Here is a 45,494-nt window from a genome sequence, read left to right as displayed (position 1 = left end):
CATAGAAATTGACACTGCAAGCTCCTCGGCTCCTTGCTTCAGTGTCAGTATGTCTCGCTCATCACCTCAAGCCGCGCCAGATGGGGTCAGCTTGGCGCTTACGCATGTCGACGGCTACGCCGGATTCGAACAGCTCGCGGCCAAGGGGGCGACAGTTCTTGCCACCTCCTGAGCGCCCATACGCGGCGCAAGGTCTATGACGTCCAGCAAGCCACCGAATCGCCGTTGACCGCAGAAGGCGCTGCGCCGGATTGGCGAGCTTTACGCGATCGAACGGAGGTCCGGGCGCAACCGCCATCCTATCGGCCGCAGCGCACCTACCTGGATGCATAGTCCCGCACATCTACAGCCACAGCGTACTGGCCGAGACGATCCGTTAAGCGCCCTGCGTTCGGACCGGGCTGACCCGATTCCTGCAGGACGGTCGCATCGAACTCAACACCAATCCGGTAGAGAAGGCGTTCTCGTCGAGGTGACGGAATCGTCGCCGGTTGGCCGATGGTCGACTATCTGCGCTTTGATTCTAGGAGGCTCTCTGGGCCACAGAAGCACACGACCCAAATCTCTCGCCGCCGCTTCCGCTTGCGATCATTCACTTGCAGGATGAACCAATCATTTTGGGATTCTTCAGGGGACTGCCTGGCACATCTTCATTGCCGCAGAATAATTGGTCAGTAGCACCAGCTGGAACTGACTGTGTGCACTTGGCGAACGGAACCAGCTTCCCGTCGGCTTTGGTGGCCTGACACTCGGCCGTGCATGATTTTGGCCCTGGTCCCGGGTTCGTGGCTAATATCCTGAATCCTTTGTCCTCATTTTGAAGTTCACATTTGAAAGTAACCTGTTGGGCTATCGACGCAGTCGAAAAACCCACGACCAAGATTGTTGTAACGATCCTCATAGTTCCCTCCGTATTGTAGGCAGTAATAATGCCTACGTGATTTCGATACAACGTGAGCTGTGCGTTCGAGCTGCACACTTGGCGGTGATAGGGGACCACTAGTACGACCGCCAGCCGCAAAACGCCTTTTCAAAAACCAACTTCGCGCATCAGCCGCTTGACAGCGCAGCGGGGACGTCCAAGCACCACAACTGGGGCCAACGCTTAAGTGGGTCTTTGTATCGGGCTCTACAGTGAAGCTCAATTTACGCACTCAGCAATGTAAAAAGCGCCCTTGCATTTAGAACTCTCGATGCAGCACGGAGACGAAGACGTGTCATATGTCTGCGCCGAACCAGAACAGTGCGTATACTCGAAATGAGTGTCGTCAATTTTTCGGCATTCCGATTTGCCTTGGACTATACCGCCAGCGCCATTGGGCCGGGCACACCAATTTGGTCGGTTATCGGTTCCCAGATCGCCGCATGTTTGAATATCCTCTGCAAGCAGGGGCGAGCACATGCTTTGCAGTAGAAAAAAGAAAATTACGATGCGCCTCATAAGAATCTCCTCCCTTCGGCTAGTTGACTTGCGCAATTCTCTCGCTATTGATTTATATACAGGTGCAGTCCTACTCTCGTCTCGGCTTCCCATCTTTGATCAAAAGCTCAGTGTCTTCGGCGCCACGCCTGGCGCCCAGCAGTTCGCGCCGGAACGTGCCAATGCCCTTGCCGGCGTCGCCCATCAGCGTCGACAACCGCCCCTTGCCGAACAAGACGATGATGACCACCGCGACGATGGCCAGGTGCCAGAAGCTGAATGCGCCCATTCGCAGGTTCCTTCGCTGTTAGTCCGGTGGCGGCTCTGAGGCGTCAAGTTCGACCCGAACCGCGAAGCGGACGCCCGATTCGATCGAGCGCTCATTGTCGAGAATGTCGGCATCCTTGCGGATCGGCTCGTTCGAGAAGGTCGAGCGCGGCGTCATCGTCAGTTCCTCCACCAGCACCGCGAAATGCGCCCGCTGAGCCTCGGCCGAAGCCGGTATGGGCAGTTGCAGGTTGAGCAACTGCGAAGCGCCGGCTTCGGCCTGACAGGTCTTGATCACCAGGCCGCCCGCTTGCTTGTCGATGCCGCCACCCAGCGCGCTGTCGGTCATTTCCGCGGGGTCGAGCCGAGCGACGCGTTCCAGGATCTGTCCGTGCGGCGACAAAGTGCATTCGATGAGCGTGATCCGCAACAGCGGCGTTTCGCCGGGCGCCGTTCCTGGATACTGTTTGCCGGAATCCTTTCCGGCGTCGACCCCCGTTGCCGTGCCGACGTCGACGCTTACCCAATCGCGTCCCGCCCTGGGCACTCTCGTCGCACTTGCCGAGCGTAGGTAGCCAACGACCTGAACCCATTCGGCAACCGGCTGGGAAACCTGCAGGTGCCGCTGTGCGAACGGCTGAAAACGGACCAATCCGAAGCGGACGAACGGGTCGCGCGCGTGTCCGACATCGAGGTCGACATCGACATACCAATGCTCGAAGTCCGGGTCGAAACGCGGCATGTAGGTGGCAAGAGAAACCATCATGAATTCGGGCGCCAGCGTCGAATTCGCCGGCTCCTGCGCGTTGGTCCCGCCGCCGGCCTCCTTGTCCCTGCGGTCGTCCGCATCGGGGATAGGCATCAGCGCGTTCGCGACGAAACGCGGTTTGTAGATCTCTTCCTTCGGCCACAGGACGCCGGGTGCGGCGCCTTCCGTCTTGATGAGGTCGATTGGCGCGGCAAAGTCGGCCCCGCTGTCGCTGATATCGCGAAACGCCGAGCCTCCAATCAGCCACGCCATCTCTTCGGAGGCGAAGATCGGATCGGCACCCCAGCGCGTCACATAGCCGCCTCCGGAGCCCAGGTCGGCGTCGGTGAAAAAGCCTTCGCGCCACATTGCGTCCTTACCGTCCGCGAATCGGTGGAGGTCGATCTCCCGCGGTCCTTCCCTCCACGCCATTGGACTGTTGCGCTCGACGATGCCCTGTGCCAAGTCGCCCTTCGTCCATTCCTGGTCATCGTCGATGCCGGAAGCCTCCATTAGATTTGGCGGCCAGATGACGATTCCCAGCCGCTCTTCTTCTCCCGAGGTCCACCATGGGCGCCGGAGACGGATGCGCACCTTCGTCCTTCGCGAGCGGACCTTGCCCTCGGTGGACCACGCGTAGGAAGGTAGGAGGCTCTTGGGCGTCAGCGCCGCCGGGCGTTCGGTGGCCGGAAGAATGATCTCTGTCCTTTTGCTCTCCTTCAGCAAGCGCTCCTGGTCGATCCTGGCCTGCTCGGGCGTGGGGTAGCTCGGGCGATCGGGAATCTGCCGCGCCGTGCGGGAGGTCGCCGCCATCCAGACGCTCACGCGCCGGGCCTGCGTATCGGGAAAGATCCCCTCGAGGACGGACCGGCTTTTCGTGTTCGCGCCCTCCTGCTTCTTGTCTCCATCGTTCGAGTGCTTGCCCTGCCGGGTAAGGTCGGCAAGGCTGGCTGGCGACTTCTGAGTGCGCTCCACCTGCCAGCGCGCCACCACGCCCCGACCGCGGCGCGGTTCGACCTTGCCGTCGCGGGCCACGTCGAAGCCGAACAGCTCGTCCATGTAGGTCAGTTTGCCGCCGGCCGCTGGCAGCCGTTGGCTGAGCTTGATCGGCTCTGGCTCGCCATCTTCCCCGTCTAGCGTTCGCGGCCACTCGCCACGGGCACGACCATAGAAGCTGCGGCCGAGTTCGAGATTATCCAGCGCGCCGCCGAAAGGCATCGCCGCCTCGGCGTGGAGTTCCAGGGTCTCGGTTGTATCCGGATCGAAGGTGACATTGCCAACGGCGATGACCTTGCTGCCGCCGTCCTCGTCTTCGTCGGGCCCTTCGCCACGCTCCAACCATGTCTTCTGTGTCTTTTCCGACAACCGCAGCAGTCTGATATCGCTGCCTTGGGGCGTCTGCTTGGGCAGGCCAGCCGCATGGATCGCCCGCAGGCGACGAACGGATGCGATGTCCGGCAGCGGACGGCGTAGGAGCGTGGTATAAACACTCGACGCCGCGCTTTTGACATCCCACCAGGATACGGACGTCTCGCCTCGGCGCAGCCGCACGTCGTCATCGGGGTTGTCGCGCGCCTTGCCGGGCTTTAGCCTGCAAAACTGGACGGAGCGGTTGTCGCTGGCGCAGTTCATGATCAGTGCCATGGCCTCGGCCAAGTCAAACCACGCCTGCAGTTGGGTGAGTGCCGGCACGCACCAGGTCTCCACCTCGAAGTCTTCGCCGGGGTACAGGCAAAGCGTCACGGTGGCAGGCGTCTGCCCTTTCGCCGGCTCGAACAGTCGGATGCCGGCTTGCATAGCCCGCGCCCGCAGGTCGTCGTAGCTGGCGAGCGTCGCATTGGCGGTGCCTTGGACCGCCTTCACTTTGATCCTGATCGGGCGGGCATCGGGATACCCCGGCGTCCCCGAGGATTTTTCGTCGGACGGATCGTTGTAGAACGGGACCTGGATCGCCTCACCGGCCAGATAGCGATTCGGCTGGTCGGGATAGCGCAGCGCAATGATCAGATAGCGCGCTGCGGGATCTGGGTAGTACTCCTGGGTCCGGATCGGCGCTTGTGCCGTGCCGGCCTTCAGGTCCGGCTGGGGCCGACGACGGAAGACTGCGAATCCGCCAGGCGTCACCTTTTGTTCGAGTTCGTTGCCTTGCGCGTCGTGCGATTCGTAGGCGCGATACCTGCCACGGATGGCCGTTGGCTCCGGCGGCTCCTTCGGGTCGAAAAGCGGAAATCCGCCCCAGTCGGAATCGTAGTCGACGTCCTGCAGCCCACCGGGCGGGTTGCCTGCCAGCCGTTGCGCAGCCGCGTCGAAGACCGAATGCATGACCGCGAAATCGAGGTCTACCAAGGGCGCGAAAAGCATCCGCGCAGTCTCGTCAGGCTGGAAGCGCCAGCCATGCACCTCATCGGCGGCTGCATAGTCCGGCGGGCTGCGCACCACCATATCCTTGCCGTCGATGCCCTTGCGTTCACTGGCGAACTCGGCGAGCACGGTCGAAGCGTCCACCGCCACGATCGGTGGCCCAATGCGCTCCTGGCGCAGGAACCGCTGCAATTCGGCAGTTTTTTTGGAAGGATAGGCCATGCCGCGGCGAAGTCCTCCGTCGTAGAGCTTGATCGCGCGACCCAGCGGTGCGCAAACGCCGCCGACCAGGACAGCTCGCGCGCCCAGCGCGTAGGCCCCGCCGAACCGAAGGCGGTGCGCGCGAAGGTCGCCTTTTACCGGCAGCGACAGGGTGCGGGTGACCGGCAGGTCGACCGCCTCCGCATGGCCATCGAAGGCGCCGGTGCGCATGCCGATCGGGTCACCGTCCCACACGGCGAGAAGCTGCTCGGCGAAGGCGGTCTCCTGGCCGCCGTTTGCGATCCCGCCCTGCGAATTGATGACTATCCGCGTTCCCATGGCCACGGTCGCGCCGTCCACAGGCCGGGCCCCATCGTCGCCTGGGGGCGAAAAGGCGTTGGCGATCACATTGAGATCGACAGGCTGATCCGGCAGCGAATGCTGATAGCGGACGATCCGTTCCGAAAGGCTCGACCAGTTGCGCTTGTCATCGCGTCTTGGCAGCCCGACATCGAAGCGGTAGCCGATCAACAGGTCGTTTGCATCGACGCGCCGGCCGTTCGGCAACTGCGCGTTGCAGGACGTGAATATCTCGTCGATTACAGCGCCCTGGCGCCACCGGTCTACAATCTGCAGGCCGCCGGTCTTCAGGGTGGACGTTTCCGCCGCAGCGGCCTGTTCCGCCTCCGGCATGGCCGTGCCGGCATCTTTGACCTGCGTCTCCGCAGCCTGGCGCCGCTGCTCGGCCTCGGAGGCGATGGTCGTGTTCAGTGAAAATACATCGTAGCGCCTGAAAGACTGGTTGTTGGCCTTTAACGGCGCATCGAGATCGATTACCGCGTCGACCTGGTCGAGAAAGCCGGTTTCCTCGGGAGCGCCTAATGACCACGTCGGCGTATTTTCGAGGACCGCGCGGCGCAGCGCCCATTCCTCGGTGGTTGCCGGCCAGCAATGTCCAATCTCACTCTTGCTTTTGTCATCGGCGTCCTCCTCCGGCAAACGAAGCTTGGTCAGCGTCCAAAGCTGTTGATGGATGCAATCCTGGTTGTTCTCGTCGGTGGCCTGGATGGCAAATTCCAGGAACAGGGCGGGATCGGACAGACCCCCGTTGGCCGGCAGCAACGCGTCGAGACCGCCGAGATCAGCGGCGCTAAGGGTGAACTCGATATCCATTGTCAGATGCATGGCGCGCATCAACGCCGGCATGCCCTGCAATGCGTGCCAGCGCAGTTGCATGACGCCAATTCCCTCTTCGCTCGGCCTGTCGCCGTAGTCTTGCAGCGTCGACGCGTTTTGCGCTGCCGCATCTTTGGTGGCGGGGTTGTCCCGCTCGGTTCCCATGACGGACTGTGCGGTCGCTTTGATGTCCGATGCGCGATGCGCGACTCTCTGGCCTTGCAGCGTCTGTAGATAGTCGGTCAGCTGAAGGCTGCCTGCACTGCACGCATCCGCACAATCCTTGCAGGAACTGGCGTATTCTCGGGCGGCGTTTCGCTGGTCGTCAAGCTGGATGGCGAGCGTGAGTTCGAGCCAGTGCCGTTCGTCCTGCAGGGACAGCTCCAGTGCAGGCCCCCAATCTGCAGGTTTCTGGTTCTCCCATTTGAAGGGCTGGTATGTCAGTGGCGTCGTTTGATCCGACTTGATCGCGGCGGCAAGCGCGTCGCGCCACGTCTTAAGGTCCGCATCCTCAGGCAACTCCTTTCCGGTTCTTTTAAGATAATCAGCCTTCTCATTGGTCAGTGCATACGTCTGCACCGGCGATTCTACCAATGCTTGCGCGAGCCGCAGTTCTCCTACCGACCGCTTGCTCAGATCGCCAAGCAGGTCGCGCAGAATCCGCATCCGCTCGGACCCCAGCGGTACCTTCGACCAGGGGCGTTGAGCCGGGCCTGAACGCGCCTGGCTCCGCATCTGGCGCTGACCGTTCGCATGATCGCTTTCGGCCGCCGATTGCGCTCCAGCCAGCGATTCGATGAGGTTTCGCGCCCGTTCGAGCGTAGTCTGGCGCGCGAGCTCGGCGCGCGGCACGCTGATCACGTCCGGGGTCGAGCCGATGTTTCCTTTGCTATCGCGCTGGAACATGTCCGTTTTCTCGCCGGCCGTTTTCGTCGCGGCTTCGGAAAGAAGAGTGCGAAGCCCGGGCATATCGGCAAACCACGTCTGCCAAAGCCCCGTGAGATGCGCCAGCCCGTCTTTGTCGGCAGTATCGAGCTTGGCATAGGCGTCGGAAAAAACGTTCCTGACCGAACTGGCCAACAGTTTTCCCGCCCCGTTAGTCATCGCCTCACGGACAAGAATCCGGATGCCGTCATCTTGTTTGAATCGCCCCGCGATCCACGACGGCCAGGTGTCAATAGGGCCTGTGCGGGACGAGCCGGGAACCGGAAAGAATGCGATGGTGGCGCCGATGCGATAATCGGTGCCATCCAGCCATGTCACGCCGTGCGGAACAAGCTGCGCCGCGAAAGCGTCGCGCGTTTCAACCGGTTGCTGCGTCGAGTCGTTCGTCGCGGCCTGCGCTAAGACGAGAGTATCCATGGCTGCTCTTCCGAGAAGTATTGCATGTAATCGGCGAAATGCTCGCTCTTGCAGCGCGTCACGCTGCTGATTTTGGGCCTTGTGTCACCCAGCACCGGCATGCCGGTCGTCGCGCCCGTCGTCATCGGATCGAGGCCGAGCCCGGCGAAGCGCGTGGGTGAGTCGAGGCTTGCGCTGATTCCGCCACCGCCAAATCCCTTTTTCTCCTGCTTGGCGATGACGAAGCGGAACTCGATATCCTTGATGCCAAGCGAGAATGAGAACACGAAGATGGCACTGCCAGCGACGCCGCCAGACGCCTGCTGCCCGACACGGACCTGCAGCATCGCCATGATGCTGAACATCGCGATCTTCGCCGACCCCGCCGCCGTGAACACGCCTTCGATGGTCGACACGCGCTTGCCCTCCACTTCGAGGGAACGGATGTAAATGCCGGCGGTGATCTGGCCGCGTCCGGTCACCGGGCCGAGCTTGAAGTCAACGATGGCGCCAAACTCGAGCGACGCGCTGAATCCGATGATCCCGCCCGAATTGGCGTAGAGCGCGAGGTGGCCGCAGCCTCCGAAGATGGTTGACGTGATCGAGAACGGCGCCTCGGGCCTGGACAGCCCGACCTTGAAGATCGCATCTCCTTCCGAGAACGGCAGCACGCAGGAGGCGTTCAGCGACACGTTGGAAATGTTGAGCGCGCCGAGCGTCAGGTAGATCGGTGGCATGCGATAGCCTGCCTCGATGCCCGGCAGGTCGTAGCGCAGCGACAGGAAGAAACCGCTGTCGCCGAACGAGACCCACTGCGAGATCGAGTCCAGGAACGCCACCATCTCGCCGAGCTTGAAGTCGGAGATGTTGGTTTTCAGCTTGCCGCCGGTGTCGCTGCCGAACCGGGCGCCGTCGAACTGCAATGTCACGACATCGAGCATTGTGCCGACGAGCTTGACCTTGAAGGCGCCGAGCGACCCCGACACGTCCACCTTGGGAGGCGCTGGCTTCAAGAGGTCGATATAGGTCCGCGCCTTCAGCGTCAGGCGGCAGTCTGCAAACTCGGAATTGTAATTCTCGACAACAAGCGGGTCATCGGTGTCCTGAAAATTTGGAATGAATATCTCGGCAAAATTGTTCTTGAGCTCGACGTCGAAATCGTAGGCGAGCGTGAGCCGTGTCGGCACCATTTCGCGAAGCTTCGCCTCGACCTCTCGCCGCACGGCCCCGATGTCGATCAGTTGTCCGAATTGTCCGCGGATCACCGTCTCGACCGCCTCCGTGACCTGCTTGAAGATCACGACGACCGCGTTCGGACCGTCGGCCGCGTTCACGGTGCACGACGCGGCATCGCCGCTGCCGGCTTCCTTCCATTTCCGAACGCGGCCGAGGAATTCGGCGGTGGCTTGCATGAACTTGCCGTAGTTGATCGGCTTGGCGGCGATCGCGTTGCCCCATTCCGTCAGCTCCGCAGTCTGCGTCGCCAGTTGATCGTCTAGCATCTTCGCGGGATCAGGCGGACAGGCGACGAGCAGCGTCGTCAGGCCCGCATTGACTGAAGTCGAGCCGGCCGGCAGCCCCTTGATAACCGCGTTGCGCCTGTCGAGAACTGTCTGGAAGGCGGTGGCTGTAGTCTTCACGACGGAACTGAGCGTGGGCTGCAAGGCACTCAGCAATGTGCCGATATCCAGCTTCGCACCGGCAAATAGCCGCGACAACATATCCAAAGCTTGACGTTCAATGCCTTCCAACGCCTGGTCGGCTTGCGCTGCCGCCTTTTGAATGACGACGCTGACTACTTCCGCTTCGAGGTCCTTGAACGATGCCAGGAAGGCCAGAAGGTCTTCCTTTGACGCATCGATCGCACCGGACCCGGCCTTCTCGTCCGCGAATACCACGACGGCCGCGTCGACCTTGACGAGCTTGTCGATCGCGGTGCCGACTTTCGCCGTAAGGTCGATGAGCTTGGTGAACGCCGGATCGTTCTGCTTTGCGAGAACTCCCGTCAGAGAAGCGAAGAGCGATTTGATCTTGTCGTCGAGGTTGGTCAACACCTGGAGCATCTGCGCTCGAGCCTGATCGCGCGCTGGGTCGAACGCTTGCTGGCCGGCGTTGACCGCAACGAGCGCTCCCAGCATCGTCGCGTCCGCGAGGGCGGCCGCAGAGAGGACGGCGGGCCGCACGACCGTCGCAATAATGTCCTTCTTGGCGGTCTCGATGAAATAGCGCGCCGAGTCGGCGTCGGACAAATCGCTCTCAGGAACGTCACTCCAGGCCCAGCTTTCCGGCTTGGCGTCGAGAGCAGGGAGCACGCTGGTATTGGAAGGCTTCGTGACGCCGGAGACGCCGACATCCTTGAGCAGCGTCCCGGACAATCCGCGACGCAGCGCGGAAGACAATTCCACAAGCTCACCGATCGCAGCGGTCCGCTGCTTCTCCAACTGCGCGACGACGTCTAGGAGACTCCGGACAAGCTTGACGGGTTCGTTGCAGAGTGTCGCAGCACTTTTGCGGGCCGCTTCGTAACGCTGCCGTAGCGCTTGCATGTTCTGGGCGATCGTCAGCAGGCCGGCGCTTACATCTGCGACGGTCTTGCGCAGGGGGGCGTCCGGAGTTGAGATCTGTTCGTAGAATGCCTTCAGCGGCGCAAGGGTAGGCGCGACTTCGATGGGTGCCTTTCTCTCCACCTTTTCGATCAGTGTCTTGAGCTTGCCGGCATTCGTTTCGGCAAGCACGGCCAGCGCCTCGGCAAGGCGAGCAACGGCTCCGACCAGGCGATAGAATGGCGGGTAGGACGCCGGAGCGTTGCATTTGGTCCAGTCGCGTTCAGCGGCGTCGCCGATGCAAACTTTCGGATCGACCACCACGCGCGGGAACGCGACTTGCACGTATGTGTCGACCACGCCGATGAACTCGAGGCACTTGCTATCATAGGCCGCGGCAATCGTTTGAAGCTTCGTAAGTTCATCGAAGCCCTTGGCAAATGCGACGCCGACGTCTTCCAGAGCCTCGACGGCCTTGTCGACGGCGAGTAACGATATGTTTTCGAGCGCCGCCGTGGCCTTGCTCAAGCCGGCGACGACGATGTCGTCGAACTGCACCCACAGCGCGCCCTGCAGGCTGTCGAGATGGCCGACGAGCGCGGCCTTTTCGCTGTCGACCCAGGCCTTGAGATCGTTCTCCACGCCCGCCGTCAGCTTGGCGAAGAACGTGTCGCGGAAAGTCTCAAGGTCGAAGATCGGCCGGTCGGACTTCGCGCTCCATGGCGAGTTCTGCCCACCCGTCTCCTCGTCGGGATTCATCAGCAAGGTGGCGGCGTAGGCTTCGTCGACGTGTTTCGCGGCCCTGTCGATCACGGTCTCGTCGGCCGGGACAGGCAAGCGGATGATCACGTTGGCCAGGGCCGACGTTGCGCCGTTCGGCACCAGCAGTTGTTGCTGCAACGTTTTGATTACCCATTTGCGGATGACGTCGGACTTGTAGGTGGCGACAAGCGTGTCCAAGGCTTCGCCGACCGCGCCCTTCAAAGAGGCGACGAAGTCCTCGACCAGCCCACGTACGGCCTCGCGCAACGGCGTCAGCGGATCCCGCGTGACACGCTCGATCGCCTGCGTGAAGCGGCGCCCGGTGGAATAGACCGAGGAATAAAGCTCGATGCTGGCGTCTGCATCGCCCGACGGCGGAGCTGCCGAGATCGCCTCGTCGAGCACGGCGATGAAGTCGGCCATGCTCCGCGAGACCTCGGGATAGACGCGTTCCAGCGCATCTGTCCCGCTCACGCCATTGAAGGTGAGGTTGCGGAGGCGCATTGAGAACGCCGTCAGTGCGTTGCGCACCGGCGTCAGCACTCGGTCGCGAATGAAGGCGTCGGCATCGTCGGCCAAGCCGCCGCCGAACTCGCGGATTTCGCGCAACTTTGGTTCGAGGCCGAGCAGAAGCAACAAGGCCTCCAACAGGTCGCTGATCTTGACGATGCCGAGCAGCTTGGCATTGCCGCCGAAGAATTTTGACAGGTCGTTGCCTTTGACATTCTCGGCAGCGGGCGGGATTTCCGGCAGTTGCGGCAGTCCCCCGGGCTGATCCTTCGCGCTGGACGGCACGGTGGGCTGCTGCGCAAATTTGGCGATGGCATCCCCATCGCCGATAGGCCCGCGCGATCGCGAAAGAGCCACGACATCGATTTGCGGCCGCGCCACCGCGCCGCCGCGCTGGCCCTCGTTTCCAAACCGCATCGGCAGCGGCTTCAGCAGGGCAAGGAAGATGTCCCTCTCGTTGTTCGGTTTTGCGGCGGGCTTGTCCTCTCGTACTGCGGAAGGGGGCGGGTCGAACCCGCTCAAGGCGTATGTTGTGTCGTAGCCGACTGTGACCGGCTGGTTCGGCTGGCCTGTCAGCCGCTCGATCTGCTTGACGTGCACCACCGCGCGCCGCATCGCGGGGTAGAATGGCGGTTGGTCGGCGCCGTTGAGGAAGGCATCGTTGTTAAAGTTGCTGTTCACCGATAGCGGCTGGTACTGCGCCGGATTGATGTTTCGCGCATCGATGCGGCCACCCTCGACGGCGAAGGTCAGCGTCTCGGTTTCGAACTCCGTGTCGCCATCGTTTTCCGGTGGCGCGTAGATCAGCTTCTGGCTGAACAGCGGCCGCTGCACAAGGGCCGCTCGCGTCACATAGGGCGCAAAGGACGGATCCGGTTGGGTCTCCGGCGGCGTGCCGTGCAGATTGTAGTAGTGCGTCAGCGGCTGCAGCGATTCTGCTCTGTTTACCGTCACATTGTCGACGAAGACCATCGGCATGCGCACCCGGATCTTATCGTCGAGAAGGACCTCGAACATCACTTCGGCACCCGATCGCCGCGCGGTGCGCGGCCAGAACGGCGTGCCCGGTTGCGCATCCTTGGGTTTCGCCGCGTCGGCAGCTTTGGGACGTTCGATGAGGTCGATCAATCCGCCTGGCCACACGCCGGTCTCGTCTCGCGTGCCGGCAAGGTCGAACGGGTCGACGATGTCCGGCGTCTGGATGGTGACGATGCGGACCTTGCGGAACGGCACGCGGCGCCCGTCGTCGCTTTGCCGGAACGCGCCGAAATCCTTCACCGGCTTGGCGATGCGGATGAACATCCGCTGCCTGAGCACGGCAACCGGACCGCCCTTACCGTCTATCCGTTCGAACCGCCGCTCGGTGCTTTTTATCAACGATGCGCGGATGCCGAATGGCATCAGGTAGCCCTTGTAGACGACCTCGGCGCTGATATCGCGTCCGAGCACGATGCGGTGCCGCCAACGCTCGATCGACAGCGCGTCGAACAGCGTGCCGCGCTCGTAGTCTATGATGGACGCCGGCGGTTCGAAGGAGGCGTTGACCGAAAGGAACCCGCCGAGGGCGCTCAGCGCCAGTTCGAAGCCCTGGGGATCGAGCGGTCTCGGCACGTAGATATCGCCGAGATCATATTGTTCCTCGCGATTGGCCGGTTTGCCGAGCAGCGAGACCTGGAAACCCCGCGGCGGCTCGCGCTGGTCCCTGCCGATGCGCTTGCCGCTGAGCGAGACGCGCCCGAGCACCGGAAGTCCATGAACCGAGCTCAGCGCAACCAATTCGTGTCGGTCGAATGCGTCGAGCGAAGTGCGGAATCGATGGCCGTCAAGCTCCCCCTTCGCCTCGGAAAGGTTGAGCGATGAGAGATGCCGTCCGATCACCCACGGCGCGTAGGGTCCGCGCAATGGTGCGCGGTTGACCCTTGAGCGCTGCTTCGGAAAATGCCGGGTGATGAACTCCGGAAGGGCTGGCGTGGCGGAACTCGCGAACTTGTTCCAAAGGCCTTCGCGACGTGGCTCCTGCGGCAGGAACGCCTCCGACCGATAGTCCGGCGACCAGATCGCGCGGGTTTCCGCGCCGGATTCGGGATCGAGCTCGGCGGTCCACAGCGCCGTGGGTCCGGGCGTGGAATAGTCATCCTGGTCATGGACCGACGGCGGGAAGAGTTTTGCCGGGACTCCCCGCGGGGTTCGGAACAGCGCATCCTGGGATGGCGACAGCATCAGCCGGAACGGCATCTCGATCGCGGTCTCGAGATCGGTCGGCGGCTCGCTGGACAGCTTGACGACCTCGGCGAGGCGCTGATCGACCGTGACGCGGGCCTCCGACCAACGGCGTGCGCTGGCCGGGTCGGCGAGGTCAGGGTCGCCTTGCACATCTACCGGCTCCAGCTTTCCGCCGCCCTGCGAAAAGCCCTGGTGAACCAGCATGTGGGCGAAGTCCTGGTCGATCTCGGTGTCCCAGGCCGGCCGCCGCGACCCATCGAGGTGCGACAGCAGCAGCTTCTGTGCTCGGCGCACCACGGAAAGCTCGAATCGCGAGAAATCGGTCAGCGCGTCGACAGTGAAGGGTATCTCGCCGGTCGCGAACTTTGGATCGTAGTCTTCCGTGTTGATGCGGAAGGCCAGGCGTGTCGGGCCGGACAGCCGCGACTGGACCGGTCGCATCGGCACTTCGGCCCCGGTGTCGGCAGCCGGAAGCACCTTCAGCGCCTCGGCAAGGCGGGCCACCATCTCCTTGGCCCACCACTCGGCAAACGCCTTCTTTGCGTCTTCCTTCTTCGCCTCGTCCTCCGTCTTGACGAGGTCACGGTAGATATCCACGACCAGTCCGCGGAGTTCGTCGCCCCCAGCGAAGGCAGCGAGCTTGCCGGTCTGCTTGTAGCCGGGCGGAAAGGCGACGACGCCTGCAATTGTTGCGTCATACTTCTCGGAGAACGCCGTGTATCCGGGACTGCGCAACTCGCGAAGAGCTTTCGCCTGGGTCTTCGCGTCCTCTTCCGGATTGCCGACCGCGCCGACGAGATTCGCTTTCAGCGCTTCAAGTTCCGAAGTGCTGACCGGGTTCGCGGGTACGTTGTCGAGAATCGGATTACCATCGGTCCCGTTTGTGATGGCGGCTTGCTGAAGCGACATCTGTGCCAGTTCCGCATAGCGCAGCGTATCCGGATCGACGAACTCAGGTCCCGCGTAGAGTTTTTGCTCGAGCGGAAAATTTGGCGGCGGCGTGTTGATGTCGTCGACCGGTGTTGAACCGGGCATCGGAAACAGGCCGGCGAAGGTGTCGGCAAACGCGAGAAAATCAGTGATCTGCCGCTGGAGCTTGTCGTCCCCCCCGAGATCGAGCGTGCCAGGGGGTACGGCTGACCGCTTGAGCAGCGCCGCCAGAGTCTTCCACGTGTCACGCCAGCCGAGCTTCCACTGGTCGTCGCTTTGATCTTTTGCTTGCGGGATCACTTCCCTGATCAGGAAGAACAGGATGTCGGCACGCAGCTTAAGCCGTGACGCTTCGCTGCCAGGAGCGTAGATGGCGTGCAGGTCGCGCAGCGCCTGACCGATCTGCCGAGTTTCGCGCGCAGGCGTCGGCAGCTTGGGAAGCGACGGCCGCACGGTGCGGAGCTGGAAAAATGCCTGCTCGGCCCGGTGTTGCGGCGGAAATTCGACGATGATCATCGGCCGCGGGTCGTGGACGGCGCCCGTCAGAGGCAGGGCAAGTGGCTCGGCCTCGGTCTTCCCGGGGTCGCCTGCTTTCTTTGCTTTGGCAGCGGCAGGCTCCGCCTCTTCGGACACGACGATGGTCTCGTCTGCGAGATCGGGGTCCGGTAGCGGATCGCCGATGCGGGCGACCACCGCTGGCCCGCGGGGCCGCAGCACGCTCTTAGTGCCGTCGTTGATCAAGTCGAGCCCTGCGAAGCGGAAGCGTAGGTCGGCCAGATCGCCGTAGCGGAGCACGCGCAGCAGCGCACGATCCATCGGCAGGCTCGAGGCGGGCGGTTCCGGCGCTTGCGGCAGCGGCAGGCCGCTTGTCGTGCCGAGCAGAATGTGGCCAGGGTGCAGGATGGTCGGCTGTTCGATCCCGTGCAGCCGCAACGCGATCTCCGGGCCGCCGAGGAAATCCAGCCTGCTGAAGTGCCCGCGCGGTGCGCCGAGTTGCGCAACGGTGGCGTGATCGTCGAGCAATGCCACCGATGCGTCCGCTATCCGCACGGTCGCCTCGAAATGCGAGATCGTCGTGAAATTCGTGGCGCGGATCACGATCGGTGCGTGCGTGCGCTTGTCGCCCGGCAACGGCTTCTTCAACTCGGGCCGTTCTGCCGAATAGACGCCCAGCGAGGTCGCAAGTGTGAACGTCCTTTCGGCGAGCGGAAGCCGGCACAGCAGGTCGAGGTTACCCCAGCGTGGGTTGATCGCATTCGCTTCCGAGAGGGCGGTCGACAGGCATAGTTCGCCGCGTTCGAAAGGCAGCTGACCCTCGAGGAACTCAGGTCCCGGCGGCTCGAGTTGCGCGACCGACGCGATGCTGAGATCGCCGGAAAGAATCACCCGCGCGGCAACTGCCTCCGTGGCATCGCCCGTTGCATCGATGACAGTCGACCAGCGAGCGAACTCCACGGCCGCGTGAACCTCGGCCCGTTCGTCGCCCTTGGACGCTTCGTTCTTGTTCGCATCGGGCAACGCCAGAGTGTAATCGTCGAGCACGACGGCTACGATCCCATGGCTGACGTCATCCGGAAACCGGTGCGCAGCCGCAAGGAGTCGGCTTCCACCGACGGCGGCGCCGCGGAACGCGCCGCGAATGATCGAGCCCGCCGGTTTCCAGTCAGGGAAGTTTCCCTCGACCCAGCCAAGCCCCTCCTCCGTCTTTTCGGTCTCCCTGCTCTCGGTCTCCTTGCCCCCGGTCTTCTTGACATCGGCCTTGCCGGCTTTGTTCGTCGGCTCAGCACGCGGCTGTGTGTCGCGCCAGATATCGAGTTCCGGGGCGCGGGCCACGGTGCTTTGCTGCGGCATCGCGCGCCCTCCGCCAGGCTTGCCGGGGCCGGTCAGATCCGCAGGCCATACGCTCGACAAGGTGAGAGCCGTCGCCGCGGCGCCTGCTTTCTCGGCGACCGTCGCGATGCGCCACAGAAACTGGTCGCCGGGCTTGACTTGCGGTAGAACCAAGAGCTCGATCCGCGCTGCGTCGACGATCGGGCCGAAGACGCTGTCTTTGAATTTCGTGGCGAGGCCACTTGAATCGCCCGCGGTCTCGAGACGGACAGGCTTGCGACCGCTGTTGATCCACGATTTGAGATCCCGGCTGGCCAAGAGGGCGGGTTTCTTTTCGCCGAAGATCCACCCTTGAGCCTCGACCCGGAAATCCGGCGCGAAGGTTTGCGCCGTTACGTTGTGCCTGACGATGAAATCGAGCGTGAAGAAGCGGTACTTGTCCTGGTCGAGCTCTGCTAGCCCTTCCGGCAACATGGTCGCGTGTGAGATGCGGAGCCGCAGGTCCACCCGACCCGCTGTCTCGTCCACCGCGCCGGTGGGGCGCACATCGATCCGAGCAGCGACGCCGAACGAAAGCTCGCGGAAATAGAACTCTTGCTTGGGCCTGCCGGCTCCGTCGAAGTAAGTCAGCTGATAAATGAAGCGGTCGGCGCCGTCTTCGGATCGTGAGTATAGCCAGCGATCTTTGGGATTGGTTATCTCCGCGCCAAAGACCTTGTCGGCAACAAAGGCGCTGGCAACGCCGCCGGCGATGAATCCGCGTCTTGTGACGCGCAAATGTCCGCTGTCTTCATCGACATCCGATGAAGACCATGCACCCTCCCGCTCGACCACATCCCCCCCCTGTCAAGCAATAGAACCAGCATTTTGTGACGGTGCCTGGAAGACGGTGACCGCGTTTTCGGTCTTTTCTCCGTCAATCGACCCAGTATCTTCGTCGAAAGCAACCATTCACGCCTCCCGCTAGGTAACTTAGACTCTCTACAGAGTTCATATATAATCAAGCCGTACGTCTTTCCGGTGCCTCAATAAATGGTATCTGAACTCCACGCCGAACAAGTAGTGAGTGGCTGATACCGAGGATTTTCCGAACACTCGCAAGAGCCGCTTCGCTCACCTCGATGTAAGCCACGATGTACCATTCGCCGTTTTCCTCCTTCGCCATGCCCATGGGTTCGGCCCGCCATTTGAGCGCGCCATGATGCGGCATGAAGTAGGTCTCCTGAACGCCCCCTACCGCACTCAGGCCTTCGTCGAGAGCATACTCCATGACGGCGCAGCACAACTCGGTAAGCGTGCCTCTGCGCCCAGTCGAACGCTTGTCGGGTACGACGAATGTCCGGGTCCACTCCGCCCAATCAGGGCGCCGCGGAACGCCGGATTTCTCGCACATGTGGGAAAAGACCTCCGAGACCATGTGCGGCTCGCTCGTTGGAATTAATCGAGCCGAGGTAACTACGCGACCATCTTCGATACCGAGCAAGTAGGTCGCCGCATCTGTATCGAATTGGTCCAGTTCGCGACCATCCGGGCTCGGAGGGCGCCAGCGTTTTTGATGCACGAAGAAATCGTGCCGCCGGCGCAGAAATTCATCGAATTCGTTTTCGTAGAGATGCTTGTTATGCGCATTGACTACGTGGGCCGTTATCATGGCGCGATCCCCCGATCGTTCTCACAGGGATATTCGCAGTTGCGCTAATATACGTCACCTGTCCGATCGGACAGTTGACTTATCAAGGATGTATTAGTCGGCGGCGCACGGCTTCAACAACAGCTTGCGTTGTAGTCGCAACGCCAAATGCTTCGCGGGCTCTTGTTGAATGCCATTTGATGGTACGTTCCGTCAGGCCCAGGATCTGGGACGTTTCCGACGAGGTTTTTCCGGCCGCCGCCCACAGAAGAATTTCCCTCTCACGGTCGGTCAACAGGTCCAAATCCTCCTCATCGTCATCTGAGAAAGCTTGGATCGACATGCCGGCATATACGGCCATAGTGACCAGTTGCACCTGCTGTCGAGGTGACAGACGGCAGCACTTGGCCGACGACGCAAACGAGAGCACCGACTGCCAATGATGGACACTGAGCATCGGCACGGCAAAGCCACTGCAGATGCCAAATTCCGTGGCTTCATCTGCCACACGCCGTGATCCCTCGGTATCCGACCATTTTGCGGGGATCTCTTCCCAAAGAAATGGCTTCAGCGTCTTAGCCGAATAGATGCATACGCCATCAACAGCTGCATGCTCTGCTTCGACGTAGCGTTCGAACCAGCCGGCCGGCCAACCATTCAACTCGACCATCGGTGCAAGCTTTTGTCCACCCAGTGGAACACCGCTTAGGATAAGATGCTCGAAGCCGAAATTTCTAACGGTTTCAAGAAGATCGCTAAGCAACGGCTCGGTTGCCGTGTGCTTTCTGCAGCGCTCTACAAAATCAAATACGTCTGCGTCGATCATGGCAGAAACCCCAGTCCCTAGCCGCAGAATAAATCTAGCTCAAATTTTATTCCCCGAATATCCTTCTTTGGCAACCATTGATGAATTTATGCGGTAAAGTCCTTGCGGTTAGTCAACGCTGGCGCCTCGCTACTGCTCGACCTCAAGCTGCCGATTCCGGCTTCCGGCGAAGCTCAAGGGCTGCAATATGCAGTGCTGGTCGAGGAACTGACGACGACACCGCGCTCGACCTACTCAAATGAGCCGATCCGCAAGGATTCCGACATTCTGGAAGGCGAGCGCTATATCGAATCGGGTTCACGTTTCGCCGTACGGGTGGAACTTGACACTTCACAACTGCCACAAGATGGATAGCCGAGGGGACCAAAATGGGCGCATTCAGTATTTGGCATCTCGCGATCGTCGCAATCGTTATTCTCGTTTTTTTGGGAAAGGGCGGATTTCTGAATTGATGGGAGACATTGGCAAGGGCGCTGGTAGTTTTCGTCGCGAATTTCTCGGCGCACGAAAGGGTGTCGAGGAAGCCGAACTCATGAAGAAAAGAGACAAGCTTAAGCTTTGACACGAGTAGGCGTCGCAAATGTCGCCGAGGGGACAGAGGAGGCAATTTGGTGATCGATACTTACCCCAATAAACCCGCAATCAGACTGCTCGCCCTGACAGCCGCCGTTTTCCTGGTGAGCGTGACCACGCTCAAGGGAGCGTACACATGTAACAGCGGCCCTGATTATTGCACCGACGATCCGCGGATCCCGAGGGCCCTCGCCGACAAAAAAGCTCAGTTGGCCAAGGACTACCCGGATCGACTGGTCGCTTTGCTGGATCTTGGAGTGCAATGTGTGGCGCGCATTCAGCAGAGCCCCGATGGCTTCAGTCTGGTGATCGTGAAGGACGGTTCCGTCGACACACTGTCATGGGATCAGGACAATGAGAATGCCGCCAAGGCTGAAATTGCTGCGGGCACGGTCAAGCGCTTCTGGATCGTCAACAGCAGACGCGCCTTTAGCTGCGATGGCCAACCCAGTTATGACGTACAGCCGGATTATGACTCCGCCGACGACGTCAACACATCGCTCGCTATCAAATGTGACAATACGGGATGCTAGTCTTAAATGATTCGCTTTGACGCAGCTCTCTTATTCAAGCCCGTAGAAAACATTTTGCGTTTGGGTGGCGGAAGCGCGAGCCAAACGAGCGAAAATGAGGGGCGCGGTAGCCATAACGACCTGGTTTTGCCGCATACTGTTTAGGCGGCAGAAGGGCCCGCGGACTGCCTGCCCTCGCCCAGAATTCTGTTGTATATTCCAGGCTGCTTAAATTGAACCTTGGACGGCGTGGTCATGAGCAAGTCTTCGATTGCAATCTGTGTTCTTGCGTCATTGGCGATCTCGACCGGTTCCGCGCAATCTCAAGTGCCCCCCTTCGAGGTGCGTGCAGTCGGCGGGCTGGATGCACCGACACGCGACCTTATCGAATTGATGCCCCAGATAGTTAAAGATCAGATCCTGGCAGGTATTAAGGAGGCAAAGCCGCTGATCGACGACAGCTTGGCAAAGGCAACTCAAGGAATAGAAACCGCCCTGCGCAATACGATCGACAACGTTCGATGTCAGGCTGAGGGCCTGCGTGCCACGACCAAGGACACGGTCGATTCCTGGTTTTCATCGCTTAACCCATTCGGCTCGACGGCGCCCACGAAACCCTTTGACGACATCGAGAAGGAATGGAACTCGATGCGAGCAGATATCTCTTACGACAAGAAGGCCCGGCAGATCGCGATCGAGACCGCCGATTACCTATATCATCTCAGCATCGTGGAATGCAAAACGAAGGTCGGCAACAAAGTTACTGTCACGACTTTACAAGCGGAAATGGCTCAGCGCGGGGACGCTTCGGGCCTGCTTTGGCTCTCTCTGGCGAATCGCTGTGGTACGGCGGACAACTGCCTGGTTGCTCGGTATGAAGATGTAGGGAAAATTCTGGAAGACAGCGACAAACGCGACATTGACGAGGCAGGAGCACGGGCCAGCTACGATGCCCTCGCTAAACCTGTCGTGCTTTCATGGCTAAACCGGTTCACGTTTTCCATCGACAACTACGAACTCGACCTTTTCAAACTGCAGGGCGTCGAACGAAGTGTCAAACTGGCAAAATTTCGCCGGGATGAGCGTGCTCAAGCTCTTATCCCCGGCATCACCAAGCTCCTCGACGACGAAAACGATTTGCTCACCCAGGCGGAGGCGCCGCACAATGTTGCGGGCTTTGCGGGGGTGCAGCAGCTTCTCGCCATGCTTAAACAGACCAAGGCATTCGTGGTTACCGCCAGTGCACAAGTGCGCACGGATGCTGCGAAAGCGTCAGAGATCTCGTCGGTCGTGCAGGAGGACGTGAAGACAGCACTCGATCGGCAAGACAAGCTTGATGCTCGCGCTGCGAAAATAAAGGTGAAATAACGAGGTCCTCCGCTCTTATCGGCAAAGTGACGGGGCGGTACCAGTGAATCGACGTTTTCCTGCGCACCATTTCACTTTTGAGCACACTGCAGATTATGGGATTCGCTCGAAACAGGTGCTGCAGTGGTGTCTGAGTGCACATTCTTCGAGGACATTTGGTCAACGTCATCCTCTCCGGAGACTGTGTGTTTAGTAAAATTTGAATTTTGAAGAACGTATATGCATGACCAATTGCATGTCACCGCATGGCCGTCGTCGTTGTTGATTCCAACGCTTATTTTCGCAGCACCGTCCGAATTCTCGTAGTGGCACTCAATCGTTTGACCGGCGACCGACGCCTCTGGCAAGGAGATCGACAAACTAGCTCCTGCGATGAAGAAAGCGTATTTGGCACTCAACCTCGGCATTTTACGTCCGTCCATTTTGCCTTGCTCACCAGCCTCTGGGGATTATCGCAGAGTCACGTTCTGCTCTGCGGCAGATCTTATTAGATCTTACGATTCAGCCACCTCCAGCCTGCCTAATATTGAAAACAAAATCGCGGCAAATACTCTTTTAACAAACGATGCGTATCCCTGGAACGTCCTATCTTCTGGTAAATGCGTGTTTAATTAGACAGTTTACAATATTTCCTTTTGATTTACTACTGTTATGTTGCCCCGCCAGCGACCCGGCTAAAGGCGTCATGCCGCTGCGCCACGCTGGGAGCGACATAGATTTCGCATTCCACGGCGCCAAGCTGCGATACCGCGCGACAAAGGCTGAGGCGCGGTCGGCAAGAACTTATGTCACCTGCATCGGCGGCAAAGCCGTCGTTGGGTACTATTGCTTTGCGGCAGGCGGCGTTCGGATAGACCAGCTTCCAAAGAAACAGCGCCGCAATATGCCGTCAATTGTCCCGGTCACCATTATCGGGCGACTGGCAGTTGACGGGCGCTACCAGGGGCTCGGCATAGGCCGAGGTCTTTTGAAGGATGCCCTAAGCCGCGCCCTAGCGGCATCCCAGATCATAGGTAGCGCGGCTGTCATGGTGCATGCCATTGATGAGCAAGCCGCCGCATTTTATGCGGCCTTTGGCTTTCAGCGGTATCCGGAGGCTGATCGCACCTTCTTCATGCCCATGCAAACAATTCATGCGGCGACAAAATAGCGTCCGGCAAATTTCAAACTGAGACACTACCGAACCTCAGGCAAACTGGACGTCGCAGCGTACAATGAGGTACATGGATATCCCGGCGAACATCCGCATAGGAGCGGTCAATTTCGTCGGCAAAAGAGCGTCCGAAAAGGGATGTCGGCGGCTCTGTCTTGGGAACGAAAAAAGAAGAGAAGCAAAACTTTCGTGTGCGATTTTTGCACACGGCATTTGGTAACCAATTGATTCGGCTATCTTCCCGATCCATCAAAGGCGTTGATCAGACGGGATAGCTAACGGGCGCTATGAGCATTCGATCAGTCTCGCTCGTCTCGTACGCCAACCGGCTCCAGTGCAAGGTACCCATACTCTTCTCGGCATCGAGCTGAAAAAAGAATTTGTAGAGATCGATCCTGTCAAACGATCGTTCAGTTGCTCAATCCTGTCGGAACACCGAAACGCCGATCGAGCCTAGCTATCTCCCGACAGACCGATCAGCCTTCAATTTGACCTTCGAATTTTGCTAGGAGAGATGTTCCAAGGCCCGGACCTTCCAGATGCACGCCAATCTCGTCGAGAGGGTTGTCCATTGAACCCGATTGAGAACCCCAGTTCATGGTGCTAACGACGACATGATCCTTGTCCCACAAGAGAAATTTCGCGTGGACTTGGGGATCCTCCACGGCGATCAGATCGACAACGCCATTTAGCCGTTCCCGGTGGGCCGCGATATGCCGCCGCTTAATAGGACCAGACCGGCGGGAGTAGTAAACTCGGACATCATCGAGCCGGCGACCAGCGACTTCGGCTGGATTGAATAGTCCGGGCACCATAGTGGCGCCAACCTTGTTGGTACAGCAGACAAACCGCTCATCGGCCTCATGCGCCACAGTGCGAAGCAATCGCTCATGATCATCCGCTTGAAGGATACTCATCCGAACCGGCACACGGCCACCTACATCGGTGCTGGGCGACAAGGGACTTCGGGTGCGCCTTAATTCCGATGCCGTGAACTGAAGGATTTCAATCGAGCGGCGGGCGCCTGAAAGAGGCGAGATGATCGAACGTAGAAGATCCAAGCCGGCAGCCGCCGCGAGATTTTCGTTGAGTTCGACAGATACCTCAACGGCCGAAAACGGCGACGACAGCCAATTGGAAGAGCCAAGCAAGACGACAGCGCCTCCTTGGCCGTCATCGGCAGCGAGGCATTTGACATGGCTTCTAACGGAGTCACGCTGTGCAAGGATAGAACCACGCGCATGCCGCACCGAGGACAGCCGTACGTTTAGCTCCTGCATCGCGATCGCATTTTTCCTCTCGGCGTCTAGCGTTGTGCCATAGAACAAATGGCAACGCACGCCCCGCAGACAAGCCTGTTCCAGCGCTATGCGGACACGCTCGTGACGTTCAGTGTACTTTTCGTTGTGAGGCGCGACAAACGTTGAAAGGACAAAGACATCGAATTCGGCTTGACCGACGATGCGCTCGAAGCATTCGAGATGTAAGTCCCCGCCGACGATCAACTGTTCGTCGGCAATTGTCGTGTCGATGGCGTGTGACCGGCTTGGTTGCGGGTCGCTCGCTTCTGGAAGCATTCCGGTGCTGATCGTTTCCTGAAGTGCTTGGATCAAGTCCTGACTCGCTCCCTCGGGAAGGAGACCGTTTTTTACATCGTTGAGCTCGATGGCGAGGTACTTTCTTTCGAGAACAGAATTGATCGTTTGGACCCCACGCAACCATTCTCCGGGACGAAGCATGCCGGCCACAAACTGATTGACCCGTGCCGCCATTGTGTCGTCGGTCTCATCCGGCCCGGCAGGAAAGTTTACCTTGTGATTGGCATCGGTCATTCGATAGAGCGGAGCGGTTTCCACGTCACGGTTTCGAAAGACGGAGTGTCCCACTTTCTCAAGTACGAGACTGATGTGAATCTCGCGATCTTCGGTCCGCTCGGGCAGAGCGCCGCCTAACCGAATGAAGTTCTGACCGATAGTGCTTGTAGCTAGTTGGGGCGCGGGAGAGAAGCGAACTTCGACCAAGCCGAACTGCATCAACCGCGCGATGGTGGACCCGACGACTTGGGTAGGGATTGCAAGCGATGTGGCAACATTCTCGATCGTGCCCGGGGCACGATCGAGCGCGAGTAGGATCATTTCTTCGATGGGGCTCCATCCCCAGGTGCGCTGGACGATGGCGCGCGCGCGGTAGTGCCAGGCAGGAAGGTATACTTTCACGCCGAAGATCTCCCATTCTCATCGACCTCAACGATGAAAACCCCCTTCCCGACGCGCTCGAACTCGACCGTGGAGAGCTTCGCGAGTTCCTTCAGCATCTTTCGAAGGAATTCAAGCTCATCACTCTTTTCCTCCGGATCGATCCCTTCGACCACCTCGCGGATGAATCGCTGACTTGTGGCAAGAACCAGCTTTTGTTTGGCACGGCTGAGCAGCACATTCATGCGTTGTGGGCTTTTTACGAATCCAAGGGCACGTGATCCAACCATTACGTTGTTGCGCGTGAGGCTGGCCGCAACAACGTCGGCCTCGCCTCCTTGGAAACTGTCGCTCGTAAAAACAAACTGTCCGTTACTGCGCGGGCTGGCGAAGCCGAACAATGTCTTGTCCTTCTTAACCTGATGATTAAGCAAATGTTTGAGCCAATTAACCTGCGCCGAATAGGGCGAAAGGATCACCAGCGTGGGCCTGCGCCCGTCCGAGCCAATCACCGGCTGTAAACCCTTTAACGCTGTTATCAGGGCCTCCGCTTCAAGCTCGTTTCGGTACGACCGCTTAACTTTAAGTTCGAAATGTCGCCTTTTTGCCATGCTGAGTGGGGGAAAATCGAGAAGGACGATCGGTGCACCGAGGTAGGGCACGGTCGACATAACGGTAAGCGCGCGATCTTTGACACGATCGGAATGAATGAGTTTTTTGTCATAGAAAGTATTAGACACGAGATCGCCGATTGCAGGGTGCATGCGGCTCTGCTCCAAAAGGGTATTGACAATGGTGCTCGACCGGCCCGTGTGTTTTTCACGCTGAACTTCGCGCTCAGCAATCGACCGAAACGGCTCTTCAAGACGCGCCGCTGTCGCGAGCACCTCCTTCATTAGAGGCTCGTTCGCCTTGATAATATCAAGCGCTTCGGTGACCTCCTTCGGCAGATCGGAAATGGTTTCAAGCTGCTCTTTAGCGTCGCGCAGTAGCTCGGCCGAACGTTCACTATCGTATAGTTTTTGCCGTTCTGCTGCATCGAAGGGAGAAAGCTGGTTATGATCGCCAACCATAATTCTCCTGTTGCCCAGTAGTAGTGCTCCGATAAGCTCCGCACCATTCGCGCGGGCTGCTTCCTCAATGATTACCCAGTCGAACTGTTCGCCGTCAGCGATCATCTCTTCGATGATAGGCGATGATGTCGTCGCAAGCGTAACATCGGACGATCGCAGCAACAGATTGTCGGTGTCACGCAGTACGCGCTCCGCGTCGCTTGTTTCCGACGCATCAGGCCGGAGCGCCTGCTTCATTTGGTATCGCTGATTGACCATCACACGTTCAGTGGAATGATCGGCGGCCGAAACAGACTGCAGAAGTCTAACAGAGCTCTCGCGCAGAGAGCTGATCTCCTCGGTCGATCGCGTTCGCTCGACACGAACGACAATCGTCGTATCGGACGCCAGGATCGTTTTGAGTTCATCCTCCATCTGAATCAGGGTCTCGTGGTTTTGGGCCGAGACCAGAAGCCGGGCATCCGGCGTTTCTCCCAAGATGCTCTTAACGAGATGCGAGAGTAGAAAGGTCTTTCCGACACCAGGAGGGCCGACAATGACGTTGATGGATCTCCCAGACACAATAGCGTCCCATGCGACCTTCTTCGACGCATCCATCGTCGCGGACGGAGCACCCGGGACCGCAATATCGCGTAGCATATCGTCCATCGTGACCTGCGCGGGATCGTCGATAGCTCGTAAGAGTTCAATATTTGCTCGGGCTGCCACGATGTTTTGAAAGCGCCGGCGAATAGCGCGCTCGAATCCACTATCTCGTCGTGGGCGAAGATAGAAAGTATCTCCGGGCACAACCGCTTCATTTGTTGCGAACGTGAAAGCTAAGCGGCCGTCAGCGACAGCGCCGGTTCCCTCATAGCTGAGTTCGGGCAGCCGCTCGCGATCGCCGGCGAGCTTATCGATGTGTGACAGCGTCCAATTCGGCTTGCCGTCGTCATACTTCAATTCGCGACTTAAGGCGTCGTACGCCGGGCGCAGTCCCATCAGTTTGCGCTGAGCGTCACGCTCTGCGTCCTCGCGCGATGCGATCCAGACCAAATCGGGATCTCCGCGCGATGGCGGATCAAGCGCTTCGACGGGATAGAAGCGAAACTTCTCGCGCAGCCAGCTAAAGGCTTCGAGGAGAATTAGGGCGTACCAAGTTGGTACATCGTCTGCTTGGTTGCCTGCGCGGCTTTTGCCGTTAGGATCCATCCAAGGCTTGGCACCGGGGCCAAGCCGGAGCACGCGCTCTTCCGCGCTCTTGCGTGTTCGCGTGAGATGAAGTCTGTGGCGAACCTCGACTGCATCATAGATATAATCGTCAGGTCGCCTCTTGCTGGCATTTTCAATCATGCCAATACAGTCATCGACTACTTTTACGCCGTACGTGGCAAGGTCGGTAACTAAGCGCACAAAGGTCTGGTTTACGACAGCGGCTCGAATCGTCGGCCGGCCCAGATCTTCCTCCACAAACCGGAGAATCGCTTCTCTGTCGTCGGCCCGAATGGTGCCCGACGTAAGAGCCGGGAAGTCGCTTTGCGCGACTTTGGGCGACGGGTAGAGGATCAGTTCGCCCTCGGCGCTTGAGCCCGACCGCTCAAGATCGGCCACGACCTCGGCCAACTCGCCTAGGACAATGCTGCCGTCAAACAGTTGGTAGTGTGGTGGATTGGCAAGTCGATTGAGCATGCGTCGTTCAATCGACAACAAGGACGGGCCACCTCCGTCCTCTGTAAGGCCAAGAATACGGGATGCGGCTTGCCCAAGATCGCTCCAGTCCTGCCGAAACGAAACGGTACCTGAGGGCCGCAGAAGATGACCCGCACCACCGATATCACCATCCGCAATATGTACGCACGCTTCGTACCCGCCGAGCCGGAAATCCTCTTTTTCATCACCGTGGGAGAAGATCGCATGTTCACTGATGGTGCCATGCACTATGCCCGAATCGTGACAGAGCGCGAGCCCTTCCGCTACCCGCACGATATTGCGCCAGAACACCTTGCGCCCTGTCGTTGTCAGTAGGCGGCTGTGTCGTGCTCGGACCCGGTGCGACGACCCGCAGATGGGACCACCAGGATCAACCATGATGATACCGAGTTCATTCTGATCTTCGACGATCTCAAGGACCTCAACCAATAGATGGCGCGCTCGGCGCGACGAGAGCACACGGCGCACGCGTCTGAGGCCACGCGTGATGAGCCGCTTTAGATCTTCGTCGAGCGGAGTTCCGGTCTTCTTGAAGAGACGCAGGAGATAATGTTCGCCATCCGCAATGCCCGTTGCAAAGCGAAGCTGGGACTTCCACCCGTCGATCCCGCCGTAAAACCCAGACTCAGCAAAGTTAAATCGTGCATCGAGAGTGAATTTGCCTTGCGTGGGAGCTCGCGTCATAGAGTCCTGACCTGCTTTAGAGACAACCCTGATGATTCGCATGCGAGAACGCAACTATAGGCTTAGTGGGACTGTTCTCGACCTCAAACGGGGCTTTTGCCCACTTTTGTTTGCCGGCAGAAGGGAACGGGATGCCATTCCTCGCGGAGTGCTGTTGCTCCGTGTCAACCCCGCACCAAACGGGGTAGAACTCGGCTATAGAGGTCATGACGAGAAACTCAGCCCTAAGGCATTTGGTGACCAGCTCAGTTCCAAAGGCCGAAAATCGACTCTAAGAGCGCCCCGGTGCGACCGCCGTCAACTATACCGGTCGTACACCTAAATATCATCCAAAACAGCGGAGCCCATTTGCCGATACGAGGAGTGTGGGAGCTATCAAGACACTTTATCGGTAGCTCCATGGAATTCGCCCGATGCAGTGGCGCGTATGCGGCGGCTAAGCCAAACAATGGCGTGCGCCTGACGACTTGCCAGAAGAGGCGAGCCAGCTAGAAGTAAAAAGAGTTGCAACCCGTTTTAGCCGTTCGCAAAAGCGAGCGCCTATTTCCAACGCGGCCGCCCTTAGCCACTATGTCCGTTTTGAGGGGACAGCCATGGACGCACCAATGTATCAGCTCCTAAAGGAGTAACTTGCCGCAACCATTCACGCGCTGAGGGTCACGACCTTCAATCGCGGCAACGCCGTCCAACGGCTCATCATGGCTCTTTACGCCACCATCATCGAGCAGATCGATAGCGCAGTCGCGTTGGTCGACTCCGGTCGCTCTACAGGCGTTGAGGCAATCTTGCGCTCGTGCCTGGAGGCTCATGTCGACCTACTGAACTTGGCGTCAAACCCGGCGTATGCCGACCAGATGCAAGCCCATTACCATCAGCAGTTTCGGATCGTTTGCCGCGAGGCGATCACGGGGACCAACCCGTTTCTTGCCGGGATTGAGGCCGACGCGCCGGCGCGCCTTGCGGAGCACGAGAAGGAGCTTGCGCGGCTCGGGAAGCCACTGGACACCAAGACCCGCTTCGACATGGCAGGAATGGGTGACATCTACCGATCGATCTACAACAGCCTGTGCTGTGAGACCCACAACAACATGCGGGCGCTGATGGATCGCCATTTCACGAACCAAGGCACTGACGAGATACCAATTTTCCAGATCGCGATATTCACCGACATGGAGAAGGTGGATTTCGACGCGGCGATCGACACCTTCCTGTCAATCCTCACCGGCTCCAACCGCACCGTTCACCACTACCTTGGTTCAGACCAACTGGAGAAGCTGGAGGTGTATGCGCAGCGGCGGGCGGAAATGCCGGTCGCTACACCAGTGACCGCGTCCGTTCCAGCAGAGCAGCCTCCGTCCCATAAATAGCCACGAGCCTCTTCTGCCCTTTATGGATGGCGTGGCCATAGGGGAGGTCTGACTGTGATGCCGCCAGCACAAAGGAATAGCTTCAGAATGGAGAGCACGTTGTCCCATGCCTTGGCCGTCACGGGGATGATGGATTTCGGCCGGGGACCACCAGCGTTCACCGGTACCAGGAAAAACACCACGCAGCCTAGGGCGGCTATGCGGGTAAAGTGGGCACGATCAGCGGCATTCACCCCAACACAATACCACCTAAACGGTCACTTGCGGGAAGGATCGTTCCAGCGCGTGTATCGACGGAACAGCGAAGTTGGGTCCGACTTCTCCTCCGGCTTGGGCTTCACCAGCTTCTGCGGCGCCATGTGGTATTCGATGGCGTCCTTGCCGAGGCAGATTTGCTTCAGGTTTTGCACGAACAGCGACACGTCGCCGAAATAGTTGGGGTAGGTCTCCACCAGGCCATCCATCCGGTCGACCTCAACCATGACCACGCGGGAGTCGTCCTGCCCTGTTTCGACCAGTCGCTCTATGGCGCTCACCATCGTCGAGGCGTCGCCGTCGCTGCTGAACGACGTGGCATCAACCGTCTTCTCGACGCGGCGGTAGCGGATCACATAGAACTGACCCTTGTCGTAGTCGTAGTTCTCGGCGTAGTGCGCTAAAATCTTGATGTTATCGAGCAGCTGCGCGGCACCCAGAACGTGATCCAGCTCCCGCAACTCCTTCAGGCAGTCGCTGCGGCTCGGCATCCCCTGCGGACCGGCGCCTCCTTCCACGCGGGCAAACTCTCCCGACATGAGCTGAAACAGCCTTAGCCAGTTCACATCGCCTTTGTGGTGCTTGATGTCCTGCCCGAGAAAGAGCCCGACAGCTTCCACGGCGGTTGCCCATGAATGCTGGAGCCGGGTCCGAACCTGAAGCTCAACACGCCGTCGCTCGCCCTTTGCGAAGTCCAGCGCAAAGTGGTGACTGCGGTAGCCATCGTCTTTCGGCGCGTCGATGTAGGGTGACTGACGTCGGATGTTATGCGGAAACTCGCCGCTGATGGATGCGACCAGCTTTCGAACGCCATACATGTTGTCGAGGATTGCTCTGCAGCCGGCGATGTCCTGTATCTGGTCGAGATGGATAGGCGTCGTGGAGAGCTTACGGCGAATGGCTGCCATGCGCTTCACGCGGCCAGCGGTTATGCCGTTGCACCCCAGTGTTCGCATCCGGACGATGACGGACTGGCGGACGCTTCGCATCGGGTAGACGTGCAACTCTCGCCAATCGTTGGCGACCGAGAACACCCGGTAGAGTTCGTCCTTCTCCGCCTTCGACATGTGTTCAAAAGCCAACGATCGGTTGGCCGAGTCTTTTTCCGGCAGGCCGCACTTCGTTGCCGGCGAGGATTGCTGCTGCTTGCATCGTCAGAGTTCGAGTCTCTATTGATGATTGCGCACCATAGCCAAATCCCGGAAGTTCTGCATCCGTTCTTGCGCACCCTTCACAGAAATCGCTAGTCAGCTAGTCGAACTTTGGCCCGTCCGACAGCTTCATGTATGCATCGAACCCGGCAAGGCTTTCGTCGGTGGGCAATTCGCTTCGGTCTCGCCACGACCGAATGCCTTCGGCCACGTTGCGACGGTTCAGGTTGCCCAAGATGACCTGGCCGGCTTCCATCTGGTAGTCCAGCGATCCGCACCAGCGATTGATGCGGCCGTAACCCGGCGCGTAGGCGGTCGAGCTCTTTTTGCCGCTTACCTCGTGCTTGGCGAGGGATATGCGGAGGAATTCGAGCTGGGAGAACAGAACGTGGGAGACCCGAAGGTCTTCCCGGATTTTGTCGATGATGGTCGGGTCATCCAAAACCCGCTGGAGCTGCTTAGCCCGAAGCTCTTTCGCGTAGTGGCGAAAACCCTCGTCCCGGCTCAGCGCTTCAATCTTCAGTTTCAGGCCGCCGTTTTCATGCCACTTGACCACGTCCTTGACGCGGGCCCGCCATGTACGAAGCAATTCGTAGGCGCTGAAAATCCACATCTGAGACTGGGCGTTGAGGAAGGCGAGTAACGAAGGATCGAGCTGTTCGTTGAACTCGCTCTGCCACGCGTCGTATTCCAGTCGGGTGATGAACTGGTCGACGATAGAGACGTTGGTTGCCTGCATCCGCAGATACGGGTCGTCGAACAGCTGTAGCTCGGACAACGAGGCATCCAGTGCCGACCAGTCGATCTTCTCGAACGGGAGGTAGCCCGGCACCCGAACGTCGCAGTGGTCGTCGTCGAAATCCAAGAACCGTCCTCCTGCAGCGAATTTAGCATGCGCTGGCGTGACAGCACATCGCCACCGGACGGGAGCTTCCGGGAAATGGCATGAGATCCCAGTAGCCGGAATGAAGGCGCATAGCTGCCAATACGACACGTAGAGTTATACGCCCTTCGTGCTGACGCAGACGACCTACCTGCATAGTCGCGAGCATCAGAAAGTCCAAGCCTCCTGACATCTATCCTAAATCCGAATCTAGTGGCCTAATCTGTCCAATAAGCACACGCAATTCGGGTTGAGGCGCGACCCAGAAAGTTCGAAAAGCTTCCAGGAACCCCAGCCAAATTGGATGCCTCGTCAACGACACATCCCCACGAGCTTGTGCAGCTGCCGGAGACGCGGCCGTTTCCGCAAGTAAATCAAACGGTTGCCTGAAAACGGCGCGGACCTCGCCGCGATTCCATTCGCAGTTCGACAGCACCAGATTCAGGAGTCGTTTTTTCTCATTTGGGGCCTGACGAGTGAACATTTGGCTGGCGTTGCGGGCTAGCTCAAGCAGTTGGATTCCATCGTCCATGTATGATTCCTGCGCCTCGCCATGGCGCTCTATCTCACGCAGCAGACGCGCTTGTTCGACGCGCCATTGCGCCGACATGCGGTCGTAGAAGGCATTGTCGATGCGGCCGTCGAGCTTATCCAGGTACATGGCGTTGAGACGGTCTTCGAGACGCTTGTATTGAGTCTGACACCGCTCAATCGTCTGTGCCTGCTCCCGCCGCTCGTCTGCATGGCTCGCCTTTAGCGCGTCGCGTACCCATTCCAGCACCTCCTCATCGAAATGGAGTTGGTCCAGGAGGCCGGCAAAGGTCGTATCCAGCACCTCCTCGCGAACATATTTGCGGCGACAGTCGGCATAGCCGCCCCGGCCTTTGTCGGCATGTCCCGTGCAGTGGTAGTAGATGTATTTCCCCTTCTTGACCTCCGCCACGACCGCACAGCCGCACTCAGCGCAGGTCATGAGGCCCGAGAAGGCGAACTCATAACCATAGGAATGGATAGGGGTCGCGTGTCGGCCTGCCAGGACGCCCTGGACCCGTTCCCAGAGGTCGATCGATACCAGCGGCTCGTGCTTGCCGTGGTGCAGCCTGCCATTCCATTGAAACAGGCCCGTATAGAGCCGATTGCGCAAAATCGTGTGCACGGTACTGACCGGTACTGGGTTGCCGCTCTTTGGATGGATGAGGCCGTCGCAATGCGCCGCTTTCGTGAGCGCCTTGAGTGAATACAGGCCAGTCGCGTAGCGCTCGAATAGCTTGGTCACAACCGGCGCAACCACCGGGTCCGGCTCGATGACCTTCTTGCCGTCCTTGGCCGGGACATTGAGATAGCCGAGCGGTGCCTTGGACGGCCAGATCCCCTGTTCCGCCTTTTCCATCTGCCCTTTCCGGGCTTCCTCAGAAAGGTTGTCGATGTAGTTTTTGGCCATCAGCACCTTGATGCCATGCATGAACTTTTCCGAGGATCGCGAGTCTCGCGACAACACCACGCCTTCCTTGGCGAGGTGGATCTCGACATCGAGTTCGTCGAGCGTCACCCAATCCTTGAGGTTGCGATAGAGGCGATCGGTTTTCTCGACCAGGATGACGCGTACGCCAGGATGCTTGCGCAGATATTTGACCATCTCGCCGAAGTTAGTCCGTCCGGTGTTCTTGGCGGTCTCGACATCAACATATTCCTCAACAATGCCAAGCTGCCGCTGAAGAGCATATTCTCTCAACAGCTTGCATTGCGCCGGGATCGAAAAGCCTTCTTTCTCCTGCTCTTTCGAGGACACGCGCGCATAAAGCAGCGCTTTCACGAAGCTGCCGGGCTTCGCCGTCGGTGGTGTTCGTTTGTCAATCGGCTTCATCTCCGCTCCTTCGCGGTCAGGAAACGGCGCATGTGATTAACATGTCGACGGTCAGGACTGGCACAACGTGCGAATCTGCAGTCGGCCGAACCGTTTTTCCTCGTGTCACCTGAGCCGGCCAAGCGCCATAGCGATATCACGTGCGGGTCGGTTCGACTCAATCCATCTTGTGCCATTCGGCAAGGACGCGAAAGAACCCGCTGACGTTTTCCACGATCTGGCGAGCTTCTTCCTTTGATAACAAACGACCGGTGCGTGCCTCGAAGAGTTGAACCGTTCGTTCCAGCAAGGCGTCGTCGACAGCGCGCGGCCGAGAATATGGGACGGCCTCGATCTGCCGACTGGCATCTCTGCGTGTTGCTTTCATCGCACTTGCCCTGTTTCGAGCGCGCGATTGCGCGGTCAGAGCAAGGATCGTTGAAGTCTGCGTAATCTCGCATGCCCGTTATGTACGCTCCCATTGCCTTTTCTACTCCGCTTCGCATCCGGTAGTCATTCCGGGGTTTTGGAACTCCCGGCGCCGGTCAATCAATGAGGAGCGTGATGAAAGGAGCGCTCGCGACCCGTCGACAAGGAATCACCTAACTAATCTGTCCTGGACCGACATGGGGTCGGCGAACGTTCCGCTTTCCTGCTTTGGGTCGACGACCGCCAGTTCCTCCCCCAATGCGGAGATCAAAGCCGACACACGGCCGCGCACCCGTGGATGAAGTTGCACCAGCCCTTCAATCAGGCGTCGGCCTTCCGCGCTGGCAATAAAATTGATGCGCTCGTCGACCGGTAGCGTGGGAACGTCACGGTCAGTCTCATTGCCCGGCAGGCCCCCGAAAAAACGGCTAACTGGGACGGCCAGTGAACTAGCGATCTCGTAGAGCATGGAGGCACTAACGCGGTTTTTCGCGTTCTCATATTTTTGAAGCTGCTGGAAACTGATGCCTATGGATCGGGCAAGCTGGGGCTGCGATACGTCCGACTGCACGCGAACCGCAGCGATCTGCCTGCCGACATGTTGATCAGCAGGGTGCGGGCCACTCTCGATTCCATGGTTTGCCGGTGCGTTGAAGAGGCTGCGCCGTCCTGGCTCTGCAAATGCCTTTCGGAACTGCATCAGTCGCTCCATGTGAAGAGAGTTTGTCTTGGCAAGCCCGCGAAAATCACCAACCGACGAATGATCGCGGTTCCGACACCGTATTGCCTAAGTTCAGCTCGAGACTTTCTGCTCTCTAATCCGAGCTATATCGTCTAAGGCCGAGCGGATTTGTGGCCACGGGGGTTCACTGTCGTGTAGCGAATACTCCCCTTCCCTAAGCACTGCATCCAGCTTAGCGGCTACACCAGCAAGCGACGTAGCAGGTACTTGGGAAAAGGCTTCCAGCAATTCCCGCGCCTTCTCGGCAGCTTCACGCTCCGCAAGCAAGCCCGCTGAGTAACCAATCGCTCTATCGGCAGCATCCCAGCGCGCCTGATGGGCTAGGATTTCGGCTTCAGCCTGAGCACGGGCTACTGTGTTCGCCGGTCGAACACTCAGCAATTCTTGGAGGGCTCCAAGAGAGTGAACGGTCGCGCTCTCGCCGTCGGACAACTTCACTGTAGTGCAAGGGAAGCCAACGGTATCGATAAGTACCCTCTCCAGCCGCTGCTGCTGATTGCAAAGCCGTTCAGCCTCTTCCCAAGCCGGCTGCCACCGTCTCCACGCCGCCACCGCAGGATCAATGGCGTCATCACCCTCCAAGTCGCTGCGAGCAAACGATGTAGCCTGTGTCGCCGCCATTGCGATTGCTGTTCCCGCAAGCACCTTCCTGCGCGTGACGAAAGGCAAAGTCGTGTTATTGTCGGAATCAGCCATGATCCGAGCTCCCAGAAGCTTAGGCGTGGTCAGGCCGCACCGGTGTTACGAGCACCTGTGCGGCCGTGTGCTGTCATCATCAATGTCACTTTTTGTGACTTTTAGCAAGTTGAATGTCATGAAAAAGGACATACTGCCCCAGCAGATTCGCGCAGCACGAGCATTGATCGATTGGACAAGAGACGACTTGGCAAACGCATCCGGGTTGACAGTTCGGACGCTTGCCAGAATTGAGAGTTCTCAAACTGTCCCTAGACAAACAACGCTTGAGGCGTTGGCCAAGGCACTTGAGGCTGCAGGGATCGAATTCATTTCACAGAATGGAGGGGGACCCGGCGTTCGGCTTGCCCGTCGAGTGGATGGGAAATGACCAGAACCCGGGAGTACGTCTCCCAGATTTCCGCTGCCTGACTGCTGCGGAGCCGGTGCAAGTTGACCAGACGTCGCGCCACCTCTTGGGCGTAACGTCTGCTCCAATCCACGGTGACCGTACACCGCGTGCGCCTTCGCCAGTGTGATTTTCGATCCCGACACGCCGCTGTCGAAATGTTTGTATGCAAACCACTTTTATCGAGATTCCCAACAGCTCGGACAACGCAAATGGGCAACTTTAACGAGCTTTTTCGGGAGACGAGGAAACCCGGCTCACGTTGCCATTGCGAGATATTTGCCAGGAATGCCCGCACATCGCATCGATAGCCGGCCATATTCTGGTGAATAAACCTAGGCAGTGCGAGCCGCGTAAAAACGGTCAATGAGGACGCCGCCGAGGCCAGTTTCAACCCTTGCAAAGGGTTGGGGGCAGGCACTCGCGCGTAGCAGCCCGAACCTGCTCCAACCCAGATTGGAGCTATTTATTGCCTCTCCACACTGCTGCCTCGGCCACGTTGGTCGTGGTAATTTCCTATTGGATGATCCGCTATCCGCCTTCGAACCCTAGACTCTTTTTTGCCCTCGGGACTGCGCTGACATGGCTTGCTCGCGCCGCCAACGGTCCTTGTCGTATTTCTTGGCGCGCCGGTCATATTGTTCCTTAAGCGATGCGATCGCTTCTTCTTCCGTTCGCCCAGCGCTCGGATTCAACCAGAAGCGTGGCACCGCACCTGGGCGACGAGGGCCGACCTGACGTTGGCGTTGCGGTACGTTTGAATGGGAACGGCATCGAACTTTGGAAACGAAGGACTTGAGGGGCACGGGTCAGTTATATCGCTCCCTATCTGACGTCGTCCGCATTCAAAGCTTCGTAGATTACCGGAATCATCATCCGTTATCGGCACCTCCATGCTTTCTGTTAAAGGGCGCCACAGTCCCGCAACTCGTCGCATGTTCTCAAGCTCCGCCTCTATATTGCGAAGTGCCGTCCCGTCCATTCGTGCGATCAAAGCCGCGCGATCTGTACCTGCATAGAGGTCCGGCCGAACTACCTGAAGAATCTGCATCGCGATATCTTTTGGGGAGGAATATGCGGTGTTGACGGCGAGCTTGTCTGCCGCGTGGGACTGCGGTTCAAAACGTCATCACGGGTCACATGATGCCAGATAGGGAGAATGACCTTGCGTGCCCCGATCTCCCGTGTGACCAGCCCGGCAAGCTCATACGCCGGCCAAGGCTTCGACAGGAACGCGGGGCTGATGACGACGATGCCATATTCGCTTTGCACCAAGCCTAGATCGATGCTTTGCGAAAGAGAGTCGCCCAACTTCAAGGTGAATTTGTCGTACCAAACTTGAAGCCCCAGGCTTCTTAAGGCGATTACTAGCGGTTCAACGAACGCCTCTTTATCTTCCGACGCATGTGAAATGAACACATCCCATTGCTTCATTTGAAGAACCAATCGTGTAAGAGTGCCAAACGGATGGGGGCCGACATGTCTAAAATATATGTTTCTTACACTACGCCGGATGATGAGTTTGCCCAAGGGCTGATGATGGCGCTTCGTGCCGAAGGTCATCAGATAACGGTTGAAGGAACGAAGCTTACTGCCGGCATCAACTGGAGAGCCGAACTCAACGAGGGACTAAAGGCCGCCGAGGTGTTCATCATCCTCATTTCGCGGAGCACGATGCACTCACAATACCCGATGATGGAGCTAGGCACCGCCCGCGCTTACGCTGAAACGTCGGGCAAAATGCTGATTCTCCCAATCGTGCTGGGCGACCTGGCGCTTCCGACGATTGTTCAGGACATACAGGTCATTTTCGCTCGCGAGCAAGAGCCGCAGCAATTGCTGCCACAAATCGAGCAGGCCATCTCGGCGTTCGAGGGCCGGAGAGCCGCGCAAGAAGTCGAATTGAAGGAAATTCAGCAGGCGGTTCAGGTCAACTTGGCGGACTTTGTTGATGATGCCATCAAAACGCAACAGGACTACGAGAAGACGCACAAGAACTCCGCCCAAAACTGGTATATGATAGGATATGGAAGCCTGGTTCTTGGACTGGCGACGACTGCCTACCTAGCGTACTCAGTTATCAATACGCAAACCGCCTCGCCGGACTATCCACGTGCCATCTCCGTCTCTCTACTCAACGTCATCGCAATCGCCATTCTAGCGGCGCTAGCTAGATATGCATATTCGCTTGGCAAATCGTATATGAGCGAATCCCTTAAGTCGTCAGACCGAATTCATGCGATTCAATTCGGGCGGTTCTTCTTGCGTGCTTATGGGAACAAGGCCACCACCGTCGAAATCCGAGAAGTGTTCCAGCACTGGAATATCGATCGGACGTCCACCTTTTCCTCACTGGACTCTTCACAGATTGACCCGCAGATCGTGAATATGGTCGTGCAGATCGTGGCCGCTATAAGGGGGAAGAAGGACAGCTAGTGCGGCCTTAATCCTTGCCAGCCAACTCCGGTCGGCTGCGCCGCGAGGGCGCCCAACGGACTATTCCCCTGAACTGGCCGAAGCCATCTGCCTAGAAATCATAAAAGGGGCTTCCGTGCGCAAGATTGGCGCCATGGAGGAGATGCTTTGCGAAGATACAGTCTACGCCTTGGCTGTCGAAATACCCTGAATTTTCCGACAAGGGCTGTGCAGCGCCGGACCAATAAGTACATGGATGGGTGCATGGATCTCGCCGACATGATGCCGGACGGGATCATGTTCATCGCCGGCAACGGCAACCTCTACACCCGCGACGAAGTCTTGACCCTGACCGAGCGGGAACGCGCTGAAGCTGGCCTTTTGCCCATCGGCTTCTCGAACGGGTTGATTGCCACGCGGAAGCTGCAGATTGAGACGCGCATGAAGGCTGCCTCGTATACATCCGCGGACGTATGGGGATAAGACCACGCTGGCAGGTGAGGTTCCAGCCGGGCTTCGTCGATGGCGTGTTCACCCAGGTCATCATTTACGGCAACTGATGCGGCTTATACCCGCCACCCTCGGCATGCTGGCCTTCACAGGTCTGGTGGAGAACAGAGAGGCACAAGAGTTCCTGACACTGTAGGGCGGTGGTTTATACGCAGTGCTGGATGACGGTAAAACCGACTTGTGTGATAGTAGTCCGCCTCCAGCAACTTGCTGCGCTTTGGGGAGCTAATGCCAAACCGACAAATATCGAGCATGACTGAAAGACTTCCGTATTCACTGCGGGAGGGCGTCAATGGCTACGTCGATGCCGTTGCTGCGGTCGTTCCTGATATTGCGAGAGACGCCCGCGTCGAAATTAGCGGCGACAGACTTGACCAATTTCTGCTCATCGTCGCCATCCGTAGAATCTGGTCGAACGTAAACAGCCAATACTGGATCATGAATGACTGCATCAACGCGGCAACGCGCACACCCGATGGTCTAGACGGGGCTCCCCAAACGCGTGGATTCCGTATAGGTCGAGATGAAATAAGCCAGGACTCCTCGGCATTTGTAGAGGGGAGAAACCTCCGTCAGGAACTCTACAAGCTCATCGCTCTGCTCGATATCGCCGACCTCGTTGCGGAAACCACCAGTTTGAGTGATGTGGCGGCCAGAATGTTTGCGAGGCAAGATTGAACGTCTCACAGATCGAGAAAGAGCTTAAAGCGTTCATCAACAAGCATTCGGTTCAATTCCAGCATCTGGCTGTCAGGGAGACGGCGCTTCTTGAACTGGGCGCCCTTACCATGGCGACCGAGCATTACCGGTTGGCTGGGTACACCGTTACGGTTGAGAACGCTATCAACGGACTGTTCGCCGCCAAGCTGTCGTCTCGCGGTTATCCGTACAATTTCTCATGGTTCAGGTGCGTAAAGGGTGCGGAGCTATACGAGATACACTCCAACCTGTCGGTAATGGGTGGCCATAAAGATGAGGCGGTCTACGTCGTCGACGTGGCCGTGGTTACAGGTGATGACCAGGTGCCGAAATCCAAACCGAAGCAAAAATGGGTAGCGCTTGATAACAAGGCACTGGCGACGTTCGCGGAAGTCAAGAAGCTTGTCGTGTACCCGATGCTGCTCGCCCAGTTCATCGGGATTGTGCACGAAATCTCTCCTGCAAGGCTGAAAAAGCTGAAGGCCGGCCTGCCCCCTGACGATCACTTCCCGCCCTCGCTGATAACACTGGGATATCTGACCGCGACCTCAAGTAAGGCGTTAAAGGGCTTCGCAAAGCGGAAATTCAGGGTCTGCATCGTCCATAACTTCGATATGTACCTCTCGCAGATGAGAAGAGGCGAGGCGAAGAAATCGCCCTTCATCATGTTGCAGAGCATCATCTAACAAAAAGCCGCTTCAAGGCGGGTTCGTGGCAGGTCGGGCGTGAGGAGGAGCGGTCGCGGGGAGCACATCGCGCTCTGCCATCTGCCTCTGATTTTTGGATACTGTGAGCTGGTCCATAAGCCATCGACGCGCTCCATGAAGACCGTTGCGCCGTTGGGCTATTCCTTCCCAGTGGCATGAGGGGAACACCAAAACAATGCCGCATCCCAAAGGACGCGGCATTTTTCGTGACCCCAGTCTCAGCGTAAAAGTCCCATTTCACACTCTCGGACAATTCGAAGCAATTCTGCGTCTCTTCTGCACAACAGTCCGCAATGACCGACATGAGGCGCATACCGGACATTCATTACCTGACCATCCGCGCGCCGGTCGTATCATCCCTTCCACATGGTGGATCGGAGAACGGCCTGCATATGCTCTTCGAGGTCGAGTTCGCCGCGCGCCTCGATCTCTAAAAGATATCGGGCCTTGGCCAGGCGATCCCCTTCCCCAACGGCCGGATAGCCGCAGATGGCGAGCAGCGCCCTTTCCTCTTGCCGGCTGGCTCTGACGGGGTCGCCGCTGCCATCGCCTAACTCGTGCAAAGCTTTGCCGAACGCAGCATAGGCTGCCTTGTGCGCCTCAATCAGCGCTCGAAGACTAGTGGACAGTTCTTGTTTTCGGCTCGGCGGCTCTGCACCGAGCGCCGTTGCCGCCATCGACGAGGCGACGACTGCGCTGCCGGAGTGGAGGAGCAAGGCGCGGCGGTTGATCCTGGACATGGCAACCTCTCCCATTTTGCTTTGATGGCGATCACGCCGGCGTAAAACCATCAAACCGTAACACGACGGTTTGCGTATTCGTGTCAGGATGGCCAGATCTCTGGCCGTCGAGAGCCCGTGTGGCTGGGCGATGGACAGCGCCTGCATCTCGGATAGGATGCCGTGTCCGACGAACCCTCCGACGGAAGCTTGGATTAGAGGGCGGACGTGTCGCGCCTAGCTCGCTTCCACTGGGCGTGAATCCTATGCATCCGCAGTGCGGAGGATGGCGCCAGCCGACAAGCCTGCGCTCGGCCGCCATCCTACGGCCGGCGCTGGCGACGTCGGCTCCACGGGCCGAAGTGACGCCCTCTGCTGCAGCGAGCCGATCGCCGATCGCGGGTCACCTCAGGCTAGGTCGGCGAGGTGCTAACGTAGTCTACCCAACAGCTCGTTATCTAACGACGAGCGGCCACCTCAAAAACAATCTCTGACCACGCCCTCCTTTCCCCGGCCCAGCCCCCGCAAAGGCAAGCCGGACGGCCACACATCGCACTAAGCTACGGACGAAGAATGAAAATCGACGATATTGGGGGGTGCAGGGATAACCCGCACCTCGCGGAAATCCTGCATAACCTCTTGAAACAACACGACCGATCGACGCCGCACCTCGCGGCCTTTTATCTCGCCATCTTAATCGGCTGTGTTTGGCGATACTTTGTAGACATCGTCGTTCCTCCTTCAGGATGCGATAATACACGAATCGATTCTCTGCGCTACGGTTCCGCTTTTGAACGTCGAGTTCCGATGCGCCGTGCAATCTTTCGCGCTCTGCGACGGTGTGGTTCGGATGCATGGTTGCAGCGCTCGAACCGTCGTGGCGCACTTTTCCATCGGACTGACGGAGCATCGTCACAGGCAAGCGAGCGCGGTCCGACCGTCTCATCGTCGGCGCGGCCGCAGGCAAGATGACGTGCGTTCCGTCGTTCCTGGTCTGCATCGGTTCTCATCCGCCGGCGCGGATCTCCTTGTGTCAGATGGCGTCCGTCAGCGTGCGGGCGCCATGCGTTTCAACCGCCGTCGCGCCGCTCATCGATGCGCTCCGAGCAGGCGTCGATCCTTGATGTGGGCGCGTTGCGCGGCGTCGGTGTCACTCATGGCCGCGTCGCCGGCATAGAACGTTCCATCGCTCCACATCGCGTGCATGATCACCGCCAGCTTGCGCGCCACAGCGACACAGGCCTTGCGGTGGCGGGAGCGTTTGGCGATCTCCCGGCCCCAGCTCTTGACCTTGTCCCTGCCCTTGAAGCGCGTCATCAGTCCCGACGCCGCCTCGTAGAGCGCGCGCCGCACGTCGCATCGCCAGCCTTCGAGATGCGGCCCTGAACGTCGATCGAGGAGCCCGACTGCCAGCGCCGCGAGGTCAGCCCGAAATAGGCCGCGACGTCGCGTGAGCGGCGGAAGCGTGTGGGATCGTCGATCGCCGTCATGAACGAGAGCGCCGTCACCGGGCCGACGCCGGGGATCGCCATGAAGCGTCGACACAGCTCGCTGCGCGCCACCATTTTCACGACGAGATCGTGCAGCCGGCAGTACTGTTTCCACAGCGCCGCGCGCGCCGACAGCATGGCGTCCATCAGTTCGGCCGACAGCGGATCGTCGGCCACAGCCTGGCGAACCGCCTGCTCGAAAGCGCCGCGTCCGACCTTGCCCAGGCGGATGCCGAATGACTTCAGCGAGTGCCGGATGGCGTTCTCCAGGTCGAGAAACTCGGCCTTCAGATTGCGCCGGTGGGTCAGCAGAAGCTTCGTCCGGTAGCACCTCTCCGACTTGATGTAGGCTTGACGGAACCAGCCGGTGCGCATGATGTGGGCGATGCCGAGCGCATCGGCCTTGTCGGTCTTGTTGCGCTGCGCCGACAGCGCGGCGCGCACGTGCTGCGTCTCCAGGCAGATCGCCGGCAGGCCAAGTTTCTTGAGTTGCGGATGCAGCCACGGCGAGAGCGATCCCGCGTCGTGGCCGACGCGCCGCAGTCGCGCCAGAAACGACTTCAGCACCGCAAACAGCGCCTCCGGATCGGTCATCACCGCCACCTGCAGATGCACCGCCTGATCGTCCACGACGCAAACCGCGGTCTCGTCCATCGCCACGTCCAGTCCACAAAAGAATTCCATCGTTCGCCTCCTGCGCTGTTTGACAGACGCAGAATGTGCCGCCGAACTACCGGCCGTCGCCAGCGGCGCCGCAGCTGACACACAGCTTTGCTGCCCCTCCGGGCGCCCGCCTCGATTACGGGCGGCAATCGGTCTTCGGTCGTTTTTCGCAGCCCTCGCTCGATAACACCAAACCTCGGTCTGCCACGCGGCAATGTCCGGCTGCCCGCTGTTGCGCGAGGAACAACGAAAGGAAGCAGATCGCTTCTCGAGCGTCCCGCTGATGCTCACCGAGAGCGCTGCTTCATCTCCGGCCGATCTGCAGTCGCCTTGATTATGTAGGCGCAGCCCTGGCATGATCGAGGGCACGTTAGAATTCCCAGATTTGACCTTAGATGGCACTTGGCAGGGCTGTCATATCGACACTGCGAAGACGTGCCAAAAGCAGCCTAGCTGAACAAATGGAGGTAAAGCGCCGTGTGGCAGAATGACATTCTTGTGTTGCCTGACGATCTGATTGCGTTCGCTTGGTCTGCACCTATGCGGGACTTGGCGGCGAAGCTCAAGCTGTCCGACGTCGGGCTGAAGAAGCTGCTGACGCGATGTGGAGTTGCGTCGCCGCCGCAAGGATATTGGAACAAAATCCGTGCCGGAAAGAGGGTGCCAGCACTACCCAAGGCGCCACCACGGCGCCCCGGTGAAATGGGCCGAGCAAGTGTCGACGCCCGCTTCAAAAAGGTGCTGTCGATTGCAGCCCCTCTTGCATCCAATGGGCCATTTGCATCCGCTCTGGTTCCAGAAGACCTCGACGAACTCCAAGCACAAGAGTTGAAGGCGATTGGCAAAGTTTCCGTCCCACAGTCGTTGGACAGGCCTCACAAAGGGCTCGTTCAACTGCTCAAGCAGGAGCAGCGTCGCCGCGACAAAAATGCAGAACGCGAGTGGACCTTTGACGAACCCAAGTTCGACAATCCACTGGGCAAGCGGCGGCTGAAAATCTTCAATGCTCTGTTTTTGGCACTCAGCAAGCGTGGCCATGACGGTGATGCCTACGAGCGCGATGGAGAAATTCACGCGCGAGCAGCCATCGGCGTTTCCTATCTTGGTTTGGACATTGGAATAGTCGGCAGCCACCGCACCGTGCGTCAGCATGGGTACCAGCGGCCGGCGCCAGACCTGCCAGCATCAACCCCGCTTGCCCTGCGGATCGATCCGGGTTTCGACCGCAAGAATACAGTTTCTTGGCAGGATGACGGTGACGCCAAGCTTGAGTCAAAGATCGCTGAGATCGCGGCTGCAATCATCGTGGCTGGCGAGAAAAAGTTTCGACTTAGCCTGCGGGAAGCCGAGGAGCGTGCAGAGCGGGAGCGGATTGAAAAGGAGAAGCAGCGCCAGGAACGGCTGGTTCAACTTAACCAAAAGCGGCTGCAAAACCTGCGGAACAGCGGAGAGCTGCTACGTCAAGCTGAAGACATTCGCGCGCTTGTTGAGCGCGTCTGTCGCGCGATCGATGAAGGTTCGGCTGATAACGATGCCTCGGCACTGGAAGCATGGCAACGTTGGGCACTCGCAGAAGCAGACAGGATCGATCCAGTGCGGTCTGGTCAAATTTTAACGCATCTCAACGAGCCGTCGCTATAGTAAATCGGCGACGCCTTTCTGCCCGGCTGTTGGCGAACATCGCAGGTAGCGATATGGAATAGCGAAGTGAAGAGACGCGCGACGCCATGGATCTTACTCTACGAAGTTTGCACCGTAGCATTTTCAGATCGCGCAAATGACGATCGAAGAACGCAAAAATCCCGGTGAGCTTGCATCCGCGCAGCAGCTTCACGAACCGGCGGAAGAACACCCCAAGGCGGCAAACTTGCTCCCTACAACATGGCCGACTTGGCAAACCTTTGACACGCGCGCCGTTCAGATTGTCGGCAATCCATGCGATCGAACTTTATCTGACCGCGCTTTTGCTCCACTGTGGGCACAATCCCAATCAGATCCGCAAAATGCAGCACGACCTATCAGCGCGAACAGAACACGCGCTGGAAGCCAGCCTGCGCCTTCGCGCGAAAACGTCCGCGCATCTTCAGTCCCTAAGCCGTAACCGGAAATGTCTCGTCACCCGTTTCGGCCCGAAACTGGCCGCAAACGTCACGATATTGATGCGCTGCCCCTAAGCACGCCGCAGCAATCAGACGTACCTGCAGGCGACGAGGTTCAAGACCGGGATTTGGCGGCCTCTCTGTCCGCTTCGGTTGAGACAGACTGGTTCGGAAGCCAGTATTTTGTTCTTTTTCTTATGCGCAGCAGCGGCCATGTGCAGGACCCGAGCCGCCGGGGGCGGTCTATCTGTTTTCGCCGGACCGAAAGGCCGGGCGCCCGGCATCGCATCTTCAGCACTTCCAGGGCGTTCTGCATGTCGGTAAGCGGGTAGCTGATGCCGTTCAGCGATGGTAGTTCCAAGGCATGAGCGCCTCGATAGCGCTGTTTGGCCAGCCATTGGCGATGCGCTCGAGGGTCTGGGT

Annotated in this window: 27 protein-coding genes and 1 pseudogene; 11 read left to right on the top strand and 17 right to left on the bottom strand. The window is 59.0% G+C overall.

The features are described 5' to 3' along the window. Positions 1-1,511: 1,511 nt before the first annotated feature. The 5 genes from NKJ15_RS30860 to NKJ15_RS30840 all read right to left on the bottom strand — a co-directional run bounded on the left by NKJ15_RS30860 (position 1,512) and on the right by NKJ15_RS30840 (position 18,768). On the bottom strand, positions 1,512-1,709 hold the full coding sequence (locus NKJ15_RS30860) for a twin-arginine translocase TatA/TatE family subunit (RefSeq protein WP_352819517.1): 198 nt from the start codon (positions 1,707-1,709) through the stop codon (positions 1,512-1,514). An 18-nt stretch (positions 1,710-1,727) separates the two neighbouring features. Continuing rightward, entirely contained in the window at positions 1,728-7,535 is a 5,808-nt protein-coding gene (locus NKJ15_RS30855) for a hypothetical protein (RefSeq protein ID WP_352819515.1), read from the bottom strand. Next, entirely contained in the window at positions 7,517-17,146 is a 9,630-nt protein-coding gene (locus NKJ15_RS30850) for a hypothetical protein (RefSeq protein WP_352819513.1), read from the bottom strand. Before NKJ15_RS30850 ends, NKJ15_RS30855 begins: the two co-directional genes overlap by 19 nt. A gap of 166 nt (positions 17,147-17,312) precedes the next feature. Continuing rightward, positions 17,313-17,963, bottom strand: coding sequence for an acyl-homoserine-lactone synthase (locus NKJ15_RS30845; RefSeq protein ID WP_352819511.1), 651 nt, complete (start codon positions 17,961-17,963; stop codon positions 17,313-17,315). 82 nt (positions 17,964-18,045) lie between these two features. Further along, positions 18,046-18,768, bottom strand: coding sequence for a LuxR family transcriptional regulator (locus NKJ15_RS30840; RefSeq protein ID WP_352819510.1), 723 nt, complete (start codon positions 18,766-18,768; stop codon positions 18,046-18,048). A gap of 102 nt (positions 18,769-18,870) precedes the next feature. On the opposite strand from NKJ15_RS30840, the gene NKJ15_RS30835 reads away from it, so the two are divergent. The 4 genes from NKJ15_RS30835 to NKJ15_RS30820 all read left to right on the top strand — a co-directional run bounded on the left by NKJ15_RS30835 (position 18,871) and on the right by NKJ15_RS30820 (position 22,371). Then, positions 18,871-19,122, top strand: a complete 252-nt coding sequence (locus NKJ15_RS30835; RefSeq protein WP_352819509.1) for a hypothetical protein — start codon at positions 18,871-18,873, stop codon at positions 19,120-19,122. A 257-nt stretch (positions 19,123-19,379) separates the two neighbouring features. Beyond that, positions 19,380-19,874 carry a hypothetical protein gene (locus NKJ15_RS30830; RefSeq protein WP_352819508.1) on the top strand — a complete coding sequence of 165 codons (495 nt, stop codon included), beginning with the start codon at positions 19,380-19,382 and terminating at the stop codon, positions 19,872-19,874. Positions 19,875-20,108: 234 nt separating this feature from the next. Then, complete coding sequence (locus NKJ15_RS30825) at positions 20,109-21,221, top strand: hypothetical protein (protein WP_352819506.1); 1,113 nt, start codon at positions 20,109-20,111, stop codon at positions 21,219-21,221. Positions 21,222-21,906: 685 nt separating this feature from the next. Continuing rightward, positions 21,907-22,371: a GNAT family N-acetyltransferase gene (locus NKJ15_RS30820; RefSeq protein WP_352819504.1), complete on the top strand. Its 465-nt coding sequence runs from the start codon at positions 21,907-21,909 to the stop codon at positions 22,369-22,371. Between the two features lie 479 nt (positions 22,372-22,850). On the opposite strand, the gene NKJ15_RS30815 is transcribed toward NKJ15_RS30820, so the two are convergent. Next, positions 22,851-24,590 (bottom strand): phospholipase D-like domain-containing protein, encoded by a 1,740-nt coding sequence (locus tag NKJ15_RS30815; protein ID WP_352819502.1) that lies wholly within the window; start codon positions 24,588-24,590, stop codon positions 22,851-22,853. Further along, positions 24,587-28,015 (bottom strand): DEAD/DEAH box helicase, encoded by a 3,429-nt coding sequence (locus NKJ15_RS30810; protein WP_352819500.1) that lies wholly within the window; start codon positions 28,013-28,015, stop codon positions 24,587-24,589. The genes NKJ15_RS30815 and NKJ15_RS30810 overlap by 4 nt, the downstream gene beginning before the upstream one ends. A gap of 698 nt (positions 28,016-28,713) precedes the next feature. Between NKJ15_RS30810 and NKJ15_RS30805 the strand changes: the two genes are divergently transcribed. Then, positions 28,714-29,382 (top strand): DUF5677 domain-containing protein, encoded by a 669-nt coding sequence (locus NKJ15_RS30805; protein WP_352819498.1) that lies wholly within the window; start codon positions 28,714-28,716, stop codon positions 29,380-29,382. 257 nt (positions 29,383-29,639) lie between these two features. Here the strand turns inward: NKJ15_RS30805 and NKJ15_RS30800 are convergent, their stop codons facing one another. The 6 genes from NKJ15_RS30800 to NKJ15_RS30775 form a co-directional block, all read right to left on the bottom strand. After that, positions 29,640-30,704: a RelA/SpoT domain-containing protein gene (locus tag NKJ15_RS30800; protein ID WP_352819496.1), complete on the bottom strand. Its 1,065-nt coding sequence runs from the start codon at positions 30,702-30,704 to the stop codon at positions 29,640-29,642. A 184-nt stretch (positions 30,705-30,888) separates the two neighbouring features. After that, positions 30,889-31,653 (bottom strand): hypothetical protein, encoded by a 765-nt coding sequence (locus NKJ15_RS30795; protein WP_352819494.1) that lies wholly within the window; start codon positions 31,651-31,653, stop codon positions 30,889-30,891. 211 nt (positions 31,654-31,864) lie between these two features. Continuing rightward, complete coding sequence (locus tag NKJ15_RS30790; RefSeq protein WP_352819493.1) at positions 31,865-33,535, bottom strand: recombinase family protein; 1,671 nt, start codon at positions 33,533-33,535, stop codon at positions 31,865-31,867. Positions 33,536-33,692: 157 nt separating this feature from the next. Continuing rightward, entirely contained in the window at positions 33,693-33,902 is a 210-nt protein-coding gene (locus tag NKJ15_RS30785) for a hypothetical protein (RefSeq protein ID WP_352819491.1), read from the bottom strand. Positions 33,903-34,112: 210 nt separating this feature from the next. Next, positions 34,113-34,643, bottom strand: coding sequence for a helix-turn-helix domain-containing protein (locus NKJ15_RS30780; RefSeq protein WP_352819489.1), 531 nt, complete (start codon positions 34,641-34,643; stop codon positions 34,113-34,115). Between the two features lie 93 nt (positions 34,644-34,736). Then, positions 34,737-35,381 carry a hypothetical protein gene (locus tag NKJ15_RS30775; protein ID WP_352819487.1) on the bottom strand — a complete coding sequence of 215 codons (645 nt, stop codon included), beginning with the start codon at positions 35,379-35,381 and terminating at the stop codon, positions 34,737-34,739. Here NKJ15_RS30775 and NKJ15_RS30770 point away from each other — a divergent pair. Next, positions 35,380-35,751 carry a helix-turn-helix domain-containing protein gene (locus tag NKJ15_RS30770; RefSeq protein WP_352819485.1) on the top strand — a complete coding sequence of 124 codons (372 nt, stop codon included), beginning with the start codon at positions 35,380-35,382 and terminating at the stop codon, positions 35,749-35,751. The genes NKJ15_RS30775 and NKJ15_RS30770 overlap by 2 nt on opposite strands. Positions 35,752-36,801: 1,050 nt before the next feature. Here NKJ15_RS30770 and NKJ15_RS30765 read toward each other — a convergent pair. Beyond that, positions 36,802-37,203: a toll/interleukin-1 receptor domain-containing protein gene (locus tag NKJ15_RS30765; RefSeq protein ID WP_352819483.1), complete on the bottom strand. Its 402-nt coding sequence runs from the start codon at positions 37,201-37,203 to the stop codon at positions 36,802-36,804. Positions 37,204-37,248: 45 nt separating this feature from the next. On the opposite strand from NKJ15_RS30765, the gene NKJ15_RS30760 reads away from it, so the two are divergent. From NKJ15_RS30760 to NKJ15_RS30745, 4 genes are all read left to right on the top strand, one after another. Then, on the top strand, positions 37,249-38,205 hold the full coding sequence (locus tag NKJ15_RS30760; protein ID WP_352819481.1) for a toll/interleukin-1 receptor domain-containing protein: 957 nt from the start codon (positions 37,249-37,251) through the stop codon (positions 38,203-38,205). Between the two features lie 243 nt (positions 38,206-38,448). Further along, complete coding sequence (locus NKJ15_RS30755; RefSeq protein WP_352819480.1) at positions 38,449-38,667, top strand: hypothetical protein; 219 nt, start codon at positions 38,449-38,451, stop codon at positions 38,665-38,667. 279 nt (positions 38,668-38,946) lie between these two features. Beyond that, a complete protein-coding gene (locus NKJ15_RS30750) occupies positions 38,947-39,372 on the top strand; it encodes a hypothetical protein (protein ID WP_352819478.1) in 426 nt (141 codons plus the stop codon). Next, complete coding sequence (locus tag NKJ15_RS30745) at positions 39,369-40,079, top strand: hypothetical protein (protein ID WP_352819476.1); 711 nt, start codon at positions 39,369-39,371, stop codon at positions 40,077-40,079. The genes NKJ15_RS30750 and NKJ15_RS30745 overlap by 4 nt, the downstream gene beginning before the upstream one ends. A gap of 374 nt (positions 40,080-40,453) precedes the next feature. Here the strand turns inward: NKJ15_RS30745 and NKJ15_RS30740 are convergent, their stop codons facing one another. Together NKJ15_RS30740 and NKJ15_RS30735 are read right to left on the bottom strand one after the other, a co-directional pair. Continuing rightward, positions 40,454-40,987: a hypothetical protein gene (locus tag NKJ15_RS30740; RefSeq protein WP_352819475.1), complete on the bottom strand. Its 534-nt coding sequence runs from the start codon at positions 40,985-40,987 to the stop codon at positions 40,454-40,456. A 921-nt stretch (positions 40,988-41,908) separates the two neighbouring features. Further along, a pseudogene (locus NKJ15_RS30735) lies at positions 41,909-42,993 on the bottom strand (IS110 family RNA-guided transposase). Positions 42,994-43,449: 456 nt separating this feature from the next. On the opposite strand from NKJ15_RS30735, the gene NKJ15_RS30730 reads away from it, so the two are divergent. Then, entirely contained in the window at positions 43,450-44,613 is a 1,164-nt protein-coding gene (locus tag NKJ15_RS30730; RefSeq protein WP_352819473.1) for a hypothetical protein, read from the top strand. Between the two features lie 573 nt (positions 44,614-45,186). On the opposite strand, the gene NKJ15_RS30725 is transcribed toward NKJ15_RS30730, so the two are convergent. Further along, positions 45,187-45,494: hypothetical protein (locus NKJ15_RS30725; RefSeq protein ID WP_352819471.1), on the bottom strand; the 308-nt coding region annotated here is incomplete at its 5' end.

Source organism: Mesorhizobium sp. M0207 (assembly GCF_040321995.1).
In the GTDB taxonomy this organism is placed as follows: domain Bacteria; phylum Pseudomonadota; class Alphaproteobacteria; order Rhizobiales; family Rhizobiaceae; genus Mesorhizobium.
Note: the sequence above shows the minus strand (reverse complement) of the source record. Positions and strands in the feature narration are given on the sequence as shown.

Bases quoted from the DNA above. Each gene is read 5' to 3' on its own strand.
- NKJ15_RS30840 (WP_352819510.1), bottom strand. From the start codon at position 18,768: ATGATCGACGCAGACGTATTTGATTTTGTAGAGCGCTGCAGAAAGCAC.
- NKJ15_RS30820 (WP_352819504.1), top strand. From the start codon at position 21,907: ATGCCGCTGCGCCACGCTGGGAGCGACATAGATTTCGCATTCCACGGC.
- NKJ15_RS30790 (WP_352819493.1), bottom strand. From the start codon at position 33,535: ATGAAGCCGATTGACAAACGAACACCACCGACGGCGAAGCCCGGCAGC.
- NKJ15_RS30785 (WP_352819491.1), bottom strand. From the start codon at position 33,902: ATGAAAGCAACACGCAGAGATGCCAGTCGGCAGATCGAGGCCGTCCCA.
- NKJ15_RS30760 (WP_352819481.1), top strand. From the start codon at position 37,249: ATGTCTAAAATATATGTTTCTTACACTACGCCGGATGATGAGTTTGCC.
- NKJ15_RS30860 (WP_352819517.1), bottom strand. From the start codon at position 1,709: ATGGGCGCATTCAGCTTCTGGCACCTGGCCATCGTCGCGGTGGTCATC.
- NKJ15_RS30780 (WP_352819489.1), bottom strand. From the start codon at position 34,643: ATGCAGTTCCGAAAGGCATTTGCAGAGCCAGGACGGCGCAGCCTCTTC.
- NKJ15_RS30845 (WP_352819511.1), bottom strand. From the start codon at position 17,963: ATGATAACGGCCCACGTAGTCAATGCGCATAACAAGCATCTCTACGAA.
- NKJ15_RS30750 (WP_352819478.1), top strand. From the start codon at position 38,947: ATGACTGAAAGACTTCCGTATTCACTGCGGGAGGGCGTCAATGGCTAC.
- NKJ15_RS30765 (WP_352819483.1), bottom strand. From the start codon at position 37,203: ATGAAGCAATGGGATGTGTTCATTTCACATGCGTCGGAAGATAAAGAG.
- NKJ15_RS30740 (WP_352819475.1), bottom strand. From the start codon at position 40,987: ATGCAGGCGCTGTCCATCGCCCAGCCACACGGGCTCTCGACGGCCAGA.
- NKJ15_RS30825 (WP_352819506.1), top strand. From the start codon at position 20,109: ATGAGCAAGTCTTCGATTGCAATCTGTGTTCTTGCGTCATTGGCGATC.
- NKJ15_RS30755 (WP_352819480.1), top strand. From the start codon at position 38,449: ATGGATCTCGCCGACATGATGCCGGACGGGATCATGTTCATCGCCGGC.
- NKJ15_RS30775 (WP_352819487.1), bottom strand. From the start codon at position 35,381: ATGGCTGATTCCGACAATAACACGACTTTGCCTTTCGTCACGCGCAGG.
- NKJ15_RS30805 (WP_352819498.1), top strand. From the start codon at position 28,714: ATGGCTCTTTACGCCACCATCATCGAGCAGATCGATAGCGCAGTCGCG.
- NKJ15_RS30810 (WP_352819500.1), bottom strand. From the start codon at position 28,015: ATGACGCGAGCTCCCACGCAAGGCAAATTCACTCTCGATGCACGATTT.
- NKJ15_RS30855 (WP_352819515.1), bottom strand. From the start codon at position 7,535: ATGGATACTCTCGTCTTAGCGCAGGCCGCGACGAACGACTCGACGCAG.
- NKJ15_RS30800 (WP_352819496.1), bottom strand. From the start codon at position 30,704: ATGTCGAAGGCGGAGAAGGACGAACTCTACCGGGTGTTCTCGGTCGCC.
- NKJ15_RS30770 (WP_352819485.1), top strand. From the start codon at position 35,380: ATGATCCGAGCTCCCAGAAGCTTAGGCGTGGTCAGGCCGCACCGGTGT.